Here is a 49,319-nt window from a genome sequence, read left to right as displayed (position 1 = left end):
CAGATACTCCCGGCAGGCCTGCTCGCTGCTGAACCGCGCTTCCAGTTCCGCCAGCGTCCTGGGATAATCCTCCACGACCTGCAGCATGGCCCAGCACACTACCTGTTGGGGTCACCTGAGTCAAGTGGATACCCCTCTTTGGTAATTTTGAAACGGGTCAACAAGGTAGTCGGTAGCCCGTAGCCGGTAGTCCGGATTACAACCACGCACCACGGACCACGGACTACCAATTCGCCTTCAAATTACCAACTCACCAACTTACTGAATTACCAAATTGCCCGACCTCACCCCAACCGCGCCCGCGCCGCCGGACCCCGCCGAGAAGTTCTATTCCGGCGCGATGGACCGCATCCGCCGTTTCATGGCTGTGATCGGCGTGATCGCCACCATCGCGGTGTGGATCGCGTTCGGATGGAAAGTGGCGGTCGGCCTGGCGCTCGGATGCATGATCGCGTGGGTGAATTTCTACTGGCTGAAGCAGGCAGTAGGGGCGCTCGCCGACCGCGTTACCGCCACCGGGCGCGGCCAGTCGAGCAGCGGCGTGGTGGCGCGTTTCCTGCTGCGCTACGCTTTAATCGCGCTCGCCGGCTATGCTATATTCAGGGTTTCCCGGGACAGCCTCTACGGGCTTCTGGGCGGCCTGTTTCTGACCGTGGCGGCGATTCTCTGCGAAGCGGTTTATGAAGTGGTCGTCGCGCTGCGTCGAGGTCTTTAGGGCGCTTTTGCTGACTGCTAATTACTGACTACTGCTTTCCATGCCTGAACAGCTTTCGTTTACCGCGCTGCTGAACCGCCTGTTTGCCGGGCCGGTGGACGCGCTCTTGCGCACGCTTCACATTAAGCCGGCGTTTGCGCAGGCGCCGATCTCCAACGCCGTCGCCATGGAAGTGCTGGTGGTCGGCTTCCTGATCCTGATGTTCCTGCTGGTGCGGGCGCGGCTTTCGGTGGAGAATCCCGGCGGGCTGCAGCACATCTTTGAAGGGCTGCACGGATTTATCACGCAGCAGAGCCAGGAAGTGATCGGCCACCATAGCGAGAGCTTCACCCCGTTCCTGGTGGCGCTCGGGCTGTTCATCCTGACCTGCAACCTGATCGGCCTGATCCCAGGATTCGAATCGCCGACCGGCGCCAGTCCGACCGTGCCGTTGGGCTGCGCCGTCTCTTCGTTCTTTTACTATCATGTCCAGGGAATCCGGAAGCACGGCCCGAGCTATGTGAAGCAGTTTATCGGTCCCATGTGGTGGCTGGCGATCATCATGCTTCCAATTGAGATCATCAGCCACCTGGCGCGCATGCTTTCCCTCACCGTTCGTCTCTACGCCAACATGTTCGCCGGCGACATGGTCACGCTGGTATTTTTCTCGCTGGTTCCCGTACTGATCCCGGTCGCTTTCATGGGGTTGCACATCGGCGTCTCGTTCCTCCAGGCATACATTTTCGTGTTGCTGGAAACGGTCTACTTAGCGGGCGCAGTGGCGACGGAACACTAAAACCAGTTGTCAGTTCTCAGTTGTCAGTTGTCAGCCATCCCGCAACTAACTTTTTGCTGACAACTAACAACTGGCAACTGCCAACTGCCCCAGCGTGAGGGCCTCTGGTCGAGGATGAGGTCAACCACCTCCTGGCGGCAAAGCGGGGTCCCCGACGAGCCCGGTTTTGGCTCGGTGGGGTGCCCGAATCATAGAAGGAGAAACAGAGAATGCGTAAAACGATGAGCTTCGTATTCCTGATGCTGGCAGTGATGTGCTTCGCCGTGCCGGTCCTGGCGCAGGGCGAACACGCCGCGGCGGGCACCAACTGGGTGGCGATTACCTCCGGTTTTGCCATGGCGATCGCTTCCGCCGTCTGCGGGCTCGGCCAGGCGAAGGCCACTGCAGCCTCCGCCGAGGCGCTGGCCCGCAACCCTGCCGCGCGTCCGGGCATTCAGCTTGCGCTGATTCTGGGCCTGGCGCTGATCGAGTCGCTGGCGCTGTACACGCTGGTGATCATCTTTGCGAAGGTGAAGTAACGATTTCGATTCAAGGTTTTGCCCCTGTTCGGCACTTCCGGGCAGGGGCATTGCTTTTGGCCAATAGCCATTGGCCTTTGGCCGTTGGCAATTGGTCGTTAGCTCGTACCGAGCCACGCATTTCTTGCCGATGAGAACGGAGTGGTTAGGTTTGTCTGGACGCAAAGGGCTAATCTAATCGGTATTCGCCAATGGCTAATGCCCAACGGCCAATGGCTGAGCGCTGATGTCCGCGGTTCTCCAATACGAAAACATCACCAAGCAGTACGGCAGATTCATGCGTGCGGCGGTCGTCGCGTTAGACGACTTCTCGCTGAGCATCGAGCGTGGCGAAATCTTCGGCTTTCTCGGGCCTAACGGAGCTGGGAAGACCACGGCTATTCACCTGGCGGTGGGATTCATGCGCGCGACGCGGGGCTCAGGCACCCTGCTGGGCAATCGGTTCGGACACGCTCCTACGCGGCGGCGCGTCGGATTCCTGGCAGAAAACGTGGCGTTGTATCACCGTCCGGCGGCGAAGCTGCTGCGCTTCTATGGGGGGCTGAACGGGCTGCGCGATCCGCGGCTGGCGCGCGCCGTGCGCGACGTGCTGGAAACCCTGGAGCTCGCCGACCTCGCCCAGCGAAACATCGGCAAGCTCTCGCGCGGCATGCTGCAGCGCGTCGGGCTGGCGCAGGCCCTGGTGAACGATCCCGAGCTGCTGATCCTCGACGAGCCCACGTCGGCACTGGATCCGCTCGGCCGCCTCGCCGTGCGCGAGCTCTTGCTGCGTGCGCGCAACGCCGGCAAGACCGTCTTTCTCAGCTCGCATATGCTGTCAGAAATCGAGTTGATTTGCGACCGCGTCGGCATTCTGCACCGTGGGCAGATGGCGCGCGTCGGGCGCACCAGCGAGCTGCTGGAATCGAGTGAGCAGTGCGAGGTGGTAGCGCGCGGTGTGCCCGCCTCGTCGTTCCTGCAGGCGGCCGCGGAAAATGGGCTGGTGCGTTTCACCGTGGCTTGTTCGGAGCAGCGGGAAACGATTGAGCGCGTGTGGTCGCTGGGCGGGGAAGTCGTGCGCGTGAACCCGGTGAAGCGGTCGCTGGAGGATATTTTCGTGGAGCTGACGGGGAAGGAGTTGGCGATCAACGGGCAGTCGTAGCGACGAACACAGAGACGCAGAGACATTGAGAGCGCAGAGGGTAAGAGGCACACTACCCCTCTGTGTCTCTGTGCCTCTGTGTATATCAGTAATCGCAAACACACGGCCAGAGAATTCCTCATGACGCCCGTGCTCCTTATCGCCGCGAATTTTGTCCGCGAGAACCGCTGGCCGCTGATTACGCTCGTGGCTTACGTGATCGTGTTCGGCGCGGCGGCGACGTTCATCAACGACTCGTCGCTGGATGACACAATGTTCCTGCTGCGATCGGTCGGGGTGTACGGCCTGGCGTTCACCGGGTTGCTGGCGGCTTCCGGCCTCAACAACGAGCGGCGCACGCGACGTGTGCTGGCGGTTCTGTCGAAGGGCATTCACCGCGCGCAATACCTCGGCGGGCTGCTGCTGGGCACGCTGTTTTGCTCCGGTATTTACAGCCTGGTGGTCGGACTGATCGGCAGCTTGGCGCTGGCGCATCGCGGGCGCTCGCCGGAGAGGCTGTGGGAACTGGTCGGGGTGCTGATCGCGTCATTCCTCCTGGCGGGAACGGCGGCGCTGTTCTTCTCGACCTTCCTCCATCCGCTGATGGCTGCGGCAGCGGCCGCACTCACGCTGGCAACCATGGGCGCAGTGGGGCGCGTGTTGGCAGTGCCAAACCTGCTACCGAGTTACACGCTGGCGGATGCGATGGTCAGCTTCAGCGTGTCAGGTTGGTACGCGCCGTGGGCGGCTGCCGGATGGGCAATCGCGTACTCGCTTGTGTTCTGGCTGCTGGCGACGCTGGTGTTCTCGCGGCGGGACATCGCGGTGGCGGTTGAGTAGCCGCTACTTAACGAGATCCCTTGCCCCCTGCAGCGCGTAATCGAGCACCCGGCCGGGAAGCACGCCCAGGTAAATGGTCGCCACGACGGCGGCAGTGAGCGAGACGCCGAGCGCAACCGGCATGGGCATGATCGGCGTGTCTTCCTTGGGCTCGCGCATGTACATGACGACGATCACGCGCAGGTAGTAGTACGCCGCGATGGCGCTGTTGACGACGCCGATGATGGTCAGCCCGACGAGATCGGATTTCAGCGCCGCGCTGAAGACGTAGAACTTGGCGAAGAACCCGCCGGTGATGGGAATCCCGATCAGCGACAGCAAGAAGACTGTGAGCACGGCAGCTAATCCGGGCGCGCGGCGGCCGAGGCCTGAGTAGTCGTCAATCAGGACGTAGCGCTCATTCTGGCTGGCGAAGTGCGCGATCACGATGAATGCGCCCGCGTTCATGACCGCGTAGGCGGCGGCATAGAAGATGGCGGCGGAGATACCGATGTTTTTCGCGGCGGCGAAAGCGCACAGCAGGTAACCGGCGTGCGCGATCGAGGAGTACGCCAGCATGCGCTTGACGTTGGTCGCGCGGCCGAGCACCACACGATCCAGAACCATCCCGGAGCGGCGGCAGCGAACAGGATGCGCAGCAACACCGCGAACGCGGCGGCCTTCGGCGCGGTGGACATGAGCGCCACCACGGGCGCGGGCGCGCCTTCGTAGACATCGGGCGTCCAGACGTGAAACGGGGCGGACGCCACCTTGAATCCCAGGCCGATGAACATCAGCGCCATGCCGGCGTAGGCGAGCGCGGGCGCGCCGGAACGCAGCGAGGCGGCGATGGGGTAGATGCTAGTGGAGCCAGTGGCGCCAAACATCAGCGCAACACCGTATAGGAAAAATGCGGTCGCGAACGAACCCAGCAGGAAGTACTTGAGCGACGACTCGGCGCTGGTAGCGGCGCGCCGGCGGAAACCGGCGAGAATGTAGGTCGAGATCGAAGAAATCTCCAGCGCGATGAAGATCAGAACCAACTCGACTGCCGAGGACATCAGCATCATGCCGACAGAGCCGAGCAGGATGAGTCCGTAGTATTCGCCCAGCCGGATTCCCTGCACGGCGAGATATTCGAACGACGCGAGAATCACGGTGGCGGCGACGAATCCGACGATCAGGTGAAAGAAGATGCTGAAGCTGTCCACCTGTACCATGCCAAACCATGCCTGACCGGGATAGCCGGTCTGGTAGAGTGTGGCCGCGATGGCGAGCAGGGAACCGACCAGCGCCAGCATGCCCAACCCCTTGCGGTCATTGTGCTCGGGCAGAAGCGGTTCAATGAGCATGACAATCATGCCGAACACGGTGAGCACCAACTCGGGCAGGATGCGGATGTAGTCGGTGGCGTTCATCGCGCCACCACCTGGCTGGCGAATTGCGCCGCGAGCGAGAGCACGTTGCGCACCGCGGAATCCACGGCGTTGATCCAGATCAGCGGCGCCACACCCATGGCGAAGGCCGCCACCGCCAGCGGCCACAGCGCAATGCGCTCGCGGAGGTCGAGATCGGGCAGCTTGAGATTAACGTCGTGATCCACCTTGCCGAAGAAGACGCGCTGATACATCCACAGCATGTAGCAGGCGCTCCAGATCACGCCCGTCGCCGCAAGAATTCCCCAGAGCGGGTGCGCGAGGAAGGCGCCGCTCAGCACCAGAAACTCGCCGACGAATCCGTTGAGCAATGGCAGCCCGATGGATGCCAGCGTAATGATCAGAAAGAAAGTCGCGTAGATCGGCATGGGCGTGGCGAGGCCGCCGAACTCGCTGATCTCGAAGGTGTGCCGCCGCTCGTGAATGATGCCGACCAGCATGAACAGCGCGCCGGTGGAGACACCGTGCGCCAGCATGACGAAGACCGCGCCCACCAGACCCGCCTGCGTGAAGCTGAAAATGCCGAGCACGACGAAACCGAGATGGCTGACCGATGAATACGCGACCAGCTTTTTCAGGTTCGGCTGCACCATGGCGACCAGCGCGCCGTAGACGATCCCAATGATGGCGAGCGTGACGATCCAGGGCGCGTTGTGGCGGGCTTCGTCAGGAAAGAGCCCGACGTTGAAGCGCAGTAGGCCGTAGGTGCCCATCTTCAGCAGCACACCGGCCAGCAGCACCGAGCCCGCGGTGGGCGCTTCGACGTGCGCGTCCGGCAGCCAGGTGTGCAACGGGAACAGCGGCACCTTCACCGCGAACGCGACAAAGAAGCCCAAGAACAGCCAGGGCGCCGCGCCCTGAATTTCAGTCCCGTGCCCGTGGAGCCACTGCTGGGTGTCGGCAAACTGGAACGATCCAACGTGTGCGTAGAGCCAGAGGATCGCCGCCAGCATGAAGACCGAGGCGATCATCGTGAACAGGAAGAATTTTACGGCGGCATAGACGCGGCGTTCGTGGCCGTAGATGCCGATGAGCAGCGCCATGGGGATGAGGCTGGCTTCCCAGAAGAAATAGAACAGGAAGAGGTCGAGCGAGACGAACACGCCGATGAGCGCCGTCTCCAGCAGCAGCATGAGGATGAAGAATTCCTTCACCCGGTCATGCACCGACTTCCACGAAATCAGCACGCACAGCGGCGTCAGGAAGGTGGTCAGCAGGACCAGCCACATCGAGATGCCGTCAATTGCCAGGTGGTAATGAATGTTGGGGGTGGTGATCCACTGAACGTCTTGCTCGAACTGGAAGACCGCGTGGTGGCGCGCGAAGTGTACCGGGAGATGGAGCGAGAGGACGAACGTCAGCAGGGAAACGACCAGCGCGAAGAGGCGGATGTCGCGGTCGCGGCGCGGGAACAATGCCAGCAACACCGCACCGCCGAGCGGAATGAAGGTGACGATCGTGAGGATGTAGGTGTTCAGCGTGCTCATTTGACTCCCAGCCAAACCATGTATGCGACCACGGCGGCCCCGCCCACGGCGATCCAGCCGGCGTACGAGCGAATGTTGCCCGACTGCATGCGGCGGAAGCCGTTCGACACATCTCGCGCGGCCTCGGCCGTTTCGTTGATGGTGCCGTCAATCGCGCCGGCATCAATCACGCGCCAAAGGATGTTACGCGAGCCTTCGATGACCGGCTTCACGAATAGCCAGGCGTAGATTTCGTCCACGTAGTACTTGTGCTCCAGCGCGCTATAAGCGTCCTGGAAGCGTTCGCGCAGCTTCTCGGGCAGATCGCGGCGCCGGTAGTACAGCAGCCAGGCAAGTGCGATGCCGAACAGCGCCGCGCCGGTAGCCGTCACCGTAAGCCCAATCTCCGACGGCGCCCTACCCTCGACGGGGCTGGGGGCAGCGGCTTCGTGCGCGCTAGCTTCGTGCTCTTCAAAGACGGGCGCCAGGAAATGCTCGAAATGATTGCTGCCGCCGAGCACCTGCGGCCAGCCAATCCAGCCGCCGGCAAACGACAGCACCGCCAACATAATCAGCGGGATGAGCATCGCGCGCGGGCTCTCGTGGATGCGATGCGACTCGGTTTGATGTTCCTGCCCGGCGCGCTTGGGTTGGTGCTCAGGCGCGGGCACTCCGCGGAACTCGCCGAAGAACGTCAGGAACCAGAGCCGGAACATATAGAACGCGGTCAAGAAGGCGGAGAATACGCCGACCGCCCAGAATCCCCACCAGCCGTAATGGCTGGCCCAGGAGCGGTAGGGGATTTCGTCCTTCGAGAAGAATCCCGATAGCGGGAAAATGCCGGCGATGGCAAAGGTGGCCACCGTCATCGTCCAGAAGGTCACGGGAATACGCTGGCGCAGGCCGCCCATCTTGCGCATATCCTGCTCGCCCCCGAGAGCATGGATGACCGACCCGGCGCCAAGGAAGAGCAGCGCCTTGAAGAATGCGTGCGTCAGCAGGTGGAACATGCCCGCCGAATAGGCTGCCACGCCACAGGCCAACACCATGTATCCGAGTTGCGAGATAGTGGAGTAGGCAAGCACGCGCTTGATGTCGTGTTGCACGGTGCCGATGGTGGCCGCAAATAATGCTGTCGCGCAGCCGATGATCGCGACCACGGTAAGCGCAATGGGAGCACGATCGAAGATGGCGTGCGAGCGCGCGATCATGTACACGCCCGCGGTCACCATGGTGGCGGCGTGAATGAGCGCGGAAACCGGCGTGGGGCCTTCCATCGCGTCCGGCAGCCACACATAAAGAGGTAGCTGCGCCGATTTTCCGCAGGCGCCGACCAGCAGCAGCAGTCCAATCGTCGTGAGCAGGCCGGCGGTCGCTTCCTGCGGGAGCCCGGCAACTTTTTCGAAAACCTGGGTGAAATCAAGCGTGCCGAAATGCTTGATGAGGAGAAAGAGTGCGATCAGGAAACCGAAGTCGCCAATGCGATTGACGATGAATGCCTTCTTGCCGGCGGCGGCTGCTGAATCGCGCAGGAAGAAGAATCCGATCAGCAGATACGAGGCCAGGCCCACGCCCTCCCATCCGACAAACATCAGCAGGTAATTATTCGCCAGCACCAGCGTCAGCATGAAAAACATAAACAGGTTCATGTAGGAGAAGAAGCGGTAGTAGCCGCCCTCGTGCGCCATGTACCCGACCGAGTAAACGTGGATGATGAAGCCGACCCCGGTGACGATGAGGGCCATCAGCAGGGAAAGCTGATCGAGATAAAGACCGTAGGCGGCCAGGAAATCGCCGGCGCCGAGCCAGGGGCCGTAGTTCTCGATGTGCGGGATGGTGCTGGCGGGAAGTTGCGCGAATTGCAGCGCCGCCTTCCACGCCCACAGCATGGCCGCGCCGGGAAATGCCAGGCCGACCGCGGTCACGGCGGTTTTGGAAAAGCGCCGCCCGAACAGGCCGTTGATGATGGCGCCGGCCAGCGGCAGCAGCGGTATGAGCCAAAGATCCATATTCGTAGTCGGTAGTCGGTAGCCCGTAGTCCGGCAGGGTTTTCCCGAATGCCCGTTTACAGCTTCAGCAAATTCACGCGGTCCACGTTCAGGGTTTCGCGCGTGCGGAAGACGGCAATGATGATGGCCAGACCGACGGCAGCTTCCGCGGCCGCGACCACCATGACAAAAAAGACAAACACCTGGCCGCTGAGCCGGTGCCAGTGTGCGGCGAAGGCCACGAACGCCAGGTTCACGCCGTTCAGCATCAACTCGATGCACATGAAAATCGTGATGATGTTGCGTTTCATCAGGAAGCCGGCGACACCGCAGGCGAACAGCACCGCGCTGAGCACAAGGTAGTAAGAGAGTGGGACCATCAGTGCTCCCTCCTCGCCAGCACCACGGCGCCCATGATGGCGATCAGGATGAGTACCGAGGTGATTTCAAACGGCAGTAGGAAATCACGGAAGAGCAGGCGCCCGATCTCCGGCGGGGTGCCGGGCAGCGCTCCGGCGGGAACCGAGCCGGAGGCCGGGTTCTGACGGATCAAAACCCAGGCGACCAAGCCCATCAGAATGAGCAGGGCGGGCACGCCGAGGAGCATAGCGATGCGGCTTCCAGCACTACGCTCTTCCTCGCCGGCGTTGAGGAGCATGATGGTGAAAATGAACAGCACCATGATGGCGCCGGCATAGATGATCACTTGGATGACGGCGACGAATTCGGCGCCCAGCAGCATGAACTCCACCGCCAGCGAGCCCATTACCACAATCAGCGACAGCGCACTGTTAATCGGGTGACGCTGCGCCAGCAAGTTGACGGCCCCCGCCACGCAGATGGCGCCGAAGAACGAAAATAGTGCGAGGTGAATCATGTTTGAGTACCGAGTACCGAGACCGAACCGCAACCAACGTCACGAACGCAATGCCACCACCAGGCTGGTGACGATCACGTTAGCGATTGCCAGCGGCAGCAGAAATTTCCAACTGAACGCCATCAACTGGTCATAGCGGAAGCGCGGCAGCGTGCCGCGCACCCAAATATAAAGAAACAGGAAAAACAGGACCCGCAGGAAAAACCAGAATACCGGCAGCAGCGCCTGCAACACCGGCGGCCCGAAGACCGGTCCGCTCCATCCGCCCAGGAACAGCAAGCTGGCCAGGCAGGCGACGGTCACCATATTGGCGTACTCGGCCATGAAAAACATGGCAAACTTCATCGAGCTGTACTCGGTGTGGTAGCCGGCGACCAGTTCGGTTTCCGCTTCCGGCAGATCGAAGGGCACGCGGTTGGTCTCCGCAAAGGCGGCGCACAGGTAAATGAAAAACGCCACGATCTGGCCGCCGCCGAAAATATTCCAGTTCCAAAAGCCGCCGAGCTGGTGCTCGACAATGCCCCGCAGGCTGAAGGTCCCGGAAAGAATCAGCACGCCGATCAGCGAGAGCCCGAGCGCGACTTCGTAGCTGACCATCTGCGCGCTGGCGCGTAGCGAGCCGAGCAGGGAATACTTGCTGTTCGATGACCAACCCGCGAGCGCGATGCCATACACCCCGATCGAGGTGATGCCGAGGATGATCAGCAGCGACACATTCACGTCGGTAATCTGCAACGGAATGCGCGCGCCCCGGATGGTGATCCAGCCACCGACCGGAATGACGGCGATGGAGGTCAGCGCCAGGGTCAGCGACAGGATCGGCGCGAGCAGGTACAAGGGCCTGTTGACATATGGAGGTATGAGGTCTTCCTTGAAGATAAACTTTAAGCCGTCGGCGACCGGCTGCAGCAGCCCGAACGGGCCCACGCGCGAAGGTCCCCAGCGGTTCTGGATGTGGCCCACGAGCTTGCGTTCCAGCCAAACGGTGTAGGCGACGATGCCCAGAAGGATGGGCACCGCGATCAGAATCTTGATCACGGAGATCAGAACAAACCACCCGACGCTCAGATTGCCTGACATAGCAATTAGCGATTAGCAATTAGCGATTCGGGAAAGACATCGGCTAACTGCTCTTGGGCCCGATGCCGACCACCGATAAACCGATAACCGAAAACCGAAAAACCTACACCGCCACTCCCTTATCCGCCGGCTGCTTACGCTCGTTCTCGACGACCGAGTTCAGCGTGTCGGAATAGCGGCCCAGCGTGCCCGAGGTGAACAGCGTATCCTCCGAGGGCACCACCAGCTCGGGATGGCTTGGAACGTTGGCGGCCGCCGGGGTGCGCGTGTGCACGTCATTGCCGGCAAGCAAATTCAGCCGCGAGACGTCATAGCCGGGCACCAGCCGCTGGATTTCGTCGAGCATGGCCAGCGGATCAAAGGGGCTGATCTTCGGCTCTGTCTCATGGCGCTCCAGCCAGACAGCGTGCTGGTCGGCTTCGCCGGATTGCGCCCCGCGCGACTGGCCCATGTCGGCGCGCAGCGGGCGGCCGAACGGCACTAATTGGCGGAGGTCGTGCCCCATCCGGTCGGCGATGCGCACGATGATTTCGAAATCGGTTTTGGTCCCCGCCACGTCGCTGGCCTTGCGCAACATCTGCAGATCACCGCAGGTGTTGGTGAAGGTGCCGGATTTCTCGTACGCGCAGGCAGCGGGCAGCACGACGTCGGCCGCAATCGCAGTCTCAGTAAGGAACATGTCCTGCACGACAACGAACGGCTTGGAGAGCACGAAGGGATCGATTTTGTAGCGCGCGATGGGATTGGACCCGACGATGTACAGGGCCTTGATGCGGCCGTCGTTTGCGCCTGCGAACATGCTGCGCAAATCGAGCCCCGGCTGCTTCGGCGCCGCAGCGAACCAGTCCTGAGTTGCCCCAGCGCTCGCCACCGGAACGTAGCCGGGCAGCAGATCGGGGAAAAGGCCCATGTCGGCCGCGCCGCGCGAATTGGCGTAGTCACCCAGGCAAATGAATTTCGCGTTGGGCAGCGCGTGCACCAATTCGGCAATGCCGTCGGCGCGCAACTCCGAGCCGAAGATGACCACCAGTTGCTGCTCGCCGCGTAGTTTGTCGCGCAACTGCGCCAGCATTTCGGCAGTGGTATCACCCGCCGCGAGCCCGGCCGGCACGGCGCCGTTGCCGGCGAGGAAATGCACGAACGCGCTCTCGCCGTTGTCCTCGTGAATCTGCGCGAACATCGCGGCCTGGCGTCGGAGCTTGATGGCGTAAGCATTCACTATGTAGAGCCGGGCGCGGCGCAGGCGGACGTTGTTGCGAATCTGCCAGGCGAGCAGCGGGTGCTGGTCGGTCGGATTGTTGCCGATCAGCAGAATCGCCGGCGCAAAGAGCAGGTCGCGCATGGCGGCTGTGCGATCTTGTGCCCCGAGCGCAGAGACAAACCCCGGGAAGTCTGCCGTGCGGTGGTGGTCGATGTTGTTGGTACCGAGCCCGGTGCGCGCGAACTTCTGCAGCAGATAATTCTCTTCGTTGGTCGTGCGGTTGGAGCCGATGACGCCGAACGCCTGCCCGCCGTGCGTTTCCTTGATCTCCTTGAACTGTCGGCCGATCAGTTCGAGCGCTTCTTCCCAAGTTGCGGGCTGGAGTTGGCCTTCGCGCCGGATCAGGGGCTGTTGGAGGCGGCGCGGGTCGCCGGCAAAATCAAACGCGTAGCGTCCCTTGATGCAAAGGAAATCGCCGTTGATGCCGCTCTTATCGCGGTTGTCGCCACGGACGATCTCCATGCCCTCGGCGGAGCGGCGCAGGCCGAGCGTAGTCTTGCAGCCGTCACCGCAATGGGTGCAGACGGTGCCCACGTGGTGCATCTCCCAGGGCCGCGTCTTGTAGCGGTAGGCGCCGCTGGTGAGCGCGCCCACGGGGCAGATGTCAATGCACATGCCGCACTCTTCGCACCACAGGTAATCCTGCTTATTGGGTGCGATCACCTGCGCCGAGCCGCGGTTCTGGATGCCCAGCGCCCACACGTCCATGGCTTCGCCGCAAACGCGCACGCAGCGGTAGCACATGATGCAGCGCGGCCGGTCGAAATACACCACCGGCGACCACTGCTGTTCTTCGCGGTGGTTCTTGATGTCGATCAGCTTGGACTCGGCGGCGCCGCAGCTGAACGTCATGTCCTGCAGTTCGCACTCGCCGCCAGCGTCGCACACCGGACAATCCAGCGGATGATTGCCGAGCAGCATCTCCAGCATCGCCTTGCGTGCTTGCCGCACTTCGTCATTCTCGCTGCTGACCGTCATGCCCTCGCTGATTACCGTGGTGCAGGCGGTTTGCAGCTTGGGCATTTTCTCGATCCGCACCAGGCACATGCGGCACGCGCCCTGCAGCGACAGCCCAGGGTAGTAACAGAACGACGGAATCTCGATGCCCGCGGATTTGCAGGCCTCGATCAGCAGCGTGCCCGCGGGCGCCGTGATCTTCTTGCCGTCAACCGTGATGTTAATGTCGGGCATCAGTGAGCCTTCTTAAACCAATGCCTAGGTATTCGATCAAGAAATTGTCTAATTTCCTTAGGAGAGTCGGTGATGGTCGTTTGTGCAGCAAACTCCCAGCGATTCTCTTCTCCAGGCCTCTGTCGGTAATATCCGAGACGAATCTGCAGCGATGGTTCTTCACCAGGCTCGCTAGGTTCGAATTCGATTAACTGGGCACAATTGACGTAGTTGCCCCACGGATGCTTTATTACGCTCTCTCGGGGTGGGTTGCCGTTAATCGCCTCGGGAAATTCCCCTATGATGAGGCCGCTCTTCGGCTTGGCAGACGGTTCGTTCCGCATCTCTATTGGTGGCGAGAATTTGACAGTGCATTTGAGTCGGCCGTACGGTAGCGGTCTTCGTTGCGATTTTCGTTTTCGTGTTTTCATGTCAACACCGGGAGTTGCTCCAACGCGGCCGCCTCGCACGGACACGCCCGTCCTTCTAGATGTGCTTCGAACTCTTCGCGGAATTTCTTCACAATGGAAATGATCGGCATTGCCGCCGCATCGCCCAGCGGGCAGAAAGTGCGGCCAAGCATGTTTTCCGCCAGGTACTGGATGTTATCGATGTCCTTCTTCACGCCGCCGCCGGCATGAAAGCGGTTGAGCGTCTTCTTCAGCCAGTCGGTGCCCTCGCGGCAGGGAATGCACCAGCCGCAACTCTCGTGCTGGTAGAACATCATGATGCGCTGTGCGTACTTGACCATGCAGGTCTGATCGTCGAGCACCACCACGCCGCCGGAGCCAAGCATGGAACCGGCTTTCATGAGCTGGTCGAAATCCATGCCGACATCTACTTCGTCCGCGGTGAGCACCGGCGTCGACGATCCGCCGGGCGTGACCGCCTTCAGCTTGCGGCCCTTCCACACGCCGCCGCCAACTTCGTCGATCATCTTGCGCAGGTTGTAACCGAGCGGCAGCTCGTACACGCCGGGCCGGTTGACGTGCCCGCTGAGGCAGAACAGGCGCGTGCCACCGTTCTTCGGCGTGCCCAGTTCGGAGAACCACTGGCCACCGCCCAGAACAATGTGCGGCACGCTGGCGAGGGTCTCGACATTATTGATGATCGTCGGCCCGCCCCAAAGTCCGACGACGGCAGGAAAGGGCGGGCGGATACGCGGCACTCCGCGCTTGCCCTCCAGCGATTCCATCAGCGCCGATTCTTCGCCGACCTCGTACGCGCCGGCGCCGGTGTGCCAGTAGACGTCGAAGTCCACGCCACTGCCGAAGATATTCTTGCCGAGAAAGCCGCGCGCGTAGGCGTCGGCGATCGCCTTACGCATGATGTCCACCAGGTACCGATACTCGCCGCGAATGTAGATGTACCCGACCTTGGCTTTGATGGAGAGCCCGGCAATTACCACGCCTTCGATGACCGCATGGGGATCATGCTCCAGGATGAGGCGGTCCTTGCAGGTGGCGGGCTCGCTCTCGTCGCCGTTGCACAGCACATACTTCGGCTTCGCCGATTCCTTGGGCACGAACGACCACTTCATGCCGGTGGGAAATCCAGCGCCGCCACGGCCGCGCAGGTTCGACTCCTTCACCTGGCTGATGATTCCGTCGGGGCCCAGCGACAGCGCCTTCTGCACCGCCTTGTAGCCGTCGAGCGCGAGGTAGCGGTCGATGTCGACCGCACCCTGGCCGAAGCGCTTCGAGACTACTCGTACTTCGTCGGGATGGGAGACCAGGTCGGCCATATCGGGTAATTGCGCAATTGCGTAATCGGGTAATTTGAAACCGAACTGTTTGTTCAATTACCCGATCACCCGATTCCGCAGTTTCGCAATTCTCAACCTACTATCCGTTTCTGTATGACTCCAAAATATCGTCGACTTTCGCCGGTGTTAATTTCTCGTGAAAGTCGTAGTTCACCTGCATGGCCGGCGCCCAACTGCAGGCGCCGATACATTCGACCTCTTCAAAGGAAAACATCCCGTCCGCCGTCGTGCCCTTGTGGGGGATGCCGAGCCGCCGCTTGACGTGGGCGCTGATCTCGTCCGACCCGCGCAGCATGCAGCAGATGTTGCGGCACACCTGCACGTTGTACTTGCCGCGCGGCTTGGTGGTCAGCATCGAGTAGTAGCTGATCACGTTGCGGACCTCAAGCTCGGTCAAATCAACCTTTTGCGCAATGTATGAGATCGCCTCGTCGGACAAGAACCCGAGCTCATCTTGCGTGTAAAGCAACATCGGGACGAGGAAAGAGCGCTGCGTCGGATACTCGCGCATCTTTTCCGTGAAGAACCGATCGAGTTGTTCCGAAACGACCATTCTCGAGTCGTCCCTACGGGACTCAGTCATTTTCTTTTTCGCTTACCCAGGGCTTCCGCCATGGGCTAACGAATGCCGCCCGCTTCGCGGGCTGACTGCTCAGCGGTCCACGTCGCCCAAAACAATATCAATGCTTCCAATTGCCGCCACCACGTCAGCAATCAGCCGCCCTTCGCACATTTTCGGCAGCGTCTGCAAATTCGCGAACGAGGGCGCGCGCACGTGCACGCGGTAGGGCTTGGCCGTGCCATCGCTGACGATGTAGAAGCCCAGTTCGCCGCGCGGCGATTCCGTCGCCATGTACACCTCGCCCGGCGGAACGGTGAAGCCCTCGGTGATGATCTTGAAGTGATAGATCAGGGCTTCCATCTGCGTTTTCATCTTTTCGCGATCGGGCAGCACGATCTTCGGTGCGTCTGCCTTGATCGGCCCTTCGGGCACACCGGCGAGACATTGCTGAATAATCTTGGTGGACTCGCGCATCTCCTGCACGCGGCATATGTAGCGCGCGAACACATCGCCGACAGTCGACACCGGCACTTTGAACTGGAATTTCTCGTATCCGGAATAAGGCGCGTCGCGGCGCAGGTCAATGTCCACGCCACTGGCGCGCAAGGTGGGGCCGCTGGCGCCGAGCGCGATGGCGTCCTCGGCGGTCATGTGCGCGATGCCCTTGGTGCGCCGCACCCAGATGGGATTGGCGGTCAGCAGATCCTCGTATTCGTCAACCTTGGCAGGGAACCGGTCGGCGAAAGTCTTTACGCGCTCGAAGAACCCGAGCGGTGGCTCCATGCTGAGCCCGCCCACGCGGAAGTAGGAATCGAACATGCGCTGGCCGGCGAGCGCTTCGTACAGCCGCAGGATGTCCTCGCGTTCGCGGAAGCAGTACAGCATCATGGAGAGCGCGCCGATGTCCATGGCGTGCGTGCCCAGCCACACCAGGTGCGAGTTCAGGCGCGTGAGCTCGTTCATGAGCACGCGCATCCATTGCGCCCGCGGCGGCGCCTCGATGCCCAGCAGCTTTTCCACCGCCAGAACGAACCCGAGTTCGTTGCTGAACGGCGCCAGGTAATCCATGCGGTCGGCCAACGGCACGCACTGCTGGTAGAACTTGGCTTCGTAAGTCTTTTCAATGCCCGTGTGCAGGTATCCGATATCGGGCATCATGCGGACCACGCTCTCGCCGTCGATCTCCAGGATCAGGCGCAGCACGCCGTGCGTCGAGGGATGCTGCGGACCCATGTTGAGGATCATGGTCCGATCGCCGGTTTCTTCCAGCGAGGCGATATGGGGAAGGTGTCCCATCAGCGGTAGCCCTCGACGGGATAATCCTTCCGCAGCGGATGGCCTTCCCATTGCTCCGGCATCATGATGCGGCGCAGGTAAGGATGCCCTTCGAAGCGGATGCCGAACAGGTCAAAGACTTCACGCTCGAAGAAGTTGGCCGCCGGCCACACGGAAGTAATCGACTCTAAGGTGGGATCGTCGCCGCCCAGCCTCACCTTCAGCCGCACGCGCGCGATCCGCGGCATGGAGAAAAGGTGATACACGACTTCGAAGCGCGGCTGCGACGGATACCAGTCCACGCAGGTCAGGTCGGAGAGAAAATTGAATTTCAACTCGGGATCGTCGCGCAGGATGGCGCACGCCTCGCGGATGGCGGTGCGCGCGATGTACACGCCGAGCTCGCCACGATCGAACTTGGCGCCTTCCACCGCGTCGGCACGCCACGCCAGCAGGCGCGCCAGCTCGGGGCGGTCTTTCAGTTGCTCCACGTCGGTGATGGCGGCCGCCAGCGGCATGACTCAGGACTTGCTCTCTTCCATGGGTACGGCAAACACCGGTGTCGAGCCGGGAGGGTCCGCCGGCCCGGCCGTTATCGACGGGTTCGCGGAGGCGCCGGCGCGGATGAGCGGCGTGCCCGACCAGTCCAGCACGCCTTTGTTCCACACGTACAACAGGCCCACCAGCACGATTCCGATGTACACCAGCATCTCCCAGAAGCCGAACATCTTCAGTTCCCTGAGCAGCACGGCCCAGGGATACAGGAACACCGCTTCCACGTCGAACAGGATGAACAGCATGGCCACGAGATAGAATTTGACGGAAAAACGCTCGCGTGCGTCGCCCACCGGGGTCATGCCGCACTCGTAGGGCGACATCTTGGCCCGGCTGTAACGATGCTTGCCGATCAAGGCGGAGAGAATCACCATCCCGCCCGCAAGCGCCAGGGCGATTCCCACCTGAAAGAGAAGCGGTAAGTAGCGGGCAAAGTAGTTGTCCGGCATAGGGGAGCTGTATATAATTCGCGCCCAAGCACTGGGCAAACAACCGACTATAGTTTTCGTCCTGTGCAGTGTCAAGCACGGTGGGAGCGGCGTCTGAAGCGGGATTGCGACTCTCGTGAGCAGCAAAAAACCGCTTCCATTCTGCGCCGAAGCGCGACAGGACAGCGGCAGATCAGCTTCGCTGATCTCCTCGGGTGGTTTTGTGATTTTCGGTTTCAACACCGACGTGAAATACGCCGACACCGTGTACCACGTCCAGAGCGAAGCACGTCTCCACGAGCTGCGGCTCCAGACGCTGGTCTTCGTCAAAGGGCGCTGCATCGGCAAGCACCAGACCTCCTACGCCGAAAGAACCAGGGAGCCGGGTTTTTCCGAAGAGCACATGCACGAGATGCTCCGGGACCAACACAAGCGTTTCGTCACCGCTGTGCGCGAAGGCCGGATCGGGGACGAACTCGCCGAGGCCAACGAATTCAAAGTTGTTGCCCCCACTGTCGTCGAGCCTGCGGCTCCAGTCGTCGATGTGGCGACTATCGCAGTCGAGCTTGCCGTGCCGGCGCCGCCCGAGATTCCTGAGTCAGCTCCCGACATCGCTGCCGCCACGACGCCACCCCCCGCCGCTCTGGAGGCGGTTGCCGATCCTGTGGATACCGCGCTGGTTACGGTTGCGCTCGACGATCTCGCCGCGCAATTCGCCGCCGCGGTCGCCGCCAAGCCCTTGGACCCCGGACTGATCCTGACTCCCGCCGGCAAACTAATCGGCAAGGGGCTGTCGCTGGAGTGTTTGCCACCCGCGACCGGGTCCGGCGGCAATGAGGTTATGATCGGCGTGCAGGTTGCCGATGAAAACGGCCCTGCCGGTGGCGCCCAGGTCAGTTGCCGCATCACCTCCGGCCGGGGCCCCGCGACTTACGTTTACGCCACCAGCAGCCTCGCCGGGGTTGCCGAGGTTGCCGTGAGCCTCAAGGAGGTCGACCTGACTGCCGCGGCGCTGCTCATCCAGGCCAGCCACCGCGGCAAATCGGCCAGCCGCAAATACTCTTTGCGGAGACAATCGTAAGTACATCGTCGCAGGGCCTCCGCCGGTTTGGTATGCTTTTTCCGAATCCCGACTTATGCGCATCGTGATCAATGGCGACGAACGGGAAGTTGAAGCCGGCGATCCCACCCTCGCCGCGCTGGTGGAGCAACTCGGCATCAAGTCCGACCGGGTGGCGGTCGAGCTGAACCGCGAGATCGTCGCCCGCGAACGCTGGCTGGGCACCCGCCTCAGGGAAGGCGATCGTCTGGAAATCGTGCACTTCGTCGGCGGCGGGCGCTTTTCGTTCTGACCCACCTTGCCCCGATTTCTCAGCGCCCTCTGTCTTCTGCGGTTGCGTCTTCGCGGCGCGTTTCACCTTGACATCCGACATTAGAGGCCTAGAATGTTTTAAACATTCTAGGGTCTGAATGTTTTTTGCTGGCGAGCCATGGAGCAGAGCTTCACCTCCAATCAGGTCATGGCGCTGACCGGCATCACCGCGCGCCGGCTCCAGTGGTGGGACGAGCGCGGGCTCGTTGTGCCGCTGAAGCAGGGGCATCGCCGCCTGTACTCGCTGGACGACGTCGCGGAAGTCGCGGTCATCTGCGATCTGCGGCGCCGCGGCTTCTCGCTGCAGCGCGTGCGCTTGGTGATCCGCTTCCTGCAGAAGGAATTCAGCAAGCGCCTGGTGGAAACCGTCACCGGCGGCTCCGATTACCACCTGCTGACCGACGGCAAACGCCTGTTCCTGGAAACTTCGCCCCAGCAGGTGATTGACATCCTGAAAAACTCACGCCAACCGATGTTCACCATTTGCCTGAGCGACACGGTGCGGCAGGTCCGCGCCGAGCTGCATTCCGACGCCGCGCGAAAACCGCGCCCGTCGGGCACGCACTCACGTGCGAAAAAGACCGTCCTTTCCGGCGCGCGCCGGTTGCGCGCCGGGCGCGTTTCATAGACGAGCACGCGATCCTTCGGGAGGTAGCAGATGGTCGCTGAGATTGACGTCCTGAACGAGTGGATCCCCGAACAGATGGGTCCCGGCGCCATGTTCGTGCTGGAAAACGCCGGCGAAGTGGGCGAAGCTGACGATCCTTACTGGGCCGTGCTGGCCTGCCCCGACTGCGGAACCCTGGGGCTGATCACGCGGCGGCAGATCGCCGGCCTCATCCCCGTGATTTGCGGTTCCGACAAGTGCTCGGCGCAGTTCTTCCTGAGCGAGGGTCAGGTGCTGGTGCGCCCGCCGAGCTAGGCTGAGTCTTGCTGACCGGTCAACTGGCCACCGACCACTGATCCCCCGACCACTGCCTCACTTCACCGCTGCTGCCGCGCGCCCCACGTATTCCTTCACATAACTGTCGAAAAACGCCGCCAGCTTCTCGGTGACGGGTCCGGGGGCCTGCTTCATGGCGCGTTTCTCGATGTAGCTGATCGGCTGAACGTGCCGTGTGGTCGAGGTAATGAAGACCTCGTCGGCGTAGTAAAGGTCCTCCAGCCTAAGCGTCCGCTCCGAGATCGACACGCCGCTGCGGGCTGATTCCTCAAACAGGATCTGCCGGCTCACGCCCGCCAGACAGCCGGAACTTAACGGCGGTGTGGCGACGTCGCCTCCGCGAATGCAGAAAATGTTCGCTGCCGTGCACTCGGAGACCTCGCCGCGCTCGTTCAGCAGCAGCGCGTCATCGAAGCCGCGGCGGTGCGCTTGTTCCACCATCCACGCGTTGTTCAGCCACGAAGTTACCTTGGTCCCGGTGAGCGGGTGCGCGGCGTGGCGGCCGTGTTCCTGCACCGAGAGCGTGGTCGGACCAACGCGCTCGGGCACGTCCACGGCGTACATAATCAGGTCCACCTCCGGGAAGGCCTCGTCGCTCTTCCAGATTCCGATGGTATTCAGGATGAAATAAATGCGGACGCACGCGCTCACCGCCCGGTTCGCCTGCAGCATGGCCAGCATGGCGTCGCGTACCGTAGCGAGAGGGGTCTTGAGTGGAAGCTGGATGCGCTCGGCATCGCGCGCCAGGCGGTCGTAATGGCGTTCCAGCGCAAAGGGGACGCCATCGTACACCCGCACCGTGCTGAAGATCCCCCAGCCGTTGATCAGGCCCGCCTGTCCCGGCGACAGCCGCACCTCTTCCACGGGAACGACACGGTCATTGTGATAGACGAATCTATGCATGAGACCTCCGCCAGTTGGGTTGGACGATGGAGTCTTTATTCTAAACGGAACTGCAGGCCGGAAGCGCGAGGTTTCTTGCGCATTCTGACTTGTCTTGAGACACCGCCTTAGCCCTGCCGACCGGTGAGGCGCGCCAACGACTGCCTGGTGTTGCGAAGAAACGTTTTGAGTACCTTCTTTTGCCGCTGTGATTCATAAAGCGCCGGATGAACCAGGGCAAGCACCTCATTAGTCTTGGCGGGCAGCGCGAAGCGGGAAGCGGCGGGATCGGCGACGTACAGGACGGTGTTTTGCCGGTACCAGAACTCCACGCGGTCGTCATTCCAAACACTTGCCCGAATGAAGTCGTACGCCGAATAGCCCTGGGCTCGAAACAGCGCTTGCCAGTACGCCGGCCACTGCTCGTTGATGTGGTGCGTGCCGCCCTGTCCTGGGATCGCGGCGGAGAACAGAACAACATCGGAAAACCCGGCGAGACTGCCGATCAGAGTTTGCGCGCTATCGGCCGGCAGATGTTCGCCAACTTCGCAGCAGATTGCCAGGTCAAATCGGCGTGAGGGCTGCAGGGGACGGGTCAAGTCGGCGACCGCGAACTGTTCCTGCGGGATGCACAACTGGTTGGACTGCGAGCCATCGTAGCCCTGAGAGTTGTGTACGCCCAGCTCCTCCGCCGCGCGCAGCCAAGTGCCGGTGCCGCAGCCCACGTCAACCACGCTGCGCGGTTTGACGATCGAGAACACCAGCGGCAGGACCACCGTAGCCGAGCGATACGATCCCTCGTTCTTGGCGGCGTAGAAACGCTCGTTGTAAGGACGCGCTCCCCGGGAGACTCCTTTGTTTGTCGCCATGGTGCGACTGAGATGATACCTGCTTGCCTTGGGTCCGGCGAACGGAGCATCGTGATAGCATCTGTTTGGCTTGGATATGCCCGGGTGGCGAAACTGGCAGACGCACGGGACTTAAAATCCCGAGCTCCGAAAGGGGCGTGCCGGTTCAATTCCGGCCCCGGGCACCAGCAGATCCTTCGACTCGCTGCGCTCGCTCAGGATTTCGGCTGCGGGCTCGCGCTTCTCCTTCGCTCCGCTCAGGTTCGCTCACACCAGCAAGGCGCCTCAACTTAAGGTTCCGAGCTCCGAAAGGGGCGTGCCGGTTCGATTCCGGCCCCGGGCACCACTTGTTGTGCGTGGGCCGGCTACTTTCAGCGGCCCGATATGACCCTTTCCCAATATTGGGTAAGTTCGGCGGCATCGCCCTGCTGTTGCCAAGTTGTTGAAAGTTAAGCCTTAGCCTTCAGCGAAGTCGTGTGCCCTTCGCTTCGGCATTGCCTAAGTCATTGATTCTAAATAGACAATCTCTATTCGAATGCAAAATCGCGCAGCCACGCATTTTTTACTTGTCCTGCCGAGTAAAGACCCTTAGAATCCTTCCCTTTGGCGAGGCTTCACGGACGCGCTAGTACGGTCAGGGAGTGGGGCGACCTGGTGCGTAGCGAGTGAATCCTTCTCGCGCTTTTGGGAATCCAATCTAGTGGCCCTTAAAACTTTAGGAGATGTCCTATCTTCTTGAGGTAGGTCTGAACTCATCATGGCGAAGCGACGTGGAAATCCGAACTGGGGCAAGCCCGAGCCGATCGGCCCGGTGACCCCAACCATTACCGAGTTCGAGCAGGTGGTGCGCGAGTTCAAGCTCTCGCCCGACCAGTACTTGCGGTCCACGCGGCTGCGCGAATGGGCGCGCCGCAACAAGAACTCCAAGTACATTCCGGAACCCCTCCTGGAAGCCTGGGGTTTCGAAATCGAGTCCACTCTGTAATCGAACGCCTCCCAGCCATCTGGGGTCGCCGCGAGGCGGCCCCTTCCCATTTGGTGCGAGTGACCCAAACCGATCCACGGAGGCGCCCTCAGGTTTGACCTGCTCCATCCCGCGTGAGATATTGGACAGCCGAAATCCGCGTGCGGACGGGCCATCCGTTCATGCCCTGGAGAGAGGCAAAGGAGCCGAGATGGTTCGCATCATTCCCCGCGAAACCAAATTCTTCGAACTGTTCCAAGACATGGCGCGCAACGTCACCGACGGCGCCTGCCTGCTGCGGGGGATTCTTCAGAATTTCGAGAATGTCGAAGTGCAGGTGCAGAAGATCAAGGACATCGAGCATCGCGGCGACGACATGACGCACGCCATCATGACCAAGCTCAACCAGACCTTTATCACCCCCTTCGACCGCGAGGACATTCACCGGCTCGCCTCCTCGCTGGACGACGTGCTCGACTTCGTCAATGCCGCCGGGCAACGGCTCGTGCTCTACAAGATCAGCCGCATTCCAGGTCCCGCCGCCGAACTGGCCGAATTGGTCGTCCGCCAGGCCGAGGAACTCGAAAAGGCGGTTTCGCTGCTGGAAAAGACCAAGCACGTGCTGGAACACTGCGTCGAGATCAACCGCCTGGAAGACGAGGCCGACCGCGTCTGCCGCCAGGCCATTGCCGACTTGTTCGAAAACGAAAAGGATCCGATTGCCCTGATCAAAATGAAAGAGCTGTTCGAGGTACTCGAGATGGCTACCGACAAGGCCGAGGACGCCGCCAATGTCCTGGAAGCGGTGGTCCTGAAGAGCGCCTGATCCGCTTCAACCCCCTGGCACGAGGAACGCAAGGCTGGTGAACTCTTCATTCCTACTGGTCGGTGTAACGGTCCTGTTCGCGCTCGTCTTTGATTTTCTCAATGGCTTCCACGACGCCGCCAACAGCATCGCCACCGTGGTTTCCACGCGTGTGCTTTCCCCCAAGCTGGCGGTTGCCTGGGCGGCGTTCTTCAATTTCTTCGCCGCCTTTCTGCTCGGCACCGCTGTGGCGCACACCATCGGCAAGGGCATGATTCGCCTCGATGTTGTGACCCAGTACGTTGTGCTCGCCGGACTGATGGGCGCAATCGTGTGGGACCTGCTCACCTGGTTGTGGGGCCTGCCGACCTCGTCCTCGCACGCCCTGATCGGCGGTTACGGCGGAGCCGCCGTCACCCGCGCCTGGATCCTATCCGGCAACTTGCACAGCGCCTGGGGGGTCATTATTCCCGGCGGCTGGACCAAGACCCTGACCTTCATCGTCGTGGCCCCGCTGATGGGACTCGTGCTCGGCTTCGGTTTCATGGTCGCGGTTTCCTGGCTGTTCTACAGAAAATCGCCGCAACAGGTGGATGGTTGGTTCCGCAAACTGCAATTGCTGTCGGCCGCCGCCTACAGCCTGGGCCACGGCGGCAACGACGCGCAGAAGACCATGGGCATCGTTGCCGGCGCGCTTTACACCGCCGGCTATATGAGCCCGGCGGACCTGGCAGGGAACTGGGGCAAATTCCATTGGCCCATTATCCTGGCTGCGCATGCCGCCATTGCTACCGGAACCTACCTCGGCGGATGGCGCATCGTGCACACCATGGGCACGAAAATCACCAAGCTGAAGCCGGTAGGCGGCTTCTGTGCCGAGGCGGCCGGCGCCATTACCCTGTTCGGTACCGCCCTGGCCGGCATCCCGGTCAGCACTACCCACACCATCACCGGCGCGATTGTCGGCGTCGGCTCCACGAACCGCCTCTCGGCCGTCCGCTGGGGCGTCGCCCGGCGCATCGTGTGGGCTTGGGTACTCACCATCCCGGCTTCGGCCACCGTCGCCGCCTTGACTTTCTGGATCATCCGCCTGTTCCATCCCGCGGCCTGAAACATTGGGTAATCTCGCAATTTGCTGGAAACCAATCTCATGAATGTCTTCGGAAGGGCATGGCTTCAGCCGTGCCGCCCAGAGCCGCGGATGATGCGGGCTTTAGTCCCTGAGGGAGTCCGCACGTAACTGAAATGGGTCTTCTGGTTTGGTAATTGAGCGTGCCTCGGTTCACGCTACGGTCGGACCAATTACCAAATTACGATATTACCCAATTACCAAATACCCCACTCGCCCGTGTAGAATTTCATTGACCATGACCTCAACGTCTGCATTTACCGACGTCCCCACCGCCATCGAGGAAATTCGCGCCGGGCGCATGATTGTCGTGGTGGACGACGAAGACCGCGAGAATGAAGGCGACCTCACGATGGCCGCCGAGAAGATCTCGCCCGAGGCGATCAACTTCATGGCCAAGTACGGACGCGGTCTCATATGCCTGGCGCTCACCGAGGAGCGCCTGGAGCATCTGCGGATTGGCCCCATGACGGCGGAAAACACTTCGCAGTTCGGCACCGCTTTCTGCGAGGCGATTGACGCGCGCGACGGTGTCACCACCGGCATCTCCGCCTACGACCGCGCCTGCACCATCCGCGTCGCAATCGATCCCGCAACGCGTCCCAGCGACCTGGCGCGCCCGGGACACATTTTTCCGCTGCGGGCGCGCCGGGGCGGCGTACTGGTCCGCGCCGGGCAGACGGAGGCTTCGGTGGATCTGGCGCGTCTCGCCGGCCTGGTTCCCGCCGGCGTCATCTGCGAAATCATGAATGAAGACGGAACGATGTCGCGCGTTCCAGACCTGGTGCAGTTTTGCCACCAGCACGGTCTCAAGATGCTCACCGTCGCCGAACTCATCCGCTATCGCATGGCGCACGAACGCTACATCCAGCGCGTGGGCGAGGCCCTGGTCCCGACCCGCCTCGGCGAGTTCCGCATGATTGCCTACGAGAGCGCGCTGGAGGGCGGCGAGTCGCACATCGCTTTGCTGCGCGGTGACGTCGAACATGCGACCGAGCCGGTGCTCGTGCGCATGCATTCCCACTGCCTGCTGGGCGACGTCTTCGGCGCCACCTGGTGCGGATGCCACAACGTCATTGAGGGCTCCATGGCGCGCATCGCCTCGGCCGGCGCTGGCGCGCTCATCTATCTCCATCACGGTTCCAAGGGCTTCACCAAGGAAAAGCTGGGCGACAAGCCGATCCTCACTTTCCATCGCGAGCATCGCCTGCCTGCATTGCCCGAAAGCGAGCGCAAAACGCAACGCGAGATCGGCATCGGCGCGCAGATCTTGTCCGACCTGAACCTGCGGCGCATCCGCCTGCTCACCAACCACCCGCGCAAAGTCGTGGCGCTGGAAGGATTCGGCATCGAGATTGTCGAGCAGGTGCCGATCCCCGCGCCCAAGGCATTCACCACGCGTTAATCGAAAGGGCCATGCGTTTCCCGATAACCGATAACCGCCAACCGCCGCTGACGTTTCCTGCTATCATCACGCCGACGACTGTAGCTTCCTCGAATTCACGCTTTCGACGTTGGGCTGCGCTGTTCCTGCTGCTGCTCTCCGCTGCCGTCTACCTGGGCACCGCCTCGCGCCCCGCGCTGCTCGACGACGCCGACGCCTCCCACGCGCTGGTCTCGCGCGAGATGCTGCAGCGCGGCGATTACGTCGTCATGTTCCTCAACGGCGTGCGCTACCTGCAGAAAGCCCCCATCCACTACTGGTTGGTGGCGCTCGATTACAAGATTTTCGGTCCGACTGAGTTCGCCGTGCGCTTGCCGGTTGCACTGGCGATGATCGGTCTCACGCTGATGGCCTTCGCGTTCGCCCGCCACTTCTTCTCCGACCGCGCTGGTCTGTACGCCGGGCTCGCCACCGCCACCAGCCTCGGGATGTTCATGTTCACCCGCATCATGATCCCCGAGGCCATCTACGCCCTCGAGTTCACCGCCATCTTCTATTTGTTCCTGCGTGCCTGGACCCACGACACCGGCCGGCTGCCGCCGCATTTCTACTACTGGGGCGTTGCCGTGCTTACCGCCTGCGCCGTGCTCACGCGGGGTCTGATCGGCGTGCTTTTTCCCGTCGGCACGATCGTCGCGTTCATCATCCTGACCCGCGGTTGGAGCCGCTGGCGCGAACTGCACCTGCTTTCCAGCATGCTGATCTTTCTTGCCGTCGCCGTGCCCTGGCATGTGATCGCGGAATGGCGCGCGCCCGGATTCCTCTGGTCCTACTTCATCAACGAGCACTTCAAACGCGCCCTCGGCACGCGCTGGCCGCCTGACTACGACGCCACTCCGCTTCCCATCTGGTGGGCGGCGCATCTGGCGTGGTTTTTCCCTTGGAGCCTGTTTCTGCCGCTCGCCATCAAACGGTTCCCACCGCCTCGCACCTGGTGGAAGCACAGAAGCACCGCTGCGGTGGACGCCCGCCTGCTGCTGTTCGTCTGGTTCGGCGTCGTCTTTGCCTTCTTTTCGCTCGTCGTCGGATCGCGCATGGAGTATTACGCCTTCGGCGGCTGGCCCGCGATCACCATTCTGCTCGGCCTCGGCATCGCGCGCGCCGAAGAGCAACGCGACCCATGGCTACCTCGCCTGCAGGCCGTGCTCGCATTCCTCGGCGTGGCGCTGGGCGCTGTTTTGACCTGGGCGGTTTGGCAGGCCTCGCGAATTCGCGCCACCGGCGACATCTCCACCCTGCTGAAGACCCATCCCAACGACTTCTACCGCCTTAGCATGGGACACCTGTTCGATCTCACGCCCCAGGCTTTCGCCGACCTGCGCACCCCCGCGCTCATGGCCGCCGCGTGTTTTTCCGTCGGCTTTGTTGCCGTCTGGGTGGTGGGACGTACGCGCCGCGTGCTGACCAGCGCGGTTGTGCTCGGCGTCACCATGGCGGTGTTCATCTTCGCCGCCAACCTGGCGTACGCGGTCTTCGAGCCGCACATGTCATCGCGCCCGCTGGCCGTTGCCATCCTGAAGCATCTCCGCACCGGCGATCAGATTGCCGTGTATGGCGAGTTCGATCCCGCCTCCAGCGTTTCCTTCTACACCCATCGCCAGCTGTTGATTTGGAACGGGCGCTACAACAATCTCGAACTCGGCTCGCATTATCCCGACGCGCCCAGGATCTTCTTCACTGACCAGACTTTCCCTGCGATCTGGGGCTCGCCTGTGCGCGTTTTCTTGGTTGTGCCGCAGGAGCAGCGCGAGGCCGCCGCTCAGCGCCTAGACAAGAATCACACCTGGCTGTTGAGGGAGAGCGGCGGCAAAGCCGTGTACGTCAACCACTCCCTCACGCCCGGGCAACCGTCGCTGGCGCAGTCGCAAGTCGCCGTAACACACGCACCAGGCCGACACTGAAGACGTTTCATCTTTTTTGTAGCCGATGTCATCCCGAGCTAGGGAGGGCTCCCGCGCGTTGTTTCCAGCGCGGGCATCCCGAGTCGAGGGATCTCTGTGTTTCCTCTCTCGGCTGCACCAATTCTGACACTGCTCTCGGCAACTCTCCGCAGCCACGAACCACCAGCTATTAACCACCAGTTGCCAACTCGACAATTTCCTCGACGCTTCCGCTCCGCATGCTTCCATACGCCGCATCCAGGATGACCTGATTCTTGAGCCCCTCTTCGCCGGGCACCGGAAACGCCGCACGCGCTTCCACCGCGTCGGCGAACGCTTCCACTTGCCGCGCGTATGCCAAATGATTGGAAACCTGCTCCGTCTCCATGCCGTCCGCCCGCTGCCGTTCGATCATGACCGGCTTTTCCACGCTGAACGCATCTTCCGCCCGCAGCACACCGCCTTCGCCGACGATCTCCAGTGGCGTGCGATATTGCGTGCGCGCCGACACCAGGACCACGCCGATCCCGCATCGCCGGAATTGCAGCGACACCGCCGCCGCCGATTCAACCGTGCCCGGGGTTTTGCCCGCGAGTCCGCAAGCCGATACGCTTGCGACCTCGTCATTCAGAATGAATCGCAGCGCGTCAACGCAGTGCACGCCGACGTCGGCAATTGGTCCTCCGCCCGCAATGGCGGCATCGTGGATCCATCGGCGCGGGTGTGACCCGGCGGAGTAGGAAAATTCCGAGCGCGCGAAGACCACGCGGCCAATCTCGCCCGCCATAACCCGTTCTCGCAGCCGCCGCACGCTTTCCGCGAAACGAAAAATCTGCGCCACGCCGAACGGCAGGTGCCTGCTCCGCGCCGCTTCCACCATCTGTCGCGCTTCGGCGGCATTCATCGCCATCGGCTTTTCCACCAGCACCGGCTTGCCGCACTCCAGCGCCACCAGCACATCGCGCAGGTGGCAATTGTTGGGTGTCGCCACAAATACCGCGTCCACTTCCGGGCTGCGGCACAACTTCTCCGCTGACGTGAAGGCGTGCGCGATGCCGTACTCGCGCGCCGACGCCGTCGCCTTGTCCGCGTCGCGCCGCGAGAGCGCCGTCACGCGCGCATTCCGCGCCAGGCGGAAGCCGGGCATCAGCCGCTTCACGGCGTGCAGCCCGAATCCGACGATGCCGAAACGAACCATGCGCCCCATTTCACCACAGTTGCGCGGTTACCGTACTTATCGCTCCCGGGGTTGGCGGGACAGGGTGGAGGTCTCATCACTCGCGCCGGTGACCCACATCACCGTAATACGTGTTGAGCGGGGCGATCATAGGAATGGTGGCGAGTCCTGAGTTTTCCCGCGCATCGTGGAACTCATGACTCGCGAGTCGAGGTGTCCCATGCCGATTCTCTTCATGGCTCTGATCGCGCTCGCCGTTTTCTTCATCATGGGAGCCATGGTCTTCTACGCCGCTTACGCCGAGTCATACACGCCTCACAAGGACGACACTGCCCCGCACGACGCGTCCAAGAGCATGCCGCACCGCGCCTAGCGGGGGAGAGCCACATCGGGACCCGGGCACATCACGCCGGCATGTGAGCGGCCGCACAGCCTGATGTATTGACAGATTTTCCCGCCTGCGTATACTTGTGTTTCTATGTTCGACGTTGCCCACAACACCACCATGGCCATGTGCACCATCATCATGTGCATGCGTCGTGGTCTGTGGGTTGCGCGGACAAGCGGCCAAAGCTGAAACAGTAGCCGCCGAAGGTTCAACGACCCACGGTCCACCCGGACCGCGGGTCGTTTTCTTTTGCGCCGAAAACATTCGAGGAGAGTAGACGATGAGCAACAACGGCAACCCTCAGAAACATTTCGCCACGTTGGCCGTGCACGGCGGGCAATCGCCCGATCCCGCTACCAAGGCGCGCGCCGTCCCCATTTACCAGACCACGTCGTACACCTTCGACGACGCCGACCACGCCGCCCGCCTCTTCGCGCTCCAGGAATTCGGCAACATCTACACCCGCATCATGAACCCGACCACCGACGTCTTCGAGAAGCGCATTGCCGCTCTCGAAGGCGGCCTCGGCGGGCTGGCGCTCGCCTCCGGGCAGGCGGCGGAAACGCTCAGCATCATCACGCTGGCCGGCGCCGGCGACGAAATCGTCTCCACCACCTCGCTTTATGGCGGCACTTACAACCTATTCCACTACACGCTGCCGAAGCTGGGAATCAAAGTCCGCTTTGTAGACGCCGAAGATTTGGACAGCCTGCGCGCCGCGATCAACTCGCGCTCCAAAGCGGTGTACACGGAGAGCGTCGGAAATCCCAAGCTCGATATCCCCGACCTCGAAGCTCTGGCGGCCATCGCGCAGCAGCACGGGCTGCCGTTTATCGTCGATAACACCACTCCCTCGCCCGCGCTCTGCCGCCCGATTGAGTGGGGCGCCGACATCGTCATCAACTCGGCGACCAAGTACATCGGCGGGCACGGCACCTCCATCGGCGGCATCATCGTGGACAGCGGCAAGTTCGACTGGAAGGCCTCCGGCCGCTTCCCCGATTTCGTCGCCCCCGACCCGTCGTACCACGGCGTCAGCTACACCGAGGCTTTCGGCCCGGCGGCCTTCATCATCAAAGCGCGCGTGCAGGGCCTGCGCGACACCGGCGCCTGCCTTTCGCCGTTCAACTCGTTCCTCCTTTTGCAGGGCACGGAAACGCTGCCCCTGCGCATGCAGCGCCATTCGGAAAACGCCCTCGAGGTCGCGCGCTTCCTGCAAACCCACCCCGAGGTCGAGTGGGTCAACTATCCCGGCCTGCCGGCAAGCAAATACCACGAACGCGCGAAAAAATATTTGCCCAACGGCGCCGGTTCCCTCGTCACCTTCGGAATTCGCGGCGGTTACCAGGCCGGGCGCGCGCTCATCAACGCGCTCCAACTTTTCAGCCTGCTCGCCAATATCGGCGACGCCAAGTCGCTCGTCATTCACCCGGCGTCCACCACCCACCAGCAACTGAGTGAGGAGGAGCAGCGCTCGACCGGGGTGACGCCGGAGCTGGTACGGCTCTCGGTCGGCATCGAAGACGTGCGCGACATTATCGCCGACCTCAATCAGGCCCTGGGGAAGGCAAGCGCTGAATCGGCTACGCCGGCGCGTCCCACGCGTGTTCCGGCGCCGGCTGCGGGAGACTAGTCATGGCACGGATCGAACCCACTGCGGAATCCAACTGTACCCTCGACGGCGCCTTTCGCCTTGACGCCGGCGGCGACCTGCCCTCGCCCGAGGTGCGCTATGCGGTGTACGGCGAACTGAACCAGCGCCGCGACAACGCCATCCTCGTCTGTCACGCGCTCTCCGGTTCGGCGCGCGTAGCCGACTGGTGGCCGGAACTCTTCCCGGGCGTTTTTGACACCTCGCGCTTCTGCGTGATCGGCGCCAATCTCGTCGGTTCCTGCTACGGCTCCACCGGACCATCCTCACTCAACCCAGTGACCGGCGTCACCTACGGTCCGGACTTCCCTCTGGTCTCCATCCGCGACATGGTGCGGGCGCAGGCGCGCGTGCTCGACCAACTGGGCATCGAGCGCCTTCACACCGTTGTCGGCGGCTCCATTGGCGGCATGCAGGCGCTGCAGTGGGCGATTGATTTTCCGCAGCGCGTCGAGCGCGCCATCGCCATCGGCGCCGCGCCCCTTTCCGCGATGGGGCTGGCCTTGAACCACCTCCAGCGCCTCGCCATCCAACTCGATCCCGCGTTTCGCGGCGGACGCTACGCACCCGGCGAGGGCCCCGAGGCCGGGCTCGCGCTCGCGCGCGGCATTGCCATGCTCTCCTACAAGTCGGCGGAGCTGTTTTCGCAACGCTTCGCGCGACGGCCGAACCGCAACGGCGAAGATCCCTACCGCACCTACGCCGATCGCTTCGACGTCGCCGGATACCTCGATCACCAGGGCGAAAAGTTCATCGCCCGCTTCGACGCCAATTCCTACATCGTGCTGTCGAAAGCGATGGACACCTTCGATCTGGCCCGCGGCTACGACTCGGAGCGCGACGCCCTGCGCCGCATCCGCGCCCGCGTGCTGCTGGTCGGCATCTCTTCCGACTGGCTGTTTCCTCCGGAGGACGTCCGCGATCTGGCGCAGCGCATCCGCGCTGCCGGGCACGCCTGCGACTACGCCGAGCTGAAGTCGTCGCACGGGCACGACGGTTTTCTGGCCGACATGGATCAGCTCGCCCCGTTCATCACCGCCGCGCTCTGGCGCCCCGTGGGAACCCCGGTGCCGATCGCCCGGCCGCAGGTGGTGCGGGCGGCCAATCTCTAGGAGGAGGCCATGGGACAAATCCAGGTTGCCGAGCAGACCGTCCGCTGGCCGAAAGATGCGCTCGCGCCGCATCTCCGGCGAGGTCCTGAACTGATCGGCGGCTCGGTGCTCCGCGGCGGACGTGCGCCTGCTCACATCGACCAGTGAGCCACATCACCGCCGCTGGTACAGCCACCCGCTACCTTCATAGACGTGGTGCACCGTCCGGGAGATCCGGGAGCGGCGGCGCCCAGGAAATCTCATCGGGAGAAATCAACGATGGCTTATGTAATCACCGATACCTGTTTGAAGGACGTCCTTTGTGCCGACGCCTGCCCCACCGACTGTATTCATCCGAAGAAAGACGAGCCGGAATTCGAGACCGCCACCCAGATGTACGTGGATCCCGAAGGATGCATTGATTGTGGCGCCTGTGTCGCCGTCTGCCCCTCCAATTCCATGTTCCCGGCTGACGAAGTGCCCGAGGACAAGAAAGATTTCGTCGAGAAGAACGCCAAGTTCTACGCGAACTAGTCCGGCGTTCTACGCCAACCGGCCCGGGTTCTCCGGGCCTTTTTTGTTGCATGTCGATAACCTGCGATCACGCCGACCGCTTGTGCCGTTCCGCAAAGCTGTATACCACCTTCTCGCCCGTATCCGCCGTCGGGCCATAAACGGACGGCACCAACTCTCCGACCAGCCTGAGGTAGACCACCAGTTGGCCGCGATGGTGGGAGGAATGAGCGATGCGCCGCGTCATCACCCACGCTCGGGTTCGCGTCACGTCGAAAAACTGCGTGTTCGCGCACCACCATTCGTTGGATTTCGCCCGCAGCATTTCCAGCCGCCGCGTCGCATCCGCCCGGTACTTCTCGATAAATCCTTCTTTGGTCCGCTGCGCCGGATTGGGGTCGCCGGTATCAATTCCCAGCATCACCTTCATCCACCGGCCCTCCGACTGCACCTGGTGCTCAATTTGCTCCAGCACGCTGCGCGATTTCGGATGCGGCCGGTAGTCCATGCTGGCCGCCGGAAATGACGCCCATAACCCCGTAATTTTCAGGATTTCCGTTTCGTACGTATCGAGGAGGAATCCATAGGTTCCCGCCATCTCTCACCTCCAGGAAGCGCGCCATTATAGTTGAGCCCGCGCGTGTACCTGGGCGCGCCCAACTGCGAGCGCCAAGGTACGCCACGCCAGTCCTGTCACTACAGTTCAAGAATGGGTACGATCCTCCCTGAAGCCTGGCGCCCGAAGCCTGGAGCCTGGTTTCAGCCATTCTGCTTGACACGGCCCGCAAAAAACGATAAACCGTTGCGCAATTCTTGCAACTGGGTCTGCGTCTAGCGCTCTTCGGCCCTGCCTTTTCTGACCGCAACCACCGTGGGAGGACATGGTCAGTATGAACACTTCACGTAGAGATTTTCTGAAGGTCTCGACCGTCGGCGGCGTTGCCGCGTCGGTCTTAGGTTTCGATCTGGCTCCGGCTTACGCCGAAGTGCGGGAACTGAAAATCGCCCGCACCACCGAAACCCGCTCCACCTGCCCGTATTGCGCAGTCGGATGCGGCATCATCATTCACACTCTCGGTGATAAGTCCGGCAACGTCAAACCGGCGGTCGTGCACATTGAAGGCGATCCCGACCATCCCATCAATCAAGGCGCGCTATGTCCCAAAGGCGCAACCATCAAGCACACCATCATCAATGACCGCCGCATCACCAATCCCATGTACCGCGCCCCCGGCAGTGATCACTGGGAAGAGAAGTCCTGGGACTTCATGGTGGATCGCATCGCCCGCCTGATGAAGGACACGCGCGACGCGAAATTGCGCGAAGGCAATGCGTTGACCGCGGTCGGCGTCATCGGCGGATGCACCGATAACAACGAGAACAATTATCTGCTTGTCAAAGCGTTCCGCGCGGGCTTGGGCGTCATACCGCTGGAACAACAGGCCCGTATATGACACGGCCCGACGGTGGCCAGTTTGGCCGCCACATTCGGGCGCGGCGCCATGACCAACGGCTGGACCGACATCCAGAATGCTGATGTCGTTCTTGCCATGGGCGGCAATCCCGCTGAAAACCATCCTGTCGGCTTCCGCTTCGTCATGGAAGCCAAGCGCAACCGCAACGCCAAGCTGGTTTCGGTGGACCCGCGTTTCAACCGCACTTCGGCGGTCGCCGACCACTTCACCCAGATTCGCGCCGGCAGCGACATCGCCTTCCTCGCCGGCCTCATCAACTATTGCTTCACCCACGACCGCATCCAGCAGGAGTACGTCCGCCTCTATACCAACGCCACGTTCATCGTCCACCCTGGCTACGAGTTCAAGGACGACGTCGGCGTGTTCAGCGGCTGGGATGAAGCCAACAAGAAGTACGACAAGAGCACGTGGAACTACGACATCGGCAAGGATGGCTTCGCCAAGGTCGATCCGACCATGCAGGATCCACGATGCGTCTTCCAGTTGATGAAGAAGCACTACGCCCGTTACACGCCGGAAATGGTTTCCAAGATCTGCGGATGCAGCGCCGAGAGCTTCAACAAGGCAGCCGAGATCATCACCTCCACCTATCCCGCCGATAAAGTGGGCACCATCATGTACGCCCTCGGCTGGACGCACCACAGCTTCTCGGTGCAGTTGATCCACATCGCCGCCATGCTGCAACTGCTGCTCGGCAATATCGGCATGGCCGGCGGCGGCATCAACGCCCTCCGCGGGCACTCCAACATCCAGGGCGGTACCGATTGCGGCATGGCATACCACAACCTGCCCGGATATATCGCCATCCCCAAGCAGGACCACCCGGACATGAAGACCTACCTGGCGGCGGTAACGCCCAAGCCGCTGCGTCCGGCCTCGATGAACTTCTGGAGCCACACCGACACGTTCTACGTCAGCCAGATGAAGGCCTACTACGGCCTGAAGGCGACCCAGGAAAACGAGTTCGGCTACCAGTGGCATCCGCGCCTGCCCTCGGCCGGCGGCCCCGGTCTGTACGAGAATTGGAGTTGGGCGTTCATCTTCGACCATATGTACAACGGCAAGATGGACGGCCTGCTCAACTTTGGCATGAACCCGGTCAACAACGGCCCGCACTCCCGCAAGGTCATCAGCGCCCTCAAGAAGCTGAAGTTCCTGGTGGTGGCGGAAAACTTCGAGACCGAAACCGCTTCCTTCTGGAAGCCGGATATCATCGCCCTCGACGAGGAAAAGACCACCACCAAGGACGTGAAGACCGAGGTCTTCCTCCTGCCCGCCGCCAACTTTGCCGAAAAGGACGGCTCCTTCGTCAATTCCGCCCGCTGGTTCCAGTGGAAGTACAAGGCGCTGGATCCCCCCGGCGACGCGAAGGCCGACCAGGAGATCATTGCCCGCATCTTCCTCCGTGTCCGCGACCTGTATCAGAAGGAAGGTGGCAAGTCGCCCGAGCCAGTTCTCAACGTCAATTGGTGGTACACCAACCCCTTCCAGCCCTCGCTCGACGAGGTTGCCCGCGAGATCAATGGCTGGGCGCTGGCCGACGTCAAGGACCCGAAAGACCCGAAGACCGTCGTGCTCAAGCAGGGCGAGCAGTTGGGAGCGTTTTTGCAAATGCGCGCCGACGGCTCCACCCTCAGCGGCAACTGGCTGTACGTCGGCTTTTATCCGCAATCCGGCAATCTCGGCCAGCGCCGCAACAATGCCGATCCCAGTGGCATGAAGCGCTTCTCCGAGTGGGGCTTCAACTGGCCCGCCAACCGGCGCGTCATGTACAACCGCTGTTCCGCTGACGCGCAGGGCAAGCCTTGGGATCCTAAGCGCCCTGTGATTCGCTGGAACGGCGAGAAGTGGGTCGGCGATGTCCCCGACTATAAGCCCGACAGCCCGCCTGAGGCCGGCATGGGACCGTTCATCATGCTGCCCGAAGGCGTGGCTCGCTTGTTCGTGCCGGGCATGTTTGCCGAGGGGCCATTCACCGAGTTCTACGAGCCCACCGAGTCGCCGGTGGACAACCCGCTGCATCCGGCCACCAGCAAGAATCCCGCCGTCAAGCCCTTCAAGGGCAAGTGGGACCGCCTCGGCAAAGCCGATGAGTTCCCGATCGTCGCCACCACCTATCGCCTCACCGAGCACTTCCACTACTGGACCAAGAACAACGCCTACAACGTGCAGTTGCAGCCGGAATTCTTCGTCGAGATCTCGGAAGAGCTGGCCAAGGAGAAAAGCCTGAAGAGCGGTGACCAGGTCAAGGTCACCAGCGCCCGCGGCGCCATTCAGGGCAAGGCCATGGTGACCAAGCGCATCAAGCCCATGCAGGTGGCCGGCAAGACCGTGCACCAGATCGGATTCCCCATTCACTGGGGCTTCCTTGGACGCGGCGAGCAGGCCGGCTCCATGGCCAACATAGTCACTCCGACCATCGTGGACCCCAACTCATTTGCGCCCGAGTACAAAGGCTTCCTGGTGAAGCTGGAGAAGGTATAGGGAGGAGGATGCCATGACGAAAGCTCTGGAAATGAAAAACGCTTCCGCGGGCGCCGCTTCCCCGGGCATCCGCGTGACTCAGGTAGTCGCCAAGCTCATTGACACCTCGACCTGCATCGGCTGCAAGGCCTGCGAGGTCGCCTGCCAGGAGTGGAACGATCTGCCGCCGGAAACCACCGTCAATCTGGGCACCTATCAAACCCTGCCCGACATGACACCGCACGTCTGGAACCTGATCCGCTTCAACGAAGTCGAGGAAGGCGGAACGCTGCACTGGCTGATGCGCAAGGACCAGTGTATGCACTGCGCCGATCCCGGCTGCTTGAAGGCCTGTCCGGCTCCCGCCGCCATCGTGCAATACGAGAACGGTATCGTCGACTTCCAGCAGGAGAACTGCATCGGCTGCGGCTACTGTATCTCCGGCTGCCCGTTCAACGTGCCCAAGCTGAGCGCGCAAACCAAGAAGGTGTACAAGTGCACCCTCTGCGTGGATCGCGTTTCCGTCGGCTTGGAGCCCGCCTGCATCAAGGCCTGCCCTACGAGCTGCCTGCAATTCGGCACCAAGGAAAACCTGCTGCTCAAGGCTCAGAAGCGAGTCGACCAGCTCAAGGCCTCGGGCTTTACCACCGCCGGCATCTATGATCCGGGCGGCGTTGGCGGCACCGGCGTGGTCTCCATCCTCGCCTTTGCCGACAAGCCGCAAGCCTACGGTCTGCCTGCCGATCCTACCGTTCCCTGGACGGTTGAGCTTTGGAAACAGCCGCTGAAGTGGATCGGCAATCTCGCCATCCTCGGCGGCATCATCGGGACGTTCATCCATTACCTGCGCTATGGACCGAAGCACGCCCCCCCAGACGGCAAGGTTCCGCGGGCCAACGCAGGAGGCAAACAATGAGCCAGCATCGTATACTTCGCAACGGCGGTGTGCTCCGCTACACGCTCAAGGAGCGCATCATTCACTGGGTCGCGGGCCTGTCGTACGTCTACCTCCTGCTCAGCGGCCTCGCCTTCTGGACGCCCTGGATGTGGTGGCTGGCCCTGTTCTTGGGCGGCGGTCCCGTGGCCCGCGCTGTCCATCCGTGGATGGGCCTGATCTTCACCTTCGGCGTGGTCTACATGTTCGTCATGTGGAGCAAGGACATGTACATCACCAAGCAGGACCGCGAGTGGCGCAAGTTCATCGGCGAGTACGTTCGCAACGAGGAAGAGGAACAGCCGGAACCGCACAAGGCCGTCCGCTCCTACCAGCAGTTTGCGCCGGTGGACCGCTTCAACTACGGACAGAAGTACCTCTTCTGGGTCATGTTCTGGGGTGGCATCGCGCTGTTCGCCACCGGTATGGTGCTCTGGTTCTCCGAGTACCTTCCCTGGAGCCTGCGCTTCCTGCGGCTGATCTCAGTGATCCTGCACCCGATCGCGTTCCTGGTAACGCTGGGCGGGTTTATCATTCACGTCTACATGGGCACCGCCGTGGTGCGCGGCGGCTTCAATTCCGTCATCCGTGGCGAGGTGTCCACGTCTTGGGCCAGGTTCCATCATCGCCTCTGGCTGGACAAGATCGTAGCAGCAGAGGATGTGGTGAAAGAGTAGAAGAGTAAGAATGACCCGCCCGACTTGGGACCAGAGGATCGCGCGTGCGCAGGAATTGGGAGAAATCTTTCCCTTCGCCGCCGAGATGCTCGGGTTCTACGCCGGCGTGGCGCGCTACCAGAAGGCGCTCTACGGATACATTCAACAGGCCCGGGGGAAGGCGCTTCTCCCGGGCAATGCTTTTCGCGACTGCCTCGACACCGTCCTGCTGCTGCCGCGCTTTCCAGGATTCCTCGACACGGTGAAGGAACTGGGTCCGGTGCCGCTTTCCTCGCTCGCCGAGCAGATCGCTGCCGGTAAGGAGGAGCGCTGGCAGAAGCTGCTGCGTGAGTTCTGGCAGCGCTCGGCAATCTCCGAGCTTTCCTGCACCGAGTCTTTTTTTGCGCGCGCCTTCCTTCAGCCCTACGCGGAGTTCGTCTGCGAGCGCCTGCCGGCACCACCGCGCCACGGCAATTCCGGCACCTGTCCGGTGTGCGATTCCGAGCCGGTGGTCGGCGTGCTGCGCGAGGCGCAACTCGGCGCCAGGCGCACCTTCATCTGCTCGCTCTGCGCCCATGAGTGGGAGTTCCCGCGCGCGGTCTGTCCCGGCTGCGGCGAGGACCGCAACGACGCGCTCGCCGTCTATACCTCGGAGCAATTCGAGCACCTCCGCCTCGAAGCTTGCGAAACCTGCAGGACCTGCATCAAGACTGTCGACCTCACCAAGAACGGTCTCGCCATTCCGGTCGTCGACGAACTCGCCTCGCTTCCTCTTACCCTATGGGCGCAGGAGCACGGCTACACCAAGCTGCAGTCGAACCTGATGGCGGCGTAGCAGGCTTCGGGCTTCAGGCACAAGACCAAAGCCAAGGTCTTCAGGCGTCGGTCGTCATTCACCGCCGAGGCGCCGAGTTCACCGAGATACACCGAGAGTTTTTTCAAGTAGTTCTCAGTGATACTCGGTAGGCTCTGTGTCTCGGTGGTGAAGAGTCGCACTCACTTGTCTTTCTTCTCGTCCTTCTTCTCATCGGTCGCGCCCGGTGGTTTCGGCCACGGCGGCTGCACCAGAGGCGGAATGGCGGCGATCAGCTTCGCATCCGGCGTCTTCACCCCAAGTTCCCTGGCCAGAAACGACAGACGATCGCGCGTCGCCTCGGCGTTAAGCGCGTGCGGCGCTTCGTAGATTTTCAGCGTCTTGGGTTCGCTGACATAGGCCAGATACTGCTTCGCCCGCTCGGGAACCAGAAACGGCTCCTCGGTGCCGAACTGCAGCAGCTTGGGCGTGCCCTCGGAGTGCGAGACGTACTTGCCGGGATCGGTCCAGGCATACTTGGCGACGAAGGCGTCGAATTTCTCCGGCCCGATTTTCTGCCGATAAGCCTGGTACACGGGCGCTTTGTTGGTCACTTCATCCGACAGTGGCCCGGCCATGAGCACCACCGCCTTGAAGCGCTTGTCGATCCCGCTTAGAAACCCGCCGACCTCGGCATTGCAACTGTGCCCGGCGTAGGCGAGGCGCTTCGCGTCCACGTCCTTGCGCGCCAGCAGCAGGTCGGCGCCGCGGCGCATGTTGGTCACTTGCTGCACCAGCACGTCAATCTGCTGCGTGTTCAGCGGCTCCTTGCTCTGCTCGAACCCCGGACGCGCGATCACGTGGTCCGGCAGCAAGGCAATCACGCCGGAGCGCGCCAGCACCACCGCCTCGTCGAGAAACTCCGTGCGGTTCAACATTTCCGATCCCGGCATGCACCAATGGCCATAAATCACGGCAGGGAAGGGGCCTTTTCCCGGCGGCACGACCAGGTAGGCGGTGACGCGTCCGCCATTCGGTCCGAGCGAGGCAGCGCGATCGCCGGTGGGCACGGCGTACGACAGGTCGTGGACCTTGATGCCGTCGCGGTCTTGAACGCCCGATTCCTGCACGGCGAGCGGAGCTTTGTGGTCGTAGTCCCAGTGACGCAGCAGTTGATCGTAGCTTTCCTGCTGCGCGAACGCGACGGAGGCGAAGAGGAGGAGGAGGGAAAGGGAGCGCTTGATCATGGTGGTAGCCTTCAGTTTCGAGTTTTCAGGAGTTGGGAAAAATGCGCAAGCCGTAACGACTCGGTAAACCCTAGACGGCATACACCCCCTCCCCCCTACCTTCACGTAGAGTCAACGACTTACGCACGGTATACCGTCAAATTGGCACGGTAACCGTGGGATACCGTGATCTCTCGGGCGTCATAACAAAACAAAGGAGTTCCGGGAGGGCGCCTCGGGTTGTCACGGTGTCTGGTCTCGGGTTCTGGCACGAGAACGCATGGGGTCTGGTCAACTGCAAATTTGTCAAAGAACTAAACAGCAGCTGTGACGACACAACCACTTCCACGCACAGTGCGCAACATCATGATAGTGAATTGAGGTTCGGGTGTCTGTGATATCAGGGGAAATATTTTCGGGGCGGATGTTGGTGCCGAATTGGGACGGGCCGAGTTCGCCACAGGGGATACAGAGGAAAACCGAAGCAGTTAAAGCCGCGCTGCGTGGGGCACGCGGTTAACCCCACGCCCGTATGTAGCCCATTTTTCCTGTTTTGGAACGTAAGTTAGTCTGGCAATCAGGCGAGTTGGGCAATCAGTCGTTGACTTGGGGCCACACTTTTATAAGCTGTTGGGTACTCGCCACTAAACCTGTCAGAAGTGAAAGATTCGATGGAACAAGGGGACCGCTGTCAGGCCTTTCCTGCGATGTTTGTTCTGCTTCTGAGTCTTAGTTTGCTGCCGCAGGCACTCTCCGCACAGACCTACGTCTACAACCAAGCAGCGTTCTGGGTGGGTAGCAAGCCCTCCGCTATTGCGGTGGCTGATTTCAACCAAGACGGAAGACTGGATTTCGCGGTGACGAATGAGAGCGACAACACCGTTTCAGTTGTGCTCAGCAGGCCGGACGGCTCCTTTGCTCCTAAGGTCGACTACAGGGTCGGCACCGCACCCCGGGCAGTGGTCAGCGCCGATTTCAATGGCGATCGCATCCCCGATCTGGCGGTTACGAATAGCATCGACAACACGGTATCGGTTCTGCTTGGAGTGGGGGATGGAACCTTCGTGAGTAAAGTGGCGTGTCCGACAGGCGCGTTCCCGGTCGCGATCGTGGCGGCCGATTTCAACGGTGACACGAAGCTAGACCTGGCGGTTGCAAACCAAGGTGATGGTACTGTCTCGGTCTTGCCCGGGAATTGCGATGGAACATTTCAATCACAATCAAAGACAACCATTGTTTCGAGCCCCATGGCCATTGTTACTGCAGACTTTAATGGTGACGGAAAATCGGATCTGTTTGCCGCGAACAGCCAGGGATATTTTTCCCTTCTGCTCAACAATGGTAATGGTGGTTTTGCAGTAAGTCCTCTTGGAATCGGAGGAACGTCAGCCGGTGGCCTGGTGGTCGGGGACTTCAATGGCGACGGCATCTCCGATATCGCGATCACGAATCCCGCCGACAAAGAGTTGGTGATCTTTGTTGGAAATGGCAACGGAACCTTCAGGTTGTTCGGGACTCCATTGAGTGCAACGGCAAAGACCGTTGCGGTGGGGGATTTTGACAACGATGGCAAGCTAGACGTTGCCCTGGGTACTTATCTGGGTAGTGCTCTCGGCGATGGAGTAGTGTACTCGTCTTCCTTGCTAATCCTGCGTGGAAACGGCGATGGAACTTTCCAACAGCCTATCGCCAATGACTTCCCTGATCTCTCCCCTGACTATAGATACCCGATGGCGGTCGGAGATTTCAATAATGACAACTATCTCGATCTCGCGGTAGTGGTGACGAGTGACAATACAGTCATCGTTTACCTAGGTCAGGGGAACGGAATTGCCGGCAGCCATATTGATTTCACTCTGCCGGCGTCCGAAGGAATTGCAGGATCGGCTACTGCGGACTTCAATGGCGACGGCAAGCTTGATGTCAGTGTGGCGCAGTTCACGCAAATCCTCGACCCACCGCAGGATCCGGGTTTCATCACCATACTTCGCGGCAACGGTGATGGCACCTTTCAACCACCGATTACAACGCCGCTGCAGAATGTCGGTCTCGGGGAAATGGTCACAGGGGATTTTAACGGCGACGGCAAAGTGGACATCGCAATGGCCAGGGTGGGCAACGGTAGCGACACCTTGGTGGTTTTGGGCAACGGAGACGGTACTTTCGGGAGCCCGGTCAGTTCTCCTGTGAACGTACCTGGGCTGAACGTCCAGTACATGATTGGTGGGGACTTTAACAACGACGGCAGGGCAGATTTGGCGCTGCTTTCGCTGCAATCAAGCAATGCGCTTTCCGATCTGTATGTTCTTTTGAGCAGAGGCGATGGAACCTTTGAACCGAAGCTCGTTGACAGCGTGTACGGGATAGCCAATCAACTAACCGCCGGTGATTTTAACTCCGACGGCCACTTGGATATCGCGCTCGGTGATCCGTATGTTCCTGACGTTCTCTTCTACCTGGGGCATGGGGATGGTACGTTTGCACACGGCACTGGACTTACCTTCAGCGGTGGAGTGGACGTTGGAGACTTCAATGGAGACGGGAAGATAGATCTGGCTGAAGTAGGGCCGGGGCGCATTTCCTTTCTTGCAGGAAGAGGCGACGGCACTTTTCAGCTTCCGGTTGACACGGCTATCCCTTTCGGCATTTATGGAACGTTCGTCGGAGACTTTAACGGTGACGGCAGGTCTGATTTGGCTTTACCGTTTCGCTACGGCCAAAATGTTTCCTCCGTGGTGCTGGCAAACGCTGACGGCAGCTTTCAGGCGCCACTTTCGTTTGTAGCACCCTATTTTCCGCGTAGGTTCATCGCGGGAGATTTCAATAGCGACGGTAGCTTCGATCTTATGCAGTTCAGCAGAGCATCCAGCACCTTCCACAATGTCCCCGTGATTGCCTCAGTGTGGTATAGCGCGCCAGCCGTGAGTTTCTCGGCATCGAGGCTGGACTTTGCTCCACACGCCGTCGGATCCGGCAGTTCTAAGTCGATCTTATTGACCAACTCTGGTAACGCGCCGCTCTCGATTAGCAGCATAACGATCACTGGACCTTTCGCGAAAACCAGCAACTGTCCGATCTGGCTGGGCGTCGGCCAGGGATGCACGATTAATGTGTCCTTTGCTCCGACAGCGATTGGTCCCAACTCAGGCAGCATCACCTTTGCCGATGACGCGCGCCCAGGGACGCAGATACTTCCGCTGACAGGCTCGGCTGTTCCACCCAGAAAGTTCCTCATTCAGGTAACCAGCGATTGATGTAAGCTTCTCTGTAAAATCTTGATTCCAAGAGATTATGCCTAGCGTGAGGGGTTACCTGCTGGTGCGACCAGTTGCCGCAATCCGTCTCAAGAATCCAGGTATTTACAACTTTTTACCGCACTGCCTTCGGTCTGTGCATTACCCTCCGTCGATCGCGCAAATCAATAGGAGGCTTGGCATGCGTAAACCGCTTCTTTGCTCTGTCCTGCTGATTGCCACCATGGTGGCTTTGAGTTCCGTCTGTTACGCGCAGTCGATCCTGGACCTGCCGCGCGCCAGCCAGCATGCGCAGGTCACGCAGCGTATCGGCCTGACCGACATCACCATCAGCTACAGCCGGCCGCTGGTCAAAGGCCGCAAGATATTCGGCGGCCTAGTTCCTTATGGAGACACGTGGCGCGCCGGGGCCAACGAAAACACCACCATCGAGTTCAGCGATCCGGTGAGCATTGAAGGGCAGCCGGTGCCCAAGGGCTTATACGGTCTGCACATGATTCCCGGAGAGAACGAGTGGACGGTAATCCTGTCGAAAGTTTCCACCGCGTGGGGAAGCTTTACCTACGATCAGAAGGAAGACGCGTTGCGGGTGACAGTGAAACCCCAGGCCGGCGAGGCTCACGAGGCATTGGCCTATGACTTCGACGCGGTCACGCCCGAGTCGGCAGTGGTCACGCTGCGCTGGGATCGAGTGGCGGTGCCGTTCAAGATCGCGGTGAATACGAAGGAGATTGTGCCCGCCAAGCTCAAGCTGCAGTTGCGCGGCGGGGCGCAGTACACCTGGGAAGGTTGGGCCGAAGCTGCCGACCAACTGCTGCAATATAAGACCGATCTTTCCGACGCGCTGGAATACGCGAACCGATCTATCCAGGTGGAAAAGCGTTTTGACAACCTGATGACCAAGGCCAACGTGCTGGAAGCGATGGACCGCAAGAATGAGGCAGCGCCGCTGCGCGCCGAGGCGCTTGCCATGGCCAACGCCCTGCAAATTAACAGCTACGGGCGCCAGCTCCAGATCGGCGGCCACCAGGAGGAAGCGTTTGCCGTGTTTCGCGAGAACGCCAAGCGCAACCCCGATCACTTCATTGTCCCGTACGAGCAGGCACGGATGGCCTGTGCCAAGGGCGATTACGACACCGCCGTGAAAAACATGAAACTCGCGCTGGCGGGAGCGGACAAGCAGTTTCAACCGTTCCTGCAGGGCTTGCTCAAGCGCCTGGAGGCGAAAGAAGACATCAATAAGAACTAGTTTCAGTTTCGGTTGCGGCCGAGAGGCAGAGAATTCTTGTCCCAGTGGTTGGACCTTGCGTGGCGGCCCGGAAACGACAAGAATCTCGGCATGCCGAGCGACGGATCAAAGTTGCCGGAGCAAGTTCCGCCTGCGGTGGAAGCTGAGGCCCCGCTGGCATCGGATGATCGGCTGGCGGCAGAGCTGCGCGGATTTGGGCCGTTGGGAATCGTCGCCATGCTGGCCATCCTTCTCACCGGCAATTTCTTCGTCCGGGGTGTCATTGTGCCGGTCGGCGCTGCGCTGGCGTTGGCATGGATCCGGCTGTCGCGCACGCCATGGCAGGAAGTCGGGTACGTGCGACCCAAGAATTGGATCGGCACGGTGGCCGTCGGCATTGTCTTCGGGATCGCGTTCAAGTTCCTGATGAAGGCGATCGTGATGCCGCTGCTGGGCGCCGATGCGATCAATCGCGCGTACCACCATTGGGCGGGAAATACGGCCGCGATGCCGGCAGCAGTGTGGGCGATGCTGGTCGCCGGCTTCGCCGAAGAGACCGTGTTCCGGGGGTACTTCTTCGAACGACTGGGCAAGCTTTTCGGGCCCGGCTTGGGCGCAAAAGCAGCCATCGTGCTGATCACCTCCGCATCGTTTGGGCTGGCCCACTACGCTGTCCAGGGGCTCGCCGGCGCCGAACACGCCGCGATTGTCGGGCTGGTGTTGGGCGCGATCTTCGCGTTTACGGGGCGGATTTTTCTGCTGATGATTGCGCACGCCGCATTTGATCTGACCGCGCTGGCAATAATCTATTGGAGTGTTGAGACGAAAGTGGCCCACCTGATTTTCAAATGATGTGGCGTCCGCATCTGGCCTGCGTCGCTGCCGTAGAGCTGCCGCGGGCGACGGCTGCCTGCGCCACATGCGAAACCCCATGCGAAAATAGAACCAGCTCATGATTCAACTCTCCTCCGCCGGCAAGCGATTCGGCGAAAAGCTGTTGTTCGAACACCTGGACTGGCTGGTCACGCCGCAGGACCGCGTCGGTGTGGTCGGCGCCAACGGAACCGGGAAGTCCACGCTGCTGAAGATTCTCGGCGGCATGGAGACGGTCGATTACGGCGCCATCACGGTCGCCAAGGGCATTACCTTCGGATACCTGCCGCAGGAAGGGCTGAGCCTTTCCGGGCGCAGCGTATTCGACGAGTGCATGTCGGTGTTCACCGAACTGCTGGGAATTGAGCAGGAACTGCACGCGCTGGCGGGGAAAATTTCCGAGCTGGATCCGGCCGGCGCCGAGTATGCCGATGTCGCCGATCGCTATCATCGGCTCGACCACGAGTTCGGGGCGCGCAATGGGTACGCCATCGAGGCCCAGGTGGGCACGGTGCTGGCGGGACTTGGTTTTCAGAAACAAGATTGGCAGCGGCGCGCGGAGGAATTTTCCGGCGGCTGGCAGATGCGCATCGCGCTGGCGAAACTGCTGCTGCAACGGCCCAACCTGCTGCTGCTGGACGAGCCGACCAACCATCTCGACCTGGAATCGCGCAACTGGCTGGAGGAGTACCTGCAGACGTACCCGTACGCGTTCGTGCTGATCTCGCACGACCGCTATTTTTTGGACGTCACGGTGAAGAAGATCGTCGAGATTTGGAACAAGCGCGTGCACTTCTATCCCGGCAACTACGACAAGTACCTGGCGCAGAAGACGCAACGTCTGGAACAGTTGCAGGCGGCGTACAAGAGCCAGCGCGAGCGGATCGAGCAACTGCAGGCGTTCATCAACCGCTTCCGTTATCAGGCCACCAAGGCCAAGCAAGTGCAGAGCCGGATCAAGGAACTGGAGCGGATGGAGCGCATCCAGATTCCGCCGGAAGAGCGCACCATCCACTTCAAGTTTCCGCAGCCCAAGCCGAGCGGGCGCACGGTGGCTGAGTTCATCGGCGTCGAGAAGAGCTACGGTGAAAAGCGGGTGCTGCGCGAGGTGAATTTCCTGATCGAGCGTGGCGACCGCATCGCTTTGGTGGGCGTGAACGGCGCCGGGAAGTCCACGCTGATCCGGCTTCTGGCCGGGCTGGAGCCGGTCACCGGCGGCGAGCGCCGGCTGGGACACAACGTGGAGGCGGATTATTTCGCGCAGGACCAGTACAAGCAGCTCGATGCGGAAATGCGCGTGTTGGACGACCTGGAAAAGCTGGCGCCGCGTGCGACGCAGACCGAGCTGCGCAGTCTGCTGGGGTCGTTCCTGTTCAGCGAGGGCGACGTGTTCAAGCGGATCGGGGTGCTCTCGGGCGGAGAGCGCAACCGCTACGCGCTGGCGCGCATGTTGATGTATCCGTCGAATTTCCTGCTGCTGGATGAGCCGACCAACCATTTGGATCTGCGGGCCAAAGATGTGCTGCTGGAGGCGCTGGAGAAGTTTACCGGGACGGTGGTGTTCGTCTCGCACGATCGCTACTTCATCGACAAGCTGGCGACCAAGGTGTTCGAAGTGGCGGAGCAGACGGTCACGGTGTTTCCGGGGAATTACGAAGACTTCAGGTGGCGGAAGGAGCACGTCGCAGTGGAGGTCGAGACGGAGGAAGCGGGTTCGGGGGCGAACGCGGTCCAACAGAGCCAGGCAGACGGTACGGGCGAAGCGGGCGTCAACGGATCGCGCCCGGGGGCGAACGCGCTCCAACAGAACGGAAGGAAGCGGCTGAATCCGATCAAGCTGCGGCAAATGCAGGACCGGCAGCAGGAACTGGAGGAGCAGATCAGCCGGGTGGAGGCGGGGATCGGGGAGTGCGAGAGCGGGCTGCAGAGCTTCGTCAGCGCGGAGGAGACGGCGCGGCTGGCGTCGCTGCTGGAGACGCGGCGTTCGGAGCTACAGGCGCTATTGGGAGAGTGGGAGAAACTGTCGGTCGCCATCGAAGGTAATGGGTAAATGATGCGCTGGTTGCTTTCCAATCGCCACATCCGGTGCTACTCTTGACACGCGTATCCACAAGTCCAGAACAGCAAGCCGGGTTTTTGTGGCCAGGAGAAGATATGCCGAATGCCGCTCCATACGGCATGGAGATGGTGGAAAGCTGCCTGATGTGCAAGATGCGGAACGAGAGTTTCTTCTGCTCGTTGCCGCCGCGTACGCTGGAAGCGTTTGAGAAAATCAAGTTTCCGTCGATGCTGCCGCGGGCGAGCGTGCTGTTCGTCGAAGGGCAGGTGCCGCGGGGCATCTACCTGCTGTGCCGGGGGCGGGTGAAGCTGTCGGTCAACTCCAGCGACGGCAAGACCATGATCCTGAAGATCGCCGAGCCGGGCGAGATGCTGGGGATGCACGCCTGCGTGAGCAACATTCCGTACGAGCTGACGGCGGAGACGGTGCAGACCTGCCAGGTGGTGTTCATCAAGCGCGACGACTTCCATAAATTTCTCGAGGAGCACGGATCGGCATGCCTGCAGGCGGCGCAGCACCTGAGCGCGAACTGCCATAACGCGTATGACATGATCCGGGCGATTGGGCTGTCGCACTCGGCGAGCGAAAAACTGGCGCGCATGCTGCTGGAACTGGCGGCGGAGGGCGAGTCGACCAAGGACGGCATCCGCGTGAAGCTGGCGCTGACACACGAAGAGATCGCGCAGGTGATCGGGACGTCGCGCGAGACGGTGACGCGTCTGCTGGGCGGCTTTCGCAAGACGCAGATGGCGACGCTACGCGGATCCACGCTGATGATTAAGAACAGAGCCGGGCTGGAGAAGCTGGTGGGGAGTTGACCGGTTCGGGCTGCGGGCTTCAGGAACAGACGAAAAAATGCAGGGCGCGGCGGTGGCTGCGCCGTTCGCGTTTTATCCCTCCAGCATCCATCTCTTATCTTTTGAAGGTTCTCATTGTCCGACAGTTCAGGCGCGGGGATCGGGCTGGCGGACGCGGACGATCATGGTGCTGCCGTCGGCCGCGTCGATCTCGAGTGAGTCCTGATTTGCGGCGGCGACGCGCACGCGCTGCGGATTGCTGACCACGTGGGTGCGGTACTCCCGGAAGGGGGAGTCCAGCACGATGGCGATTTGCCGCTGCCCGCCAACGCAGCCAGTGGCGAGTTCTTCGAGGAAGCAACCGTTGTCGGCGATCAACTCACAGCGTCCGCCACTGTGCTTACGCTCCAGGGTCGCTTTCCAACAGAAGTGGCGCAGGCCGAAGTCCGCCAGGAACGTGGGCCACAGCGGGTGCGGTATTTCGCGCGCCGGCATGGGGGAACCTCCTCGTGGCACCGGAGCAAGCACTAGAGCGGTTCCCGAGTAGATATACCCGCGAATGAGTGTTTGGACGTAAGCTGCTGGTGCTGGCGGTCTCTGCGAATACAGCTGATGGCACGAGCCTTTTCCGACGATCTGCGGCGGAGGATTTTGGTGGCGTACG

Annotated in this window: 46 protein-coding genes, 1 tRNA gene and 1 pseudogene; 29 read left to right on the top strand and 19 right to left on the bottom strand. The window is 61.5% G+C overall.

The features are described 5' to 3' along the window. Positions 1-274 precede the first annotated feature (274 nt). The 5 genes from LAN64_12410 (at position 275) to LAN64_12390 (ending at position 3,968) form a co-directional block, all read left to right on the top strand. Positions 275-715 (top strand): ATP synthase subunit I, encoded by a 441-nt coding sequence (locus tag LAN64_12410; GenBank protein MBZ5568642.1) that lies wholly within the window; start codon positions 275-277, stop codon positions 713-715. 40 nt (positions 716-755) lie between these two features. Then, a complete protein-coding gene (gene atpB, locus LAN64_12405) occupies positions 756-1,490 on the top strand; it encodes a F0F1 ATP synthase subunit A (GenBank protein ID MBZ5568641.1) in 735 nt (244 codons plus the stop codon). A 209-nt stretch (positions 1,491-1,699) separates the two neighbouring features. Further along, a complete protein-coding gene (locus tag LAN64_12400; protein ID MBZ5568640.1) occupies positions 1,700-2,008 on the top strand; it encodes an ATPase in 309 nt (102 codons plus the stop codon). Positions 2,009-2,234: 226 nt separating this feature from the next. Continuing rightward, entirely contained in the window at positions 2,235-3,149 is a 915-nt protein-coding gene (locus LAN64_12395) for an ABC transporter ATP-binding protein (protein ID MBZ5568639.1), read from the top strand. A gap of 120 nt (positions 3,150-3,269) precedes the next feature. Beyond that, positions 3,270-3,968 carry a hypothetical protein gene (locus LAN64_12390; protein MBZ5568638.1) on the top strand — a complete coding sequence of 233 codons (699 nt, stop codon included), beginning with the start codon at positions 3,270-3,272 and terminating at the stop codon, positions 3,966-3,968. A 3-nt stretch (positions 3,969-3,971) separates the two neighbouring features. Here the strand turns inward: LAN64_12390 and LAN64_12385 are convergent. The 12 genes and pseudogenes from LAN64_12385 to LAN64_12330 all read right to left on the bottom strand — a co-directional run bounded on the left by LAN64_12385 (position 3,972) and on the right by LAN64_12330 (position 17,831). Then, positions 3,972-5,365 (bottom strand): annotated as a pseudogene (locus LAN64_12385) (NADH-quinone oxidoreductase subunit N). Beyond that, positions 5,362-6,870: an NADH-quinone oxidoreductase subunit M gene (locus LAN64_12380; GenBank protein ID MBZ5568637.1), complete on the bottom strand. Its 1,509-nt coding sequence runs from the start codon at positions 6,868-6,870 to the stop codon at positions 5,362-5,364. The pseudogene LAN64_12385 and the gene LAN64_12380 overlap by 4 nt, the downstream one beginning before the upstream one ends. Further along, positions 6,867-8,858 (bottom strand): NADH-quinone oxidoreductase subunit L, encoded by a 1,992-nt coding sequence (gene nuoL / locus LAN64_12375; GenBank protein ID MBZ5568636.1) that lies wholly within the window; start codon positions 8,856-8,858, stop codon positions 6,867-6,869. The genes LAN64_12380 and nuoL overlap by 4 nt, the downstream gene beginning before the upstream one ends. Positions 8,859-8,914: 56 nt before the next feature. Beyond that, the gene (gene nuoK, locus LAN64_12370; protein MBZ5568635.1) at positions 8,915-9,217 is read right to left on the bottom strand and encodes an NADH-quinone oxidoreductase subunit NuoK; all 303 of its coding nucleotides are present in this window, start codon (positions 9,215-9,217) and stop codon (positions 8,915-8,917) included. Further along, on the bottom strand, positions 9,217-9,714 hold the full coding sequence (locus LAN64_12365; GenBank protein MBZ5568634.1) for an NADH-quinone oxidoreductase subunit J: 498 nt from the start codon (positions 9,712-9,714) through the stop codon (positions 9,217-9,219). The genes nuoK and LAN64_12365 overlap by 1 nt, the downstream gene beginning before the upstream one ends. A 39-nt stretch (positions 9,715-9,753) precedes the next feature. Continuing rightward, on the bottom strand, positions 9,754-10,794 hold the full coding sequence (nuoH, locus tag LAN64_12360; protein ID MBZ5568633.1) for an NADH-quinone oxidoreductase subunit NuoH: 1,041 nt from the start codon (positions 10,792-10,794) through the stop codon (positions 9,754-9,756). A gap of 103 nt (positions 10,795-10,897) precedes the next feature. Next, entirely contained in the window at positions 10,898-13,246 is a 2,349-nt protein-coding gene (locus LAN64_12355; protein ID MBZ5568632.1) for a molybdopterin-dependent oxidoreductase, read from the bottom strand. Between the two features lie 406 nt (positions 13,247-13,652). Then, complete coding sequence (gene nuoF / locus LAN64_12350; GenBank protein MBZ5568631.1) at positions 13,653-14,969, bottom strand: NADH-quinone oxidoreductase subunit NuoF; 1,317 nt, start codon at positions 14,967-14,969, stop codon at positions 13,653-13,655. A 100-nt stretch (positions 14,970-15,069) separates the two neighbouring features. Next, positions 15,070-15,543: an NAD(P)H-dependent oxidoreductase subunit E gene (locus LAN64_12345; protein MBZ5568630.1), complete on the bottom strand. Its 474-nt coding sequence runs from the start codon at positions 15,541-15,543 to the stop codon at positions 15,070-15,072. Positions 15,544-15,642: 99 nt separating this feature from the next. Further along, the gene (gene nuoD, locus LAN64_12340; GenBank protein MBZ5568629.1) at positions 15,643-16,848 is read right to left on the bottom strand and encodes an NADH dehydrogenase (quinone) subunit D; all 1,206 of its coding nucleotides are present in this window, start codon (positions 16,846-16,848) and stop codon (positions 15,643-15,645) included. Next, the gene (locus LAN64_12335) at positions 16,848-17,345 is read right to left on the bottom strand and encodes an NADH-quinone oxidoreductase subunit C (protein MBZ5568628.1); all 498 of its coding nucleotides are present in this window, start codon (positions 17,343-17,345) and stop codon (positions 16,848-16,850) included. The genes nuoD and LAN64_12335 overlap by 1 nt, the downstream gene beginning before the upstream one ends. 3 nt (positions 17,346-17,348) lie before the next feature. Further along, on the bottom strand, positions 17,349-17,831 hold the full coding sequence (locus LAN64_12330) for an NADH-quinone oxidoreductase subunit A (protein MBZ5568627.1): 483 nt from the start codon (positions 17,829-17,831) through the stop codon (positions 17,349-17,351). Positions 17,832-17,946: 115 nt separating this feature from the next. On the opposite strand from LAN64_12330, the gene LAN64_12325 reads away from it, so the two are divergent. The 4 genes from LAN64_12325 to LAN64_12310 all read left to right on the top strand — a co-directional run bounded on the left by LAN64_12325 (position 17,947) and on the right by LAN64_12310 (position 20,104). Further along, positions 17,947-18,891, top strand: coding sequence for a hypothetical protein (locus tag LAN64_12325; protein MBZ5568626.1), 945 nt, complete (start codon positions 17,947-17,949; stop codon positions 18,889-18,891). A 55-nt stretch (positions 18,892-18,946) separates the two neighbouring features. Further along, positions 18,947-19,162, top strand: coding sequence for a sulfur carrier protein ThiS (thiS, locus tag LAN64_12320; GenBank protein MBZ5568625.1), 216 nt, complete (start codon positions 18,947-18,949; stop codon positions 19,160-19,162). Between the two features lie 138 nt (positions 19,163-19,300). Then, positions 19,301-19,810 (top strand): MerR family transcriptional regulator, encoded by a 510-nt coding sequence (locus tag LAN64_12315; protein ID MBZ5568624.1) that lies wholly within the window; start codon positions 19,301-19,303, stop codon positions 19,808-19,810. 30 nt (positions 19,811-19,840) lie between these two features. Further along, a complete protein-coding gene (locus LAN64_12310) occupies positions 19,841-20,104 on the top strand; it encodes a hypothetical protein (GenBank protein MBZ5568623.1) in 264 nt (87 codons plus the stop codon). Positions 20,105-20,161: 57 nt separating this feature from the next. Here the strand turns inward: LAN64_12310 and LAN64_12305 are convergent, their stop codons facing one another. Next, a complete protein-coding gene (locus LAN64_12305; protein MBZ5568622.1) occupies positions 20,162-21,028 on the bottom strand; it encodes an aminotransferase class IV in 867 nt (288 codons plus the stop codon). Between the two features lie 107 nt (positions 21,029-21,135). After that, the gene (locus tag LAN64_12300) at positions 21,136-21,876 is read right to left on the bottom strand and encodes a class I SAM-dependent methyltransferase (GenBank protein ID MBZ5568621.1); all 741 of its coding nucleotides are present in this window, start codon (positions 21,874-21,876) and stop codon (positions 21,136-21,138) included. 78 nt (positions 21,877-21,954) lie between these two features. Here LAN64_12300 and LAN64_12295 point away from each other — a divergent pair. From LAN64_12295 to LAN64_12270, 6 genes are all read left to right on the top strand, one after another. After that, positions 21,955-22,043, top strand: a tRNA-Leu gene (locus LAN64_12295). A 569-nt stretch (positions 22,044-22,612) separates the two neighbouring features. Next, on the top strand, positions 22,613-22,840 hold the full coding sequence (locus tag LAN64_12290) for a hypothetical protein (GenBank protein ID MBZ5568620.1): 228 nt from the start codon (positions 22,613-22,615) through the stop codon (positions 22,838-22,840). A 190-nt stretch (positions 22,841-23,030) separates the two neighbouring features. Next, positions 23,031-23,645, top strand: a complete 615-nt coding sequence (locus LAN64_12285; GenBank protein ID MBZ5568619.1) for a DUF47 family protein — start codon at positions 23,031-23,033, stop codon at positions 23,643-23,645. A gap of 55 nt (positions 23,646-23,700) precedes the next feature. Then, complete coding sequence (locus LAN64_12280) at positions 23,701-24,735, top strand: inorganic phosphate transporter (GenBank protein ID MBZ5568618.1); 1,035 nt, start codon at positions 23,701-23,703, stop codon at positions 24,733-24,735. A 256-nt stretch (positions 24,736-24,991) separates the two neighbouring features. Further along, positions 24,992-26,158: a 3,4-dihydroxy-2-butanone-4-phosphate synthase gene (ribB, locus tag LAN64_12275; GenBank protein MBZ5568617.1), complete on the top strand. Its 1,167-nt coding sequence runs from the start codon at positions 24,992-24,994 to the stop codon at positions 26,156-26,158. A gap of 11 nt (positions 26,159-26,169) precedes the next feature. Continuing rightward, a complete protein-coding gene (locus tag LAN64_12270; protein MBZ5568616.1) occupies positions 26,170-28,098 on the top strand; it encodes a glycosyltransferase family 39 protein in 1,929 nt (642 codons plus the stop codon). A 169-nt stretch (positions 28,099-28,267) separates the two neighbouring features. On the opposite strand, the gene LAN64_12265 is transcribed toward LAN64_12270, so the two are convergent. Further along, on the bottom strand, positions 28,268-29,284 hold the full coding sequence (locus tag LAN64_12265; protein ID MBZ5568615.1) for a Gfo/Idh/MocA family oxidoreductase: 1,017 nt from the start codon (positions 29,282-29,284) through the stop codon (positions 28,268-28,270). A 190-nt stretch (positions 29,285-29,474) separates the two neighbouring features. On the opposite strand from LAN64_12265, the gene LAN64_12260 reads away from it, so the two are divergent. From LAN64_12260 to LAN64_12240, 5 genes are all read left to right on the top strand, one after another. Beyond that, a complete protein-coding gene (locus LAN64_12260; protein ID MBZ5568614.1) occupies positions 29,475-29,627 on the top strand; it encodes a hypothetical protein in 153 nt (50 codons plus the stop codon). Between the two features lie 295 nt (positions 29,628-29,922). After that, a complete protein-coding gene (locus LAN64_12255) occupies positions 29,923-31,275 on the top strand; it encodes a homocysteine synthase (GenBank protein ID MBZ5568613.1) in 1,353 nt (450 codons plus the stop codon). Between the two features lie 2 nt (positions 31,276-31,277). Continuing rightward, a complete protein-coding gene (locus tag LAN64_12250) occupies positions 31,278-32,405 on the top strand; it encodes a homoserine O-acetyltransferase (protein MBZ5568612.1) in 1,128 nt (375 codons plus the stop codon). A gap of 9 nt (positions 32,406-32,414) precedes the next feature. Further along, positions 32,415-32,552: a hypothetical protein gene (locus LAN64_12245; GenBank protein ID MBZ5568611.1), complete on the top strand. Its 138-nt coding sequence runs from the start codon at positions 32,415-32,417 to the stop codon at positions 32,550-32,552. Positions 32,553-32,663: 111 nt separating this feature from the next. Further along, complete coding sequence (locus LAN64_12240) at positions 32,664-32,918, top strand: 4Fe-4S dicluster domain-containing protein (GenBank protein MBZ5568610.1); 255 nt, start codon at positions 32,664-32,666, stop codon at positions 32,916-32,918. A 67-nt stretch (positions 32,919-32,985) separates the two neighbouring features. Here the strand turns inward: LAN64_12240 and LAN64_12235 are convergent, their stop codons facing one another. Next, on the bottom strand, positions 32,986-33,495 hold the full coding sequence (locus LAN64_12235) for a DinB family protein (GenBank protein ID MBZ5568609.1): 510 nt from the start codon (positions 33,493-33,495) through the stop codon (positions 32,986-32,988). A gap of 292 nt (positions 33,496-33,787) precedes the next feature. On the opposite strand from LAN64_12235, the gene fdnG reads away from it, so the two are divergent. Genes fdnG through LAN64_12215 form a run of 4 tightly spaced genes read left to right on the top strand, consistent with a single transcriptional unit; the run spans position 33,788 to position 39,260 of the window. Continuing rightward, positions 33,788-36,856, top strand: coding sequence for a formate dehydrogenase-N subunit alpha (fdnG, locus tag LAN64_12230; protein MBZ5568608.1), 3,069 nt, complete (start codon positions 33,788-33,790; stop codon positions 36,854-36,856). A 13-nt stretch (positions 36,857-36,869) separates the two neighbouring features. Beyond that, positions 36,870-37,751: a formate dehydrogenase subunit beta gene (gene fdxH, locus LAN64_12225; protein MBZ5568607.1), complete on the top strand. Its 882-nt coding sequence runs from the start codon at positions 36,870-36,872 to the stop codon at positions 37,749-37,751. Further along, the gene (locus LAN64_12220) at positions 37,748-38,446 is read left to right on the top strand and encodes a formate dehydrogenase subunit gamma (GenBank protein MBZ5568606.1); all 699 of its coding nucleotides are present in this window, start codon (positions 37,748-37,750) and stop codon (positions 38,444-38,446) included. The genes fdxH and LAN64_12220 overlap by 4 nt, the downstream gene beginning before the upstream one ends. A 10-nt stretch (positions 38,447-38,456) precedes the next feature. Beyond that, complete coding sequence (locus tag LAN64_12215; GenBank protein MBZ5568605.1) at positions 38,457-39,260, top strand: formate dehydrogenase accessory protein FdhE; 804 nt, start codon at positions 38,457-38,459, stop codon at positions 39,258-39,260. On the opposite strand, the gene LAN64_12210 is transcribed toward LAN64_12215, so the two are convergent. Both LAN64_12210 and LAN64_12205 read right to left on the bottom strand, forming a co-directional pair. After that, positions 39,224-39,367, bottom strand: coding sequence for a hypothetical protein (locus LAN64_12210; GenBank protein MBZ5568604.1), 144 nt, complete (start codon positions 39,365-39,367; stop codon positions 39,224-39,226). The genes LAN64_12215 and LAN64_12210 overlap by 37 nt on opposite strands. A 54-nt stretch (positions 39,368-39,421) precedes the next feature. Next, positions 39,422-40,465 (bottom strand): hypothetical protein, encoded by a 1,044-nt coding sequence (locus tag LAN64_12205; protein MBZ5568603.1) that lies wholly within the window; start codon positions 40,463-40,465, stop codon positions 39,422-39,424. A gap of 686 nt (positions 40,466-41,151) precedes the next feature. On the opposite strand from LAN64_12205, the gene LAN64_12200 reads away from it, so the two are divergent. The 5 genes from LAN64_12200 to LAN64_12180 all read left to right on the top strand — a co-directional run bounded on the left by LAN64_12200 (position 41,152) and on the right by LAN64_12180 (position 48,676). After that, positions 41,152-43,698: an FG-GAP-like repeat-containing protein gene (locus LAN64_12200; protein MBZ5568602.1), complete on the top strand. Its 2,547-nt coding sequence runs from the start codon at positions 41,152-41,154 to the stop codon at positions 43,696-43,698. A gap of 181 nt (positions 43,699-43,879) precedes the next feature. Then, a complete protein-coding gene (locus tag LAN64_12195; GenBank protein MBZ5568601.1) occupies positions 43,880-44,947 on the top strand; it encodes a DUF2911 domain-containing protein in 1,068 nt (355 codons plus the stop codon). 36 nt (positions 44,948-44,983) lie between these two features. Then, on the top strand, positions 44,984-45,778 hold the full coding sequence (locus LAN64_12190; GenBank protein MBZ5568600.1) for a CPBP family intramembrane metalloprotease: 795 nt from the start codon (positions 44,984-44,986) through the stop codon (positions 45,776-45,778). Between the two features lie 100 nt (positions 45,779-45,878). After that, complete coding sequence (locus LAN64_12185; GenBank protein ID MBZ5568599.1) at positions 45,879-47,849, top strand: ATP-binding cassette domain-containing protein; 1,971 nt, start codon at positions 45,879-45,881, stop codon at positions 47,847-47,849. Between the two features lie 104 nt (positions 47,850-47,953). Beyond that, positions 47,954-48,676: a Crp/Fnr family transcriptional regulator gene (locus tag LAN64_12180; protein MBZ5568598.1), complete on the top strand. Its 723-nt coding sequence runs from the start codon at positions 47,954-47,956 to the stop codon at positions 48,674-48,676. A gap of 126 nt (positions 48,677-48,802) precedes the next feature. Here LAN64_12180 and LAN64_12175 read toward each other — a convergent pair whose 3' ends face one another. Then, positions 48,803-49,150 carry a hypothetical protein gene (locus tag LAN64_12175; protein ID MBZ5568597.1) on the bottom strand — a complete coding sequence of 116 codons (348 nt, stop codon included), beginning with the start codon at positions 49,148-49,150 and terminating at the stop codon, positions 48,803-48,805. Positions 49,151-49,319: the final 169 nt, after the last annotated feature.

The sequence above is a fragment of the Terriglobia bacterium genome (assembly GCA_020073185.1).
GTDB lineage: Bacteria > Acidobacteriota > Terriglobia > Terriglobales > Acidobacteriaceae > JAIQGF01.
The sequence above is the reverse complement of the archived record's forward strand: the minus strand, read 5'-3'. Positions and strand labels throughout refer to the sequence as shown.

What these genes read in the sequence shown, in the direction of transcription:
- LAN64_12365 (MBZ5568634.1), bottom strand. Translation starts at nt 9,714, where the DNA reads ATGATTCACCTCGCACTATTTTCGTTCTTCGGCGCCATCTGCGTGGCG.
- LAN64_12395 (MBZ5568639.1), top strand. Translation starts at nt 2,235, where the DNA reads ATGTCCGCGGTTCTCCAATACGAAAACATCACCAAGCAGTACGGCAGA.
- LAN64_12250 (MBZ5568612.1), top strand. Translation starts at nt 31,278, where the DNA reads ATGGCACGGATCGAACCCACTGCGGAATCCAACTGTACCCTCGACGGC.
- LAN64_12200 (MBZ5568602.1), top strand. Translation starts at nt 41,152, where the DNA reads ATGTTTGTTCTGCTTCTGAGTCTTAGTTTGCTGCCGCAGGCACTCTCC.
- nuoF (MBZ5568631.1), bottom strand. Translation starts at nt 14,969, where the DNA reads ATGGCCGACCTGGTCTCCCATCCCGACGAAGTACGAGTAGTCTCGAAG.
- LAN64_12255 (MBZ5568613.1), top strand. Translation starts at nt 29,923, where the DNA reads ATGAGCAACAACGGCAACCCTCAGAAACATTTCGCCACGTTGGCCGTG.
- LAN64_12265 (MBZ5568615.1), bottom strand. Translation starts at nt 29,284, where the DNA reads ATGGGGCGCATGGTTCGTTTCGGCATCGTCGGATTCGGGCTGCACGCC.
- LAN64_12285 (MBZ5568619.1), top strand. Translation starts at nt 23,031, where the DNA reads ATGGTTCGCATCATTCCCCGCGAAACCAAATTCTTCGAACTGTTCCAA.
- LAN64_12270 (MBZ5568616.1), top strand. Translation starts at nt 26,170, where the DNA reads ATGCGTTTCCCGATAACCGATAACCGCCAACCGCCGCTGACGTTTCCT.
- nuoH (MBZ5568633.1), bottom strand. Translation starts at nt 10,794, where the DNA reads ATGTCAGGCAATCTGAGCGTCGGGTGGTTTGTTCTGATCTCCGTGATC.
- LAN64_12195 (MBZ5568601.1), top strand. Translation starts at nt 43,880, where the DNA reads ATGCGTAAACCGCTTCTTTGCTCTGTCCTGCTGATTGCCACCATGGTG.
- LAN64_12335 (MBZ5568628.1), bottom strand. Translation starts at nt 17,345, where the DNA reads ATGCCGCTGGCGGCCGCCATCACCGACGTGGAGCAACTGAAAGACCGC.
- LAN64_12215 (MBZ5568605.1), top strand. Translation starts at nt 38,457, where the DNA reads ATGACCCGCCCGACTTGGGACCAGAGGATCGCGCGTGCGCAGGAATTG.
- LAN64_12185 (MBZ5568599.1), top strand. Translation starts at nt 45,879, where the DNA reads ATGATTCAACTCTCCTCCGCCGGCAAGCGATTCGGCGAAAAGCTGTTG.
- LAN64_12390 (MBZ5568638.1), top strand. Translation starts at nt 3,270, where the DNA reads ATGACGCCCGTGCTCCTTATCGCCGCGAATTTTGTCCGCGAGAACCGC.
- LAN64_12315 (MBZ5568624.1), top strand. Translation starts at nt 19,301, where the DNA reads ATGGAGCAGAGCTTCACCTCCAATCAGGTCATGGCGCTGACCGGCATC.
- LAN64_12205 (MBZ5568603.1), bottom strand. Translation starts at nt 40,465, where the DNA reads ATGATCAAGCGCTCCCTTTCCCTCCTCCTCCTCTTCGCCTCCGTCGCG.
- ribB (MBZ5568617.1), top strand. Translation starts at nt 24,992, where the DNA reads ATGACCTCAACGTCTGCATTTACCGACGTCCCCACCGCCATCGAGGAA.
- LAN64_12345 (MBZ5568630.1), bottom strand. Translation starts at nt 15,543, where the DNA reads ATGGTCGTTTCGGAACAACTCGATCGGTTCTTCACGGAAAAGATGCGC.
- LAN64_12235 (MBZ5568609.1), bottom strand. Translation starts at nt 33,495, where the DNA reads ATGGCGGGAACCTATGGATTCCTCCTCGATACGTACGAAACGGAAATC.
- LAN64_12310 (MBZ5568623.1), top strand. Translation starts at nt 19,841, where the DNA reads ATGGTCGCTGAGATTGACGTCCTGAACGAGTGGATCCCCGAACAGATG.
- LAN64_12245 (MBZ5568611.1), top strand. Translation starts at nt 32,415, where the DNA reads ATGGGACAAATCCAGGTTGCCGAGCAGACCGTCCGCTGGCCGAAAGAT.
- fdxH (MBZ5568607.1), top strand. Translation starts at nt 36,870, where the DNA reads ATGACGAAAGCTCTGGAAATGAAAAACGCTTCCGCGGGCGCCGCTTCC.
- LAN64_12305 (MBZ5568622.1), bottom strand. Translation starts at nt 21,028, where the DNA reads ATGCATAGATTCGTCTATCACAATGACCGTGTCGTTCCCGTGGAAGAG.
- nuoL (MBZ5568636.1), bottom strand. Translation starts at nt 8,858, where the DNA reads ATGGATCTTTGGCTCATACCGCTGCTGCCGCTGGCCGGCGCCATCATC.
- atpB (MBZ5568641.1), top strand. Translation starts at nt 756, where the DNA reads ATGCCTGAACAGCTTTCGTTTACCGCGCTGCTGAACCGCCTGTTTGCC.
- LAN64_12260 (MBZ5568614.1), top strand. Translation starts at nt 29,475, where the DNA reads ATGCCGATTCTCTTCATGGCTCTGATCGCGCTCGCCGTTTTCTTCATC.
- nuoK (MBZ5568635.1), bottom strand. Translation starts at nt 9,217, where the DNA reads ATGGTCCCACTCTCTTACTACCTTGTGCTCAGCGCGGTGCTGTTCGCC.
- LAN64_12330 (MBZ5568627.1), bottom strand. Translation starts at nt 17,831, where the DNA reads ATGCCGGACAACTACTTTGCCCGCTACTTACCGCTTCTCTTTCAGGTG.
- LAN64_12175 (MBZ5568597.1), bottom strand. Translation starts at nt 49,150, where the DNA reads ATGCCGGCGCGCGAAATACCGCACCCGCTGTGGCCCACGTTCCTGGCG.
- LAN64_12355 (MBZ5568632.1), bottom strand. Translation starts at nt 13,246, where the DNA reads ATGCCCGACATTAACATCACGGTTGACGGCAAGAAGATCACGGCGCCC.
- LAN64_12300 (MBZ5568621.1), bottom strand. Translation starts at nt 21,876, where the DNA reads ATGGCGACAAACAAAGGAGTCTCCCGGGGAGCGCGTCCTTACAACGAG.
- LAN64_12400 (MBZ5568640.1), top strand. Translation starts at nt 1,700, where the DNA reads ATGCGTAAAACGATGAGCTTCGTATTCCTGATGCTGGCAGTGATGTGC.
- LAN64_12290 (MBZ5568620.1), top strand. Translation starts at nt 22,613, where the DNA reads ATGGCGAAGCGACGTGGAAATCCGAACTGGGGCAAGCCCGAGCCGATC.
- LAN64_12240 (MBZ5568610.1), top strand. Translation starts at nt 32,664, where the DNA reads ATGGCTTATGTAATCACCGATACCTGTTTGAAGGACGTCCTTTGTGCC.
- LAN64_12180 (MBZ5568598.1), top strand. Translation starts at nt 47,954, where the DNA reads ATGCCGAATGCCGCTCCATACGGCATGGAGATGGTGGAAAGCTGCCTG.
- nuoD (MBZ5568629.1), bottom strand. Translation starts at nt 16,848, where the DNA reads ATGGGACACCTTCCCCATATCGCCTCGCTGGAAGAAACCGGCGATCGG.
- LAN64_12220 (MBZ5568606.1), top strand. Translation starts at nt 37,748, where the DNA reads ATGAGCCAGCATCGTATACTTCGCAACGGCGGTGTGCTCCGCTACACG.
- thiS (MBZ5568625.1), top strand. Translation starts at nt 18,947, where the DNA reads ATGCGCATCGTGATCAATGGCGACGAACGGGAAGTTGAAGCCGGCGAT.
- LAN64_12380 (MBZ5568637.1), bottom strand. Translation starts at nt 6,870, where the DNA reads ATGAGCACGCTGAACACCTACATCCTCACGATCGTCACCTTCATTCCG.